Annotated in this window: 56 protein-coding genes (1 of these 56 running past the window's edge); 27 read left to right on the top strand and 29 right to left on the bottom strand. The window is 65.7% G+C overall.

Annotation, left to right across the window (positions count from 1 at the left end; translation table 11 throughout):
• Positions 1-302: 302 nt before the first annotated feature.
• Entirely contained in the window at positions 303-1,697 is a 1,395-nt protein-coding gene (locus AC1MFL_RS09365; protein WP_479815052.1) for a hypothetical protein, read from the bottom strand.
• A gap of 172 nt (positions 1,698-1,869) precedes the next feature.
• Between AC1MFL_RS09365 and AC1MFL_RS09370 the strand changes: the two genes are divergently transcribed.
• On the top strand, positions 1,870-3,267 hold the full coding sequence (locus AC1MFL_RS09370) for an O-antigen ligase family protein (RefSeq protein ID WP_479815054.1): 1,398 nt from the start codon (positions 1,870-1,872) through the stop codon (positions 3,265-3,267).
• Between the two features lie 755 nt (positions 3,268-4,022).
• Positions 4,023-5,282, top strand: a complete 1,260-nt coding sequence (locus tag AC1MFL_RS09375; protein ID WP_479815056.1) for a glycosyltransferase — start codon at positions 4,023-4,025, stop codon at positions 5,280-5,282.
• A 20-nt stretch (positions 5,283-5,302) separates the two neighbouring features.
• Here the strand turns inward: AC1MFL_RS09375 and AC1MFL_RS09380 are convergent, their stop codons facing one another.
• The 5 genes from AC1MFL_RS09380 to AC1MFL_RS09400 form a co-directional block, all read right to left on the bottom strand.
• Positions 5,303-6,910 (bottom strand): glycosyltransferase, encoded by a 1,608-nt coding sequence (locus AC1MFL_RS09380; protein WP_479815058.1) that lies wholly within the window; start codon positions 6,908-6,910, stop codon positions 5,303-5,305.
• Complete coding sequence (locus AC1MFL_RS09385) at positions 6,897-8,390, bottom strand: oligosaccharide flippase family protein (RefSeq protein ID WP_479815060.1); 1,494 nt, start codon at positions 8,388-8,390, stop codon at positions 6,897-6,899. Before AC1MFL_RS09385 ends, AC1MFL_RS09380 begins: the two co-directional genes overlap by 14 nt.
• Before the next feature lie 61 nt (positions 8,391-8,451).
• Positions 8,452-9,102: a PglD-related sugar-binding protein gene (locus AC1MFL_RS09390; RefSeq protein WP_479815062.1), complete on the bottom strand. Its 651-nt coding sequence runs from the start codon at positions 9,100-9,102 to the stop codon at positions 8,452-8,454.
• Between the two features lie 432 nt (positions 9,103-9,534).
• Complete coding sequence (locus AC1MFL_RS09395) at positions 9,535-12,243, bottom strand: helix-turn-helix transcriptional regulator (RefSeq protein ID WP_479815063.1); 2,709 nt, start codon at positions 12,241-12,243, stop codon at positions 9,535-9,537.
• 376 nt (positions 12,244-12,619) lie between these two features.
• Complete coding sequence (locus AC1MFL_RS09400; protein WP_479815064.1) at positions 12,620-13,303, bottom strand: DUF1345 domain-containing protein; 684 nt, start codon at positions 13,301-13,303, stop codon at positions 12,620-12,622.
• A gap of 241 nt (positions 13,304-13,544) precedes the next feature.
• Between AC1MFL_RS09400 and rpsF the strand changes: the two genes are divergently transcribed.
• From rpsF to AC1MFL_RS09430, 6 genes are all read left to right on the top strand, one after another.
• Positions 13,545-13,850: a 30S ribosomal protein S6 gene (rpsF, locus tag AC1MFL_RS09405; RefSeq protein WP_024366241.1), complete on the top strand. Its 306-nt coding sequence runs from the start codon at positions 13,545-13,547 to the stop codon at positions 13,848-13,850.
• A gap of 55 nt (positions 13,851-13,905) precedes the next feature.
• Entirely contained in the window at positions 13,906-14,499 is a 594-nt protein-coding gene (locus AC1MFL_RS09410) for a single-stranded DNA-binding protein (RefSeq protein ID WP_301226161.1), read from the top strand.
• 126 nt (positions 14,500-14,625) lie between these two features.
• Entirely contained in the window at positions 14,626-14,865 is a 240-nt protein-coding gene (gene rpsR, locus AC1MFL_RS09415) for a 30S ribosomal protein S18 (protein ID WP_003800144.1), read from the top strand.
• Between the two features lie 17 nt (positions 14,866-14,882).
• Complete coding sequence (gene rplI / locus AC1MFL_RS09420) at positions 14,883-15,335, top strand: 50S ribosomal protein L9 (protein WP_226761613.1); 453 nt, start codon at positions 14,883-14,885, stop codon at positions 15,333-15,335.
• 207 nt (positions 15,336-15,542) lie between these two features.
• Positions 15,543-16,409 (top strand): PhzF family phenazine biosynthesis protein, encoded by an 867-nt coding sequence (locus AC1MFL_RS09425; RefSeq protein ID WP_479815066.1) that lies wholly within the window; start codon positions 15,543-15,545, stop codon positions 16,407-16,409.
• A 187-nt stretch (positions 16,410-16,596) separates the two neighbouring features.
• Positions 16,597-17,223, top strand: coding sequence for an FMN reductase (locus tag AC1MFL_RS09430; protein WP_479815067.1), 627 nt, complete (start codon positions 16,597-16,599; stop codon positions 17,221-17,223).
• Between the two features lie 52 nt (positions 17,224-17,275).
• Here AC1MFL_RS09430 and AC1MFL_RS09435 read toward each other — a convergent pair whose 3' ends face one another.
• A complete protein-coding gene (locus tag AC1MFL_RS09435) occupies positions 17,276-17,848 on the bottom strand; it encodes a hypothetical protein (protein ID WP_479815069.1) in 573 nt (190 codons plus the stop codon).
• Between the two features lie 4 nt (positions 17,849-17,852).
• Positions 17,853-18,320, bottom strand: coding sequence for a hypothetical protein (locus AC1MFL_RS09440; protein WP_479815071.1), 468 nt, complete (start codon positions 18,318-18,320; stop codon positions 17,853-17,855).
• A gap of 639 nt (positions 18,321-18,959) precedes the next feature.
• On the opposite strand from AC1MFL_RS09440, the gene dnaB reads away from it, so the two are divergent.
• On the top strand, positions 18,960-20,342 hold the full coding sequence (dnaB, locus tag AC1MFL_RS09445; RefSeq protein WP_024367946.1) for a replicative DNA helicase: 1,383 nt from the start codon (positions 18,960-18,962) through the stop codon (positions 20,340-20,342).
• A 3-nt stretch (positions 20,343-20,345) separates the two neighbouring features.
• On the opposite strand, the gene AC1MFL_RS09450 is transcribed toward dnaB, so the two are convergent.
• Both AC1MFL_RS09450 and AC1MFL_RS09455 read right to left on the bottom strand, forming a co-directional pair.
• Complete coding sequence (locus tag AC1MFL_RS09450; RefSeq protein ID WP_479815073.1) at positions 20,346-21,320, bottom strand: acyl-CoA thioesterase; 975 nt, start codon at positions 21,318-21,320, stop codon at positions 20,346-20,348.
• Between the two features lie 146 nt (positions 21,321-21,466).
• Positions 21,467-21,901: a DoxX family protein gene (locus AC1MFL_RS09455; protein ID WP_479815075.1), complete on the bottom strand. Its 435-nt coding sequence runs from the start codon at positions 21,899-21,901 to the stop codon at positions 21,467-21,469.
• A 146-nt stretch (positions 21,902-22,047) separates the two neighbouring features.
• Between AC1MFL_RS09455 and AC1MFL_RS09460 the strand changes: the two genes are divergently transcribed.
• The 3 genes from AC1MFL_RS09460 (at position 22,048) to AC1MFL_RS09470 (ending at position 24,519) form a co-directional block, all read left to right on the top strand.
• Complete coding sequence (locus AC1MFL_RS09460; RefSeq protein WP_479815076.1) at positions 22,048-23,400, top strand: MATE family efflux transporter; 1,353 nt, start codon at positions 22,048-22,050, stop codon at positions 23,398-23,400.
• Between the two features lie 85 nt (positions 23,401-23,485).
• Entirely contained in the window at positions 23,486-24,079 is a 594-nt protein-coding gene (locus tag AC1MFL_RS09465; protein ID WP_479815077.1) for a hypothetical protein, read from the top strand.
• An 83-nt stretch (positions 24,080-24,162) separates the two neighbouring features.
• A complete protein-coding gene (locus AC1MFL_RS09470) occupies positions 24,163-24,519 on the top strand; it encodes a hypothetical protein (protein WP_301226143.1) in 357 nt (118 codons plus the stop codon).
• A gap of 62 nt (positions 24,520-24,581) precedes the next feature.
• On the opposite strand, the gene AC1MFL_RS09475 is transcribed toward AC1MFL_RS09470, so the two are convergent.
• Together AC1MFL_RS09475 and AC1MFL_RS09480 are read right to left on the bottom strand one after the other, a co-directional pair.
• Positions 24,582-25,118: a hypothetical protein gene (locus AC1MFL_RS09475; RefSeq protein WP_479815079.1), complete on the bottom strand. Its 537-nt coding sequence runs from the start codon at positions 25,116-25,118 to the stop codon at positions 24,582-24,584.
• Positions 25,119-25,462: 344 nt separating this feature from the next.
• Positions 25,463-26,005 (bottom strand): CGNR zinc finger domain-containing protein, encoded by a 543-nt coding sequence (locus AC1MFL_RS09480; RefSeq protein WP_479815081.1) that lies wholly within the window; start codon positions 26,003-26,005, stop codon positions 25,463-25,465.
• A 177-nt stretch (positions 26,006-26,182) separates the two neighbouring features.
• Between AC1MFL_RS09480 and AC1MFL_RS09485 the strand changes: the two genes are divergently transcribed.
• On the top strand, positions 26,183-27,145 hold the full coding sequence (locus tag AC1MFL_RS09485) for an EamA family transporter (RefSeq protein WP_479815410.1): 963 nt from the start codon (positions 26,183-26,185) through the stop codon (positions 27,143-27,145).
• Between the two features lie 63 nt (positions 27,146-27,208).
• On the opposite strand, the gene AC1MFL_RS09490 is transcribed toward AC1MFL_RS09485, so the two are convergent.
• Positions 27,209-27,472: a hypothetical protein gene (locus tag AC1MFL_RS09490; protein WP_226761412.1), complete on the bottom strand. Its 264-nt coding sequence runs from the start codon at positions 27,470-27,472 to the stop codon at positions 27,209-27,211.
• A gap of 244 nt (positions 27,473-27,716) precedes the next feature.
• Between AC1MFL_RS09490 and AC1MFL_RS09495 the strand changes: the two genes are divergently transcribed.
• A complete protein-coding gene (locus AC1MFL_RS09495; RefSeq protein ID WP_479815083.1) occupies positions 27,717-27,989 on the top strand; it encodes a DUF2277 domain-containing protein in 273 nt (90 codons plus the stop codon).
• Positions 27,990-28,014: 25 nt separating this feature from the next.
• Here the strand turns inward: AC1MFL_RS09495 and AC1MFL_RS09500 are convergent, their stop codons facing one another.
• The 5 genes from AC1MFL_RS09500 to AC1MFL_RS09520 all read right to left on the bottom strand — a co-directional run bounded on the left by AC1MFL_RS09500 (position 28,015) and on the right by AC1MFL_RS09520 (position 32,445).
• Positions 28,015-30,438, bottom strand: coding sequence for a heavy metal translocating P-type ATPase (locus AC1MFL_RS09500; protein ID WP_479815084.1), 2,424 nt, complete (start codon positions 30,436-30,438; stop codon positions 28,015-28,017).
• A gap of 41 nt (positions 30,439-30,479) precedes the next feature.
• Positions 30,480-30,710, bottom strand: a complete 231-nt coding sequence (locus AC1MFL_RS09505) for a heavy-metal-associated domain-containing protein (protein ID WP_479815086.1) — start codon at positions 30,708-30,710, stop codon at positions 30,480-30,482.
• 67 nt (positions 30,711-30,777) lie between these two features.
• A complete protein-coding gene (locus AC1MFL_RS09510) occupies positions 30,778-31,125 on the bottom strand; it encodes a metal-sensitive transcriptional regulator (RefSeq protein ID WP_479815087.1) in 348 nt (115 codons plus the stop codon).
• Positions 31,126-31,351: 226 nt separating this feature from the next.
• Complete coding sequence (locus AC1MFL_RS09515) at positions 31,352-31,909, bottom strand: DinB family protein (protein WP_479815089.1); 558 nt, start codon at positions 31,907-31,909, stop codon at positions 31,352-31,354.
• Between the two features lie 23 nt (positions 31,910-31,932).
• The gene (locus AC1MFL_RS09520; protein WP_479815091.1) at positions 31,933-32,445 is read right to left on the bottom strand and encodes a universal stress protein; all 513 of its coding nucleotides are present in this window, start codon (positions 32,443-32,445) and stop codon (positions 31,933-31,935) included.
• 145 nt (positions 32,446-32,590) lie between these two features.
• Here AC1MFL_RS09520 and AC1MFL_RS09525 point away from each other — a divergent pair, with 145 nt between their 5' ends.
• The 8 genes from AC1MFL_RS09525 to AC1MFL_RS09560 all read left to right on the top strand — a co-directional run bounded on the left by AC1MFL_RS09525 (position 32,591) and on the right by AC1MFL_RS09560 (position 39,130).
• Positions 32,591-32,791 (top strand): hypothetical protein, encoded by a 201-nt coding sequence (locus AC1MFL_RS09525; protein WP_479815093.1) that lies wholly within the window; start codon positions 32,591-32,593, stop codon positions 32,789-32,791.
• A gap of 59 nt (positions 32,792-32,850) precedes the next feature.
• Positions 32,851-33,999, top strand: coding sequence for a WD40/YVTN/BNR-like repeat-containing protein (locus AC1MFL_RS09530; protein WP_479815412.1), 1,149 nt, complete (start codon positions 32,851-32,853; stop codon positions 33,997-33,999).
• A gap of 6 nt (positions 34,000-34,005) precedes the next feature.
• Positions 34,006-34,293: a MoaD/ThiS family protein gene (locus AC1MFL_RS09535; protein WP_479815095.1), complete on the top strand. Its 288-nt coding sequence runs from the start codon at positions 34,006-34,008 to the stop codon at positions 34,291-34,293.
• A 143-nt stretch (positions 34,294-34,436) separates the two neighbouring features.
• Complete coding sequence (locus tag AC1MFL_RS09540) at positions 34,437-35,219, top strand: ABC transporter ATP-binding protein (RefSeq protein WP_479815096.1); 783 nt, start codon at positions 34,437-34,439, stop codon at positions 35,217-35,219.
• Positions 35,206-35,916 carry an ABC transporter ATP-binding protein gene (locus AC1MFL_RS09545; protein WP_479815098.1) on the top strand — a complete coding sequence of 237 codons (711 nt, stop codon included), beginning with the start codon at positions 35,206-35,208 and terminating at the stop codon, positions 35,914-35,916. Before AC1MFL_RS09540 ends, AC1MFL_RS09545 begins: the two co-directional genes overlap by 14 nt.
• Before the next feature lie 6 nt (positions 35,917-35,922).
• Positions 35,923-36,804: a branched-chain amino acid ABC transporter permease gene (locus AC1MFL_RS09550; RefSeq protein ID WP_479815100.1), complete on the top strand. Its 882-nt coding sequence runs from the start codon at positions 35,923-35,925 to the stop codon at positions 36,802-36,804.
• 56 nt (positions 36,805-36,860) lie between these two features.
• Positions 36,861-37,877, top strand: coding sequence for a branched-chain amino acid ABC transporter permease (locus tag AC1MFL_RS09555; protein ID WP_479815102.1), 1,017 nt, complete (start codon positions 36,861-36,863; stop codon positions 37,875-37,877).
• The gene (locus AC1MFL_RS09560) at positions 37,874-39,130 is read left to right on the top strand and encodes an ABC transporter substrate-binding protein (protein ID WP_479815104.1); all 1,257 of its coding nucleotides are present in this window, start codon (positions 37,874-37,876) and stop codon (positions 39,128-39,130) included. The genes AC1MFL_RS09555 and AC1MFL_RS09560 overlap by 4 nt, the downstream gene beginning before the upstream one ends.
• Positions 39,131-39,252: 122 nt before the next feature.
• Here the strand turns inward: AC1MFL_RS09560 and AC1MFL_RS09565 are convergent, their stop codons facing one another.
• The 8 genes from AC1MFL_RS09565 to AC1MFL_RS09600 all read right to left on the bottom strand — a co-directional run bounded on the left by AC1MFL_RS09565 (position 39,253) and on the right by AC1MFL_RS09600 (position 47,635).
• Positions 39,253-39,873, bottom strand: coding sequence for a PadR family transcriptional regulator (locus AC1MFL_RS09565; protein WP_479815106.1), 621 nt, complete (start codon positions 39,871-39,873; stop codon positions 39,253-39,255).
• A gap of 64 nt (positions 39,874-39,937) precedes the next feature.
• Positions 39,938-41,350, bottom strand: a complete 1,413-nt coding sequence (ligM, locus tag AC1MFL_RS09570) for a vanillate/3-O-methylgallate O-demethylase (protein ID WP_479815107.1) — start codon at positions 41,348-41,350, stop codon at positions 39,938-39,940.
• A gap of 174 nt (positions 41,351-41,524) precedes the next feature.
• The gene (locus AC1MFL_RS09575; RefSeq protein ID WP_479815109.1) at positions 41,525-42,421 is read right to left on the bottom strand and encodes a methylenetetrahydrofolate reductase; all 897 of its coding nucleotides are present in this window, start codon (positions 42,419-42,421) and stop codon (positions 41,525-41,527) included.
• A 99-nt stretch (positions 42,422-42,520) separates the two neighbouring features.
• Complete coding sequence (locus AC1MFL_RS09580; protein ID WP_479815111.1) at positions 42,521-44,014, bottom strand: aldehyde dehydrogenase family protein; 1,494 nt, start codon at positions 44,012-44,014, stop codon at positions 42,521-42,523.
• A complete protein-coding gene (locus AC1MFL_RS09585; RefSeq protein WP_479815113.1) occupies positions 44,014-45,102 on the bottom strand; it encodes a VOC family protein in 1,089 nt (362 codons plus the stop codon). Before AC1MFL_RS09585 ends, AC1MFL_RS09580 begins: the two co-directional genes overlap by 1 nt.
• Before the next feature lie 28 nt (positions 45,103-45,130).
• Positions 45,131-46,210: a 4-oxalomesaconate tautomerase gene (locus AC1MFL_RS09590; protein ID WP_479815115.1), complete on the bottom strand. Its 1,080-nt coding sequence runs from the start codon at positions 46,208-46,210 to the stop codon at positions 45,131-45,133.
• Positions 46,197-46,907, bottom strand: coding sequence for a 4-carboxy-4-hydroxy-2-oxoadipate aldolase/oxaloacetate decarboxylase (locus AC1MFL_RS09595; protein WP_479815116.1), 711 nt, complete (start codon positions 46,905-46,907; stop codon positions 46,197-46,199). Before AC1MFL_RS09595 ends, AC1MFL_RS09590 begins: the two co-directional genes overlap by 14 nt.
• Positions 46,904-47,635, bottom strand: a complete 732-nt coding sequence (locus AC1MFL_RS09600) for a PIG-L deacetylase family protein (RefSeq protein WP_479815118.1) — start codon at positions 47,633-47,635, stop codon at positions 46,904-46,906. The genes AC1MFL_RS09595 and AC1MFL_RS09600 overlap by 4 nt, the downstream gene beginning before the upstream one ends.
• A gap of 407 nt (positions 47,636-48,042) precedes the next feature.
• Between AC1MFL_RS09600 and ligM (AC1MFL_RS09605) the strand changes: the two genes are divergently transcribed.
• The gene (ligM, locus tag AC1MFL_RS09605; RefSeq protein WP_479815120.1) at positions 48,043-49,455 is read left to right on the top strand and encodes a vanillate/3-O-methylgallate O-demethylase; all 1,413 of its coding nucleotides are present in this window, start codon (positions 48,043-48,045) and stop codon (positions 49,453-49,455) included.
• Between the two features lie 43 nt (positions 49,456-49,498).
• Here the strand turns inward: ligM (AC1MFL_RS09605) and AC1MFL_RS09610 are convergent, their stop codons facing one another.
• Complete coding sequence (locus AC1MFL_RS09610; protein ID WP_479815122.1) at positions 49,499-50,200, bottom strand: GntR family transcriptional regulator; 702 nt, start codon at positions 50,198-50,200, stop codon at positions 49,499-49,501.
• A 97-nt stretch (positions 50,201-50,297) separates the two neighbouring features.
• Between AC1MFL_RS09610 and AC1MFL_RS09615 the strand changes: the two genes are divergently transcribed.
• Entirely contained in the window at positions 50,298-51,071 is a 774-nt protein-coding gene (locus AC1MFL_RS09615; RefSeq protein ID WP_479815124.1) for an NAD(P)-dependent oxidoreductase, read from the top strand.
• Positions 51,072-51,178: 107 nt separating this feature from the next.
• On the opposite strand, the gene AC1MFL_RS09620 is transcribed toward AC1MFL_RS09615, so the two are convergent.
• Complete coding sequence (locus AC1MFL_RS09620; protein ID WP_479815126.1) at positions 51,179-51,415, bottom strand: hypothetical protein; 237 nt, start codon at positions 51,413-51,415, stop codon at positions 51,179-51,181.
• 257 nt (positions 51,416-51,672) lie between these two features.
• Between AC1MFL_RS09620 and AC1MFL_RS09625 the strand changes: the two genes are divergently transcribed.
• Entirely contained in the window at positions 51,673-52,749 is a 1,077-nt protein-coding gene (locus tag AC1MFL_RS09625) for an ATP-dependent DNA ligase (protein WP_479815128.1), read from the top strand.
• A 160-nt stretch (positions 52,750-52,909) separates the two neighbouring features.
• Here the strand turns inward: AC1MFL_RS09625 and AC1MFL_RS09630 are convergent, their stop codons facing one another.
• Positions 52,910-54,229, bottom strand: a complete 1,320-nt coding sequence (locus tag AC1MFL_RS09630; protein WP_479815130.1) for an MFS transporter — start codon at positions 54,227-54,229, stop codon at positions 52,910-52,912.
• A gap of 226 nt (positions 54,230-54,455) precedes the next feature.
• On the opposite strand from AC1MFL_RS09630, the gene AC1MFL_RS09635 reads away from it, so the two are divergent.
• The gene (locus tag AC1MFL_RS09635) at positions 54,456-55,295 is read left to right on the top strand and encodes an IclR family transcriptional regulator (protein WP_479815132.1); all 840 of its coding nucleotides are present in this window, start codon (positions 54,456-54,458) and stop codon (positions 55,293-55,295) included.
• A 166-nt stretch (positions 55,296-55,461) separates the two neighbouring features.
• On the top strand, positions 55,462-56,186 hold the 5' portion of the coding sequence (locus AC1MFL_RS09640; RefSeq protein WP_479815134.1) for a shikimate dehydrogenase. Its footprint extends 157 nt past the window's final position; 725 of the gene's 882 nt are visible here — the first part of the coding sequence; its start codon is at positions 55,462-55,464; the stop codon falls past the right edge of the window.

The raw sequence follows: 56,186 nt of genomic DNA on the forward strand, positions 1-56,186 counted from the left end.
TTTCCGTGCCGGCGGGTGAATGGCCACCACCTCACCAGCCAATGCCCATCACCAGTCGGCCGGGCCTTTTGACTCATTCGCTCGTGCCGGACGCTCGAGGGCGCCATCGTTCCTCCCGCCGGGACTGCGACCGGGTGGAAATGACCTGGCAGGCCAGACAGCAGGCCGAGCGGTGATCATTTATGAAGGGCGCCGGCACCGTCAACCCGCAGCTACTCGGAGCTATCAAATGAGGCATACAGCCTCTCAGACGGAGGCTGTCCATAAGTCAACGTGTTCCATCGGTTGACGGGCAGGTGTTCTTACCCCAGCCCGCAAGTGTTTCCGCCCTCGAGGCGGTATATATGGACGGCATTGACTCCGGCAAAGGTGTCGGTGAAGGCATTTTCCGACACCTTCAGGGAGCGCCCTTCGTCAAGTACGCTTGCAGCGGTGGAGCGGCCACAGGCGAGGGTGAATGTCACGCTCTGCCCTGCGCCACGATTGGCTGCCGCGAACAGATAGAAGTTGCCGTTGAAAACCTTAACAGCGAGGTCAACCCCGTTGCCATCAGCGGACACCAGGCCGTTTACCGAAGGCGAATTCAAAACCGGAGCAAGCGATGTAATTTGCCGGTTGACTGCAGCCACAGTCGGCCTGACTTGTTTGCCGCAATCTTCCCGAAGGATGTGCTGCGAGATGCAGTCGCCTCCAAAGCTGTGGTTGAAGTAGACGATTCCGCGGGCGCCGTGGATGATGCTGCTCCAGACGGCCGCCCGAATCTGGGGTGCGGTGATGCTAAGGGATTCCGGTTCGGAGAACGGGTGCCCGAGTTCGACAAATGCCCAGACAGGCTTGCTCCCGGCCGGGTTGACCAGAGAACGAACCCTATCGACGGTCCAGCCGTAGTGCGCGGCAACGCGGCATTCTTCGTCTGTCAGGTCCCGGCCGTTCCCGAAGACTGCACCTCCCTCGACCAGGCTGCAGATATAGGGATCAGTGAACCAGTAGTTGTCCGCGGAAACGACGTCCTGGTATTTGTTGACGAACTGGGCGGCTGCTGGGTTTTTCAACTGAAAAGTGACGCCTTTGCCGTAATTTGAGTAACGGAGGGCCCCGGCGGGCAACCTGGACGTCATTGCCTCTTGGACCGTGAATCCGCATCCCGAATCCGGGGGGCTGCAAATGACGCCTTCACCCTGCTGATTTCCCGTCCATGCATTGGATCCGCCGCCGGCCCACATATCAACCTCGTCAGAGACGAGATATCCGGACGCGAACGGGGACTTAGCTGACGGAATGGCATGCAAGCCGTTGGAGCGGATCAGGGAGAGATCGGAATTGTCTGTGAGCTGGACGTAGGTGTTGATTCCGGCAGCGCGGTCCAGATCCAGGTCGCCGGGCTGCAGCACGCTTTCAAACCAGACCCCTATCGGGAAGAAGTCCTGTCCAGCGGGCAGGGATACCGGGAACCGGCCATAGAAATTTCTGCCGCCGTCGGGCTCCTGTAGCGCGACGCTTTCGGGAGCAAGGTCCTGAGGAACCAGCCGGGAGTCGATGGCCGCCCCGGACCGCGGGGCACCCGCGCTGGCCATGGTCGCAACGATGATGACCGCAACCATGAGAACCTGAACGAGAGTGAACGTGAATGCCCGGGCCTTGCCGCGCTTGACGGCGGTTCTGGCCGATTTGGGTAAGGCTCCTGAGGACCATCTCATCGCCGGCTCCTGACTGGAGGGTTGGCTTCCGGCATGGCTCTAATTGACAGCGAAATATCAGAGACAGACCGCGAGCTTTCCGGCTAGGGTATCACTCAGGGCGTGGGGTGCATACGATGTTCTGACCGCGCCGGGCAAACACACAAGGCCGGGCAAACACACAAGGGGGGTCGTGAGCAAGCAGTCGCCAAGCAGTCCGAACCTTACGCCGGCTCCCGGTTTCCGGCCGCCGCGCGAGCTCCTGCAGCCCGCATCGGGTCCCATGATGTTGCTGCGGGCCACTGCTGCTGCGTGTTTCATTTTCCCGAGCAACATGGTTCTGGAGCCGCTGGGTGCGTCCGGATACATTGCCCATATTCTTGCCCTTCTCGTCCTGCTCCTGTGGCTGGCTTCCGTGGCTTTTGGCCTCCACAGCACGCTGGAGTTCAAGCATCCCGGACGGTTCGCCGTGGGGGCGCTCGTCGTCGTTTCCTGCATCGCCTACGCGGCCATGTTCGCCGGGTTCAGCGCGTCGTCGAACGAGACGTCCAGGGCCAGTGCTGACCGCTGGATGCTGCTGATGGCAGCGTCCTCGGGGATTATCCTGGCGACAGCAGAGACGGTCCGGACTGTTGACGGGGCAATGGTGCTTGTCCGGGCCATCCTACGAGGGGCGGTGTTCTGCAGCATCGTAGCCATAATTCAGTTTGTGACCCATTTCGATCCCTTGGTGTGGATTGAGAGTGTCATGGTCGGCTTCAAGGACAACGGCGGCAACCAACCCTTTCAGCAGCGAGGCAATTTCCTCCGAGTCGCTGGGAGCACCTTCCATCCAATCGAACTCGGGGTGTTGGCCTCCATGCTCGTACCGCTTTCGCTCTGGCGTGCGTTGTATGACATCAAGGGCTGGAAGCCGCTGCAATGGGCAGGAACCGGTCTGCTGGTCTTTTCAATCGCCGCGACTGTCTCGCGCTCGGGGATGATCGGCATTGCTACGGTCGCCCTGGTTTTTGTACCCTTCCTGCCAGCACGCACCCGCCAATGGACAATGCTGGGGTTCGCTGCCGCCGGATTGGGCCTATTCGTCGCAGTCCCGGGACTTGTGGCAACACTTTTCGGCACAGCTACCGCAGGCACTGCAGATCCCTCGATTACCGCCAGGCTGCAGGACTATCCGCGTGTGGAGGCCCTTGTATCCGCTCATCCCTGGACCGGCATTGGGCCGGGCGCCTACTTGTCCATCAACGCCATCGAAGTTCTTGACAACCAGTACCTCAAAACCATGGTGGAAATGGGTATTCCCGGGCTTATTGCCTTGCTGGGCTACATGGTTATCCCGGGTGTTGCAGCTTGGATTGCGGCCCTCAACGCCCGAGACGAGCGCCTGAAAACGCTCGCAGGCGCGGTGGCGGCGGCGTGCACGGTTGCCGCACCTGCTTCAGCGGCATTTGACGCCTTGGGGTTTCCTGTCCTGGCCTTAATTTATCCGTTTTGTGTCGGATTGTCCGGATCCGTCTGGATAATGGTCACAAAAGAAAAACAGGTGCTGTCGTCGGCTGGACCGAGGCAGCGGGACACCATCGGAAATTAGAAAGGCAGGAATGAATCCAGTATCTGTGCTCAGGATGCTCTGGCACCACAAATTTTCCATGTTGTCCGTTTTGATGCTTACGTTGGTTGCCGGATCGTACGTGTACTTTTTTGCGCCCCGGAACTATTCCGCTTCTTCAATATACGTTCTCGTAAATCCAAAGATCCCCTCCGCGGATCAGTTGCTAAAGGACCCCGCGTTGGCTGCTCGGAACGCAGACAATCCCTATTTGCGGTCCGCTGACAGTTCGCTCATAACGCAGGTCATGGTCACCAGATTGAGCTCTGTCGACACCGTGGACGCAGTCACGTCCGCAGGCCTCTCGCCTGACTACACGGTCACGCTGCCGGGTACCTCAGGGGCAGGGCAATTGATCCGGATAGAGGCCACTGGCTCCAGCCCCGCAAAGGCAATTTCCGCAGCTGAACTGCTTGGCCAGCAGCTAACCGAGGAACTGCGGTCCACGCAAAAAGTCAACGGGGCCGACGATTCGTATCTGTTTACCGCTCTTCCGATTGACCCGCCAAACAAGGCCACAGAACAGTACTCCAGCCGGCTCCGTTCCCTTGTGGTTGTCCTAATCGCCGGCGTCATTCTCACTTTTGCGGCTGTGTCCGTCGCCCGGGTCGTTGAGTCTTCCCGGATTGCCCGCGCTGCAGCCCCGCGAGTCCGACGGACGCTTGATTCCGAACGGGCCCGGCACGCGGCGAAAGACTCCGCTGCTGCGGACGAGGGCTCCGAAAAGGACTCAAGCGATGTGGCTCGACAATTCCCTGCCAGGAATGCGCAAAACGGAATTGAATCAGATGTACCAGCCCGGTTCTGAACGGACACGGCGATGCGCCGTCTCCGTAATCTGCGTCTTCAACAACCCGGCCGTCTTGCGTGAGTGCCTCATACCTTCTGTGCAGGCCGGAGCCCTTGCGGCGCCGCGGACGGAGTTCATTTCTGTCGATAACACCGCGGGACAATTCGCCTCTGCCGGCGCGGCGTTGAACCACGGCGCTTCTCTGGCCGGCAACGATGTCCTGGTCTTTGTACACCAAGACGTATATCTACATTCGCTGGTTGCTGTCGAGGAGGCGGCCGCGGCATTACTGGACGATGACTCCATCGGGCTCGTGGGTGCTATTGGGATCACGAAGCGTGGCCAGCTGGTCGGAAGAATTCGGGACCGTATTGTTCTCTCAGGAGAGAGGAGCCGCGGGATGCCGGAGGTAGACAGCGTGGACGAAGTGCTCTTCATGGCCCGAAGGAATCCGATCCTCCAGGAGCCGCTGTCAGAGGACCACGATCTTTCCTGGCACGCCTACGCAGTGGAATACGGCGTCCGCATGCGCACCATGGGGAGAAGGGTTGCTGTTGCCGACATCCCGCTCACCCACAACAGCCTGACGGTGAATCTGGACCGGCTGGCTGAGGCCCACTCCCGGATCGCGGAGTTGTACCCCGAGCAGATGCCCGTGGTCACAACCTGCGGCATTGTCCGGCCGGCATCGGGGGCCAGGGCACGTTCCCTGGTACCGAGGGCCGTCGGAACGCAGAAATGGCGTTACCGTTGGCTGCGTGAGTCGCTGGTCGCCCATCGTCTGCGCAAACGAGTCGGAACGACTACGGTTCTTGGTGACATCCGGCGGGACGTCGATGAGATCTGCTCGGCCGCTGGTCTCACAAGCGCACTGGTCATCAGCGGAATGCCAGACAGGCATGATCGAATGCGTGTTGACGGAGCGTTGGAGCTGATGCGCAAAGGGGTGCGGTTCAGCTTCCTGACTGCAGAGGAGCGGTCAATACCTGGCATGCTCCGCTCGCAGCCGGAGCATCAGACCATTGCGCTGACGAACCTCAGTTTCGACGCAGTTGGTGACATCGCCGCAGCAATGTCCGGGCGGCAAGTCATGGCCGGTTTTCATGACAACACCGGTGCGTGGCTGCTGGCGGGGCCGGCCGTGGAGGCAGCGAGGCTGTTCTACAGCACCCGGCGGTCAACTCCGTTCGCGATGAAGTCAAGCTAATTGTGCCGGACCGGTTGCTCCTAGGCCGACGGTGAGTTCGGACGGATCGCACGAACTGTCCTCCTCAATCCTCCGACGTGATGGCGGGTCCATTCGGGTAGCAAATGCGACGCGCCCATGGGCTGGGATTTCTTCAGTTCGTTCCACAGCCTGAGACGCTGCGCCGCGGGGCGGAGAGACATAACGTCAGCTTCGGCGGCGCCCACACCGCCGCCGAACCCGGTTTGTTGCTGGACAAGCGCGACGAGCTGATCGAGGGGACCCTCCCGCCATGTAGCATTTCGGATCGAAGGCTCAGCCGCGAGCCGGAGCGCGTGGGCATAAACGTCCCTGACGGTGACGTTCCACGCGGCCAAGCTGTGGCCGGCCAGGACGGCCGACCGGGTGGCGTTGCCGCGACGCGCCGTCAGCGAAGGCGACCCGGCGAGCGATGTCATGGTTTCCACGAATTCGAGGGTCGAGGACGGGGTGAAGAGGATCCCGTCGATCCCCGGGGAGTCCGCACCGAGCACGTCGCACTCGGCGGGGTGGCCGCGGTAGGTCACCAGGGGGAGCCCGTTAGCCCCAGCCTCGAGCAGGGAAGTTAGGGACGCAAACGGGTAAGAGTCCAGGTACACGTCGGCCGCGGACAATAGGGCTGCAATATCGGACAGTCGACCAACAGCCCGGATTCGTCCATTTGTGGACGCGGCTGCTTCGGCCCATGGCCCATCGGGGGAAGGCCCAGCCACAAGTAGGGTCGCGTGGGGATGCCGCCCCAAGAAGGATCCGAAAAGCTCAATGAGAGATTCCGCGCCCACGGGATCATATTTGCTGGCCGCCGCCGCCGAGACCACCAGGAAGTCGTTGTCGGCGACGCCCCATCGGGATCTGGACTCTGATCGTTGGAAGGCCGAGAGGGGGGCGGCCGTGGCCAATTCCAGCGGGCGGTTCGCCAGCATGCATCGGCCCGGGTCTATGCCGCGCCGGGCGATGCTTAGTTGCTGGCCGCTTCGGCGGAGATTGAGGACAACGTTCGCCGCCGAAGTGCCGACCCAAAAGACATGATCCGCATGGTTTACGAAGACGGCAGGAGGAGAACCTTCGGCGCCCAAGGCGATGGCGGGGACGACATCATCCGGGTGGGCATGGACGATAACCGCGTCGGCGCCTTCAACTGCCCTGCTAAGTGCTTCGGCCCGCCGCAGGAGGCCTCCGGGCACTTTGTCCAAGAACCGGATTCCGGCAGACTCAGAGAGGCAACCGGAGATCTTCCCAGGCAAAGGTGCGCTGCCTTGTCGCGTCAGAATGAGCCGGTGCCTCGAATATCTGTCCTGACGGATCCAGCACGAAATCGTCTGCGTGTGGCCCCCGGATCCGTAAACCTGCGTCGCGACATGAACAACATTCAGCCTCCCGTCATGAGGGTTCGTTCGCTGGGGTCGGGTTCTGGGCACCGATTTCCTGAGCTGTGTCAGGACGGCTTCCAGTTCGTTGCTGGCAAAAAGGCCCGTGTGGTCCAGCCAGGCAAACCGGGCCGCCATTTGCGACTGCACCGCCGCCTCCTCCAGCGCCCCGTCCCTCAAGTGCGACTCGGCGCGCCGAACCAAGGCGTCAAAAATCTCCAGGTTTTCCCTAATGCTGGTCAAGGCTGCCCCGCCTGCCAAGAAGCCGCAGGGCGGCCACATCGTCGCGCCGGAGCCAAAGAAGTCCCGACACAACAGCCATGGTGGCCGTCGATGCGATAAGTAGGGTGATCCACGCGGGCAGCCGCCCATCCGACAGGAGACCCGTCCCAAGGACAAGTAGCGCTGAGCCTGCGCCGGGAAGGAGCAGTTGTCGCGCAACCTTCCAAGGACCGATGCCGGCGACGCTGAGGCGCCATAGGTAGATGGGTAACACCACGCCTGCTACCACCAGCAGCTGTGCCATCGCCACACCCCCAATTCCGCCTCCCGCGCCAAGAAGTAGGGCGGGAACCAGGGCTGCGAGCCAGAATAGCTGGGTGGACATGATGGACCCCGTCATGCCGATAACAACGAGGTAGTCGTAAATCAACTCAAAGAGTATTCGAAAGCCGGCAAGGATTGCCAGCCAGAAAAGGGCGCCTGCCGCCGCCGCCCAGGCTTCGCCGTAAACCAAGCCGACAATCGGACCGGAAGCTGCTGCGAGCAGGGCAACCATGGGAAACGTGATTGACGCCAGCACGCCGATCAGGGCGCTCATAGCGGATCGCATACTTTCAGGGTCATGCTGAAGCCGGGCGAAAACCGCCGGCGCCACACTGCGCAGCGGCTGGGAAAAGACGGTCACTGGCCAACTGGACAGGTTGAAGGCGAGAACGTACAGGCCAAGCATGGTTGGGCCGAGCAGGCTGCCAGTAACGAGCTGGTCCAGATAGCTGACGCAGAACACAATGACGCTGGCTCCAGCCAACGGCAATCCGAACCGCAACAGGGGTAGCACGACCTTCCGGTCCCACCCTGCTCGGAGGGGGATGGGCGACTTGATGACGAAGACGACACCGGAAATGCTGGAACCCGCTAGTCGACCTATTGCCAGGCTCATGGCCCCCAGTCCTGTCAAGACCAGGACAACCGACACGATGGCACCGACCCATACGTTGACTTGGTCGATCACCATCTTGGTCTTCTGATCGAATGAACGCTGCATCAGGGCCGCAGGCGTCGCAACGACGCCGCTCACAAGGACGCAACAGACCATAACGCGAACAACGTCAGTTGCCTCGGGATCACCCATGACCTCGGCGAACCATGGCGCGGCCGCGAGTCCCGCCGCGCAAAAAAGCGCGCTGCTAGCGATAGACAGCGTTGTAACCGTGGGAGCAATTGCCTGAGGATCCCCTGGCCAGCGGACGATCGCGAGGCTTACCCCGAGTTCGTTGAAGGTCAGTACGGCTAGTAAAGCAACCATGGCAACTGCGAACGTTCCGTAGGAATCCGGACCCAGCAGCCGTGCCAGAATGATTCCAATTCCCAGCGTCCCCAACTTGGCGATACCCGTGTTGAGCAGGCTCCAGCCGAGGGCTGCACTGGCGCCGGCGGCCCGGATCGGTCCGCTGGCGCCGGCCGGATCTGTGGACGCGGTCGGGGCAGGTCCGCGCTTCACGGCATGCCCGGCGTTAAGATCAGAGGGTCGGCCGCTTGTCCTGCTCCAGCACGTATGTGGTTCATGCGAATGCCCGGTTGTAGCCGCCGGAGTCAACGGCGTGCGCCGGGACCCCTACCCAGGTCTCGCCCTCGGGCACATTACTCAGGACCGCGGCCCCCATTCCGACCGTCGCGTAGGAGCCTATCGACGTCCTTTCCTTGACACTGGAATTCATTCCAAGGGAGGCTGCGCGGCCTATCCGCACACCGCCGCCGAGTGAAGTCCCGGCTGCGAAAGTCGCGCAGTCGGCCACATCGTCGTCGTGCCTGAACGTGACGCCGGGCATCGCCACCACATGCGAACCCAGGGTGACGGAGGTAGCCAACGTCACATTCTGCAGGAGGATGCTGCCTCGGCCGACCCGTGAACCCTCAGACATTCGGACCGAAGTGTCGATCACTGTGGCGTATCGCGTGGGGGTAATACCCAGGGTGGCCAGTCGGTCTGCCACGATTTTGCGGGCACGCCCCGATTCCAGACAGATCAACACAAAAGCGTTCGTATATTTGACGACGTCATCGATGGGCCCCAGAACCGGGGCGCCGTCCACATCTATCCCGGAGACCTCGTCGTCAAGGAAGCCGGCAACGTCGTACTGTCCGCCGCTGCGCACTGTTGCCAGCACTTCACGGCCCAGACCGCTCGCCGCGATCAGCAGGAGCTCGCTCATATGCTCATCCACCAGCTCTTGTCGAGGACGGCTGGCAGCATAAGAACCCGGGTTCCGTCCGGTTCAGATGCTGCCAGCTCTCCTTGGTAGGTCCGTTGTGCAGCAACGGACCCGGCAATCCACCCCATATCGGCCGGATTGAATCTAGAACGCACGGTCGGCTGTGCGGCCCACAGAATGGAAGGCCGGAGGCCAGGTCCGGTCCAGCCCCGGGCTGTGTCCCGGAGCAATTCTTGAGCCATCGTCATCCCCACTTTTTGTCGTCTCGCCGACCCTTCATGAGACTGAGCCGTTATCTTGGGCGCCTGTGTCCCTGGAGCAAAGCTAGCCCTGACGGGAGGCTGAAATCCCTGGCCTGAACGCCCCTGCCCTCCGCGCTTCGGGGGAATTTCGGATCTGCCGTTTCCGGGGAAGTGGGTCATAGTCATCCGCTCAGACGGCCAGCGGGGAAGACTCAAAGGCGGGCTCCGACACCGCAAGCGGTTCCCCAACAGATACAAGGCACGTCAGCTGGGAGCGTGACTGGACCCCCAGCTTCCGATAGATCCCCGTCAGGCGCACTTCGACAGTCCGAACGGAGACAAACAGCGTGGCGGCGATTTCCTTGTTGCGCCTGCCGCGGGACACCAGCTGCACAAGTTCGCGTTCCTGGTTTGAGAGCAGCAGGAGGGCAGGGTTGCGAAGCTCCGGCATCATCTCAATGCGATCGCCAAGGAGCAGTGCGTCAATTTGTTGCGTCCACGCTGCCGCGCCGGCTTCTTCGAAAAGCGCTTTTGCCCTGAGCAGCGCGCTATTCGCATCCTTCGGGCGGCCCGATGCTTTCAACCGCCCCGCGTAGCAGAGCATCGTCCGGGCGCGCTCGAAAACGGAATCGTTGTTCTGCCAAGTTTCCAGTGCCTGCACGAACAGCTCTAGGGACTGCTCCCCCTCTGCCACCAACGCCCTCGAACGGGCGACAGCCATGGTCAACCATCGGGATTTCAGACCGGCTGCCCGGTATTCCAGGCTGGTCAGCGCCCGGGCGGCCTCGCGCCGATAGCCTGACCGGACCAGCGCTTCCACCAGGTCCGGCTCGCAGCGCAGGAGTGCCGGATTTGCGAAGTCCGCTCCAATTTCGGAAGACCGGGCAAGCATCGTGCCGGCCTCCGCTAGATCGCCGCGCATCAGCGCAAATTGCCCTTGGTAGGCGAAGAGTTGAGCCGCGCCCTGAACGGGGGTGTCCGTACTGGCGACGAGTTGGGCTTCCGCGAAACATGACCGCGCCTCAACCTCATCTCCGACTATGTGGGCGCGCCAGAGAAGAAGGTTGTTCCGCAAACCACGGTGATACTGCGAACTCGTGCGGGAAGCGGCAATATCGTCTATCAGTGTGATGGCGTATCGGAAGTTTCCGGCGCGGATTTCGTTGTCGGCCGCAAAGTATCGGGCGGTCTCTTGCCAGTTCGCGTCGCTGACCGCAGCCAGGTTCCGGACAAGGGCAAAGTGGTCGCGGGCGCCTTCGTAATTCTCGGCATAGGTGAGCGCGCGGCCCTTCAGGAGTAAAGAGGCTGCGGTGCTATTGCCGCCTCCGTCAGCCGCGCGCGAGATCCGTCCAACCGTCCCGTTGACCGCACTGATCAGAAGCTTCGCTCGCTGGTTGACGGCCAACCCCTCCCCGGATGCATCGCCCAGAAACTTTTCCGCCTCGCGGAGGAGGATTTCGGCGTCCTTGGTCTGCCAGTGCTCCGCCATGTGCAGTGCACCAATGGAGAGGAGGCAGGCAGCATAGCCTGGATCATGGTGCCCGAAGTCGGTGGTCAGGCGGAGAACCATGCTCGGCCGAACGGCATTTCCTTTCATGAGTCCGATCTGGAAATCGAGTCCAGTCAGGCGCAGCGTCAGGGCTCGGTTCCTTGTGATTCGTTGTGCCCAGTCCAAGTAGCGTTTTGCGTGGACGAAGTCGCCCCTGCTGAACAGGACCTCGGCGAACGTACCCAGGCGGGCTGCTGTCTCCGACTCCCAAGGGTTAATTGCCAGCGCTCGTTCCACGTATTCCACAGCGGAGCCTTTCTCCCCTGTCCGTACCATCTCGATGGCAAAACGGAGCAGGCTGAATGACGTGTCCCGCCGAGCCTCAGGCGTGTAGCTGAGGTGCCACGGCCAGGCCACGGAATCGACCGATTCTGCAACTGCTGCCAGCTCCTGATGGTGGGTGGCTCTTTGCGCCGGCGACATCGTCGAGTAGACGTGGCCCCGGAGCATCTGGTTTTGGATTCTCAGGTAGGAACCCGATCGGACTGCGATATTGGCTGACAGAATCTCGTTCATGCCAGCCAACAGCTCGCCCTTCATTCCTTCTAACAGGGCGAAGCTGCTTCGGTATGAAAGGGAAAGGAGGTCAAGGGCCCGCCGCGCGGGAGGTGACAGCCGCGAAATCGATACGGCGAGCTCATTTTCAAAGCTTCCCTTCCAGTGCAAGGGGATGGGCAGCGCATATTGACCCTGAAACTGGCGCTGCAGGAGCTCTTCGTGGAGTTCGATCGACGCCAAGGGGTTGCCCTGGGTTGCCGTGGCAACAGCGTGGATGGCTGCCGTGCTCGTTCGTCCCGCCGAAAGGGCTTCGAGCATTCGGACGATGTCGCCGTGGCCCAGCTCAGGCAAGGGAAGCACGGCAAGGCGCGCAAACGGGCTATCAGGTATCTCGCGCCGCATGCTGACAAAGAGAACTATGCCCGTTCCTGCAAGACGGCGGGCCAGGAACCCCAGCACCGTCTGGCTGGCGGAATCCAGTTCATCGGCGTCGTCCACGACCACGACCGTCCGCGCAACCGAACGTTGCTGGAGCAGGGTCAGGAGTCGCGCGGAGAGATCCGACAGATCCCCATTTCCGGCGGGCAGGGCTGCGATTCGTTCCAGAATCGGCCGGAACGCGCATTCGTCGATTTCGTGGAGCAGTGCAGTCAAGCCGGAAAAGGGCCAATTCGATTCTGCAGGATTGGCGCGGAACGTTACCGTCCGGCCGTCATGCAACGTTGAAATCTCGGCGAGCAAAGAGGATTTGCCGCTTCCGTATTTTCCAGTGACTGCCATGGCGGATTCCCGGGGGCTCCGGACAAGAGCAAGAATTCGCGCAAGTTCCTTGTTACGGCCAAACAAAACCATGGGTGTCCCCATTCCATCCCCAAGAGACCATTCAGCCGGAGGCCACGAGTTTTCATTTAGAAAACGCCGGCTCCGGACTGTCTTATTTCACTACCGCACGCCACCCCCCACAGGAAAGAAAAGGCGCGGGTCACGCTCGGGGTAGGAGCGAAACCCTGACCAAATGGCTGTGCTTTTGCAAATATAGCCGCGGGTCTGCCGGGGGAATAGGGCGCACGGATAGTCGAGTAGGGCATTGACTGAAGTCGAGTAGTTTTCGCCCCGGTACTTGGTTTCTGGGCCGAATACGTGCCGGGCCGGCACGGACAGGACTGCACGGACAGGACTGCACCGACAGGACTGCGCGGGCAGGACCGCCGTCGGGCCCCTCAGGCCCTCAGAAGGCCAGGCTGACCACGAGGCTGATTGTCGTGGCCAGAATGACGGTGCCAAAGAGGTAGGACAGCAGGCTGTGCTTGAGCGCTTCGGCCCGGACGCCGTGGTTCTGCAGAGCGGTGTCCGAGACCTGGTAGGTCATGCCGAGGCTCGTGGCGAGGTAGGCGAAGTCGGTGTACTGCGGCGGCCGTTCCTGGTTGAAGTCGATGCCGCCCACCGCCGCGCCGGCCTTTCCACCCGTGCTGTAGTAGAGCTCTGCGTATCGCAGCGTGAACAGCGTCTGCACGAGCAGCCAGGACAGGGCCACCGATGCCAGCGCCAGGAGCCCGCCGCCGAAGCGGGACCCGCCGTCGTTGGCGTGGGAAGCAACGACGACGACGGCCACTGCGCCGAGACTGGCGACATTGGCCGCCAGAATCAACAGGTCGGTGATGCCGCGTGCGGGATCTTCCGCGGTCGCATGCGCCCGGGTCCCGGTCGGGTCCAAGCTGCCGATCACCAGCCAGACCCAGACGACATAGGTCAACGAGGCTGTGCCCCAGCCGACGGCGGGAGCCTCCACCCAGTGTCCGGACAGGCCGGTCGCCGCGGCCGCCAGCAACCCGGCGAGGAGCATAGTCGCAAGGCGCAGCCGGCTGCGCCTGATCGGCCGGGCGCTGCCGCTAATCGGGGATCCGGGTTTCATTCCCCGATCATGGCACAGGGTTCTCCACATGGAGGCCGGATTGGCTGCCGTGGCCGGGCCGGTCGTGCCTACGCTGGACCGGCACGGAATCGCGGAATCCGGTCCCGATGCACTAAGCTATTGAAGTCTGTGCTGCGCCCTGCCCCCGTTCCTGGGAGCAATGCGGGCACATGGCACCGCAAATGAACCTCCTGTTACGGAAATGCCGTAACCGCTTAGCCCAAAGGAGGTGGGTTCACATATGCGTCCTTACGAATTGATGGTAATCATCGACCCCGAGGTCGAAGAGCGTACCGTTGAGCCAACGCTTCAGAAGTTCCTGAACGTCATCACGACCGATGGTGGAACCATCGAAAAGGTTGACATCTGGGGCCGCCGTCGCCTGGCTTACGAAATCCAGAAGAAGTCTGAAGGTATCTACGCCGTGGTGAACTTCACCGCTGAGCCGGCTACCGCCAAGGAACTTGATCGCCAGTTGAGCCTCAATGAGACCATCATGCGCACCAAGATCACCCGCCCCGAAGTGCAGAAGGTCGTTGCTGAGTAATTTCAGCTCCCGATTTTCATTCTTCACCCCGCAGGAACGAACAAGGAGGCAGTAGATGGCAGGCGAAACCACTATTACGGTCATCGGTAATCTCACCAGTGACCCCGAACTGAGGTTTACACCGTCAGGTTCGGCAGTAGCGAATTTCACCATCGCTTCTACTCCCCGCACGTTCGACCGCCAGTCCAATGAGTGGAAGGACGGGGAAACCCTGTTCCTCCGCGCGTCGGTGTGGCGTGAAGCGGCCGAGAACGTCGCCGAGTCCCTGACCAAGGGCATGCGCGTGATTGTTTCCGGCCGGCTGAAGAGCCGTTCCTACGAAACCAAAGAAGGCGAGAAGCGCACCGTTATCGAGCTTGAGGTCGATGAAATCGGCCCCAGCCTGCGCTACGCCAACGCCAAGGTCAACCGCACCCAGCGCTCCGGCGGTGGGGGCGCCGGCAACGGCGCCCAGGGTGGCTTCGGCGGCGGCAACAGCGGCGGCGGCTTCGGCGGCGGCTCTGGTGGAAACCAGGGCGGCGGCAACTCGGGCGGAACCTGGGGCGGCAACCAGCCCGCACAGCAGCAGGATGACCCCTGGGCCACGCCCGGTGTCAGCAATGCAGGCGGCGGCTGGGGCAACGGCCCGGATTCCGAACCTCCCTTCTAAAAAACATCTAAGGTTCGACGACGGAACCCGCCGGGACGCCGCAAGGCGGACAGGCGCTGACCGCCGTCGGATCACCACCATCCCGTGGATCAATATCCACGGGCTCCATCGAATAGGAGCTCCACGATGGCTAAGGCTGAACTCCGTAAGCCCAAACCAAAGTCCAACCCCTTGAAGGCCGCTGACATCACTGTCATCGACTACAAGGACGTAGCATTGCTGCGCAAGTTCATCTCCGACCGCGGAAAGATCCGCGCCCGTCGCGTCACTGGCGTCACGGTGCAGGAACAGCGCAAGATCGCCCAGGCAATCAAGAACGCCCGCGAAGTTGCTCTGCTGCCTTACTCCGGCGCTGGCCGCGGCTAAGGAAGGGATTAACTAACATGGCAAAGCTCATTCTGACCCACGAAGTAACCGGTCTCGGTGCTGCAGGCGATGTTGTCGAGGTCAAGGACGGTTACGCACGTAACTACCTGCTGCCCCGCAACTTCGCCCTGACCTGGTCCAAGGGTGGCGAGAAGCAGGTTGAGTCCATCAAGACTGCCCGCGCCGCCCGCGAGCACGCTTCCCTGGAAGACGCTCAGAAGCAGGCCGCTGCACTCTCCTCCAAGCCGGTCAAGCTCGTCGTCAAGGCTGGCGAGACCGGACGCCTGTTCGGCACCGTCAAGCAGGGCGACGTGGCCGACGCTGTTGAGGCCGCTGGCCTTGGCCGCATCGACAAGCGCAAGGTTGAACTGCCGACGCACATCAAGTCGGTTGGTTCCTACCAGGCCAACGTTCGTCTGCACGACGACGTTGCCGCTGTGATCGAACTCGACGTAGTCGCAGGCAAGTAGCCCTCACCGGCTCTGCAGTCCTGAACTGCCGGAAGGCCCCCGCCTTCGGATTCCCCTGGGAACCGGACGCGGGGGCCTTCCGCTTTTAACACCAACGCGGGGTCACTTACGGCCCAAGTTGGACGCCGCCATGGGCGCTAGGTGACCCCGCGTTGCAGGATCCGGAGGTCTTGCCGGCCGGACCTGCGCCGGTGATAGCCTGCGGCAGTGACCTCTAAGCCTGCACCTGTTCCTGCGCCCCGGCTCCGGCCCTTCGCCCAGGTGGATGTATTCTCCGCAGTGCCCTACCGGGGCAACCCGCTGGCAGTCGTCCTCGACGCCGGGGACCTCACCGCTGAGGTGATGCAGCGGTTCGCCGACTGGACCAACCTCGCCGAGACCACGTTCCTGCTTTCCCCCAACGATCCCGCGGCCGACTACCGGGTTCGGATCTTCACCGGCAGCGAAGAGCTCCCCTTTGCCGGCCACCCCACCCTCGGCTCCGCTCATGCCTGGCTCGAGGCCGGTGGGATTCCCCGGCAGGACGGGGTGGTCGTCCAGCAGTGCGGGGCCGGACTCGTCAGGGTGAAGCGCGACGGCGGCCGGCTGGCTTTCGCGGCCCCGCCGCTCACCCGGTCCGGTCCCGTGGCAGAGCGGGACCTCGCCCGCATCGCCGCCGGACTGAGGCTGCCGCGGGAGGCTCTGCTGGATGCGTCGTGGCTGGTCAACGGCCCGGACTGGATTGGTGTGCTACTGGAATCGGCGCAACTGGTGCTCGACATCCGCCCTGACTACGCGGCCATGGTGGGACTCAAGGTCGGCGTGATCGGCCCCCATCCCGCCGGCTCCGAGGTCGGCTTCGAGGTGCGCACGTTCATCCCTGGTGACGCCGCCGCCGAGGACCCTGTGACCGGCAGCTTCAACGCCGGCGCGGCCCAGTGGCTGATCCGGAGCGGCCGGGCACCGGAGTCCTACCTTGCCGCGCAGGGAACCGTGCTGGGACGGGCCGGCCGGGTCCACGTCGACGCGGTGGGGGAGGACATCTGGATTGGCGGGAGTTCGGTGAGCTGCATCGAGGGGTTTGTCCTGCTCTGAGCGGCCCAAACACGGCAAACGGAGTCCGGGTTGCGCTCTCAGTTGTGGTTGCCATTCCGCCCGTTTGGGGCCCAAAAGTGATAGCGCAACAGGGGCGGGAATAAAGGGCAGGGCCTCCTGCTTCTACAGGTAGATGCAAACGCATATACCGGCGTTTGTGGCCGTGAAACAACATCAGGAGCACCCCGTGGAATCCCGCCGCATCACCGTTCTTTCCGCCGGACTCGGCGTACCCTCGTCGAGCCGCCTGCTGGCCGACCAGCTGGCCGCCTCCGCGGAACGTCACCTTGCCGCCGCCGGCTACAGCGCCGACATTGAGGTGGTGGAACTACGGGACCTCGCCGTGGATATCGCGAACAACTTCGTGACCGGCTACGCGGGGCCGAAGCTGGCCGGGGTGATCGCCGGAGTGGAGGCCTCGGACGGCATCATCGCAGTCAGTCCTGTTTTCAGCGCATCCTACAGCGGGCTCTTCAAGTCGTTCATTGACGTCCTGGACCCAAAGTCGCTGGAGGGCAAGGCTGTCCTGCTTGGCGCCACCGCGGGGACGGACCGGCACCAGATGGTGCTGGACTTCGCCATGCGGCCGCTGTTCACCTACCTCCGTACCCGGACCGCCAACACGGCCGTCTTTGCCGGCCCCCAGGACTGGGGCAATAACGACGACGGCGGTTCTCCCCTCTCCACGCGGATCGACCGGGCGGCGGGGGAGTTTGCGGTCCTGGTGCAGGGCACGGCGCCGCAGCGGAAACCGGCTGCGCCGGCGTCGCTGCCGTTCGAACAGCTGCTCGCCGGCATTTCGGGCCGGCACTGACGCGCGGGCGGCCCGGCGGGCTGGTCGCCCCCCGGCCCCTGGGGGCGGGGGGTCAGTCCTCCAGGAGGGCGATGAATTCCCGGGCCTGCTTGATGGAGATGTCCGAGTGGCGGGTGAGGGCCTCGGCCGCAGCTTCGGTTTCACCGCTCTTGGCCAGGGTGCGGATCCTGCCGTAAATCTCGTCGTTCAGCATGTTGCTGCTGACCTCACGGGTGACGTCGCCCTTGCTGGCGATCGCGCGGTAGCGGTAGGCGAAACGCTGCGGCACGTCGTCCTCGTCCTCGCTGGGCCCCTCCTGGGGCGCTTCGGGCCGGAAGGGCTGCGGGTGGGCGGCGAGGGCGCCCACGGCGTCCCGGGAGGCGCGCAGGCCCTCTCCGGTGGCCTCCAGGTACAGCTTGATGGCGGCCATGGCCTGTCCCTGGGCGATCAGCGCATAGAGGCGGCGGTGTTGCTCCTGGCTGAGTTTCGCCGCGGAGGCGCGGGCAAGTTCGATGGGGCCGCGCCCGGGCTGGGGGGGCGCCTCGGACCGGGGCCGGGCGCCGCGGCGGCCCAGGGCGCGGGCGCCCAGCAGGACGCCGGCACCGACGAGCGCCAGAATCAGGATGGGGATGAGCAGGGATTCCATGGAACTACAGCCGATCTACATATTTCTTAGCGGTCAAAAGATCTGAATGAGTGGCCTGCCGCAGCAGCTTGATGGCCTGGATCTTCTTGCCGTTCCGGGCCATCGACTGGAGTTGCAGTGCGAACTGCGGATTCAGTTGGCCACCGGGCAACATGGGCCCTTGGTAGCCGGGCTGCCCGACGGCGGGCGCCGAGCCCGCCTGGGCCCGCAGCGCCATGCGGGCGTGATCGGCCTGCTGCGACTGCTGTTGTTCGTTCTGGCTCGGTCGGGTGGCCGCGTCCACACGGGCGCGTGCGGCCGTGGCGGCCCGAACCTGTGCGGCGTAGTGCGCCTGTGAACGGACCGCCAGTTCCCGCTGGTAGCGTTCCGCGTCGGATATGCCGAAATCGCGCGGTCTAAGGGCCGTGGCCAACGCCCAGAGGACTGCTGCCAGGATGAGGGCAGGCAGTATGACTAGCAGTACATCGCCCATGTGAAGAGCTTATGCCAGATCGCAGTTATCCACAGCACATTCTGCGATGGGTATATCGTGCGCCGCGGGAGGCGCCGGTCCCGGGATTACCTGTGAGGACCATCACCAAATGCGCATATTTGTGGGCTTCTGTGGCCTCATGTGCCGCCCGGTATCCCCAGCCCCGCCCCGGCTCCTGTGGATGAACTGTGGCAAATATTCTTTTGTGTCCACAAGGTGAACCCAGTGTTTCCGCAGCTCAGCAGTTGATTACGGTGGTAACTATTTTTATATCCACAGCTGCTTCCACAGGCTGTGCACAAGCAGGGGCCAGTAGTGCACAGGTTATCCACAGGGGTGGCGACTGTCCGGGTTGGTGCCCGCCGGATCGGGGGCTAACGTTGCTGGATATCGAGCCTCGGATACCGAAATCCGCTGATGGCTGCATGACGCCCTCCCTTTGATCCCCGGTTCCGCACGGCCCGACGCAGCTGTGGATATCCGGGGGGCGGGGGGCAGCCAAAGTGTCGGAGCTGGCTGATAGTAATTAACCCGTCGGGCCCACGCCGGCGCCGACGCCACCGGGCACACCAAGCCCCGTGGCATACGCGTCGCCGGCGAACGGATGTCCGCCGCGGCACACAATGAAGGACGGCAGTTTTGTCAGTTACGCATCTGGACTCAGTCGAGGGGACTCGTGGAGCCGAAGGCAGCCGCAAGCCGCCGCAGGACATCCCCGCCGAGCAGTCTGTCCTGGGCGGCATGATGCTGTCCAAGGACGCCATTGCCGACGTCGTCGAGATCCTGCGGGGCGTGGACTTCTACCGCCCTGCCCACGAGACGATCTACGAGGCCATCATCGACCTTTACGGCCGCGGCGAACCAGCCGATGCCGTGACCGTTTCGGATGAACTGACCAAGCGCGGCGAGATCAACCGGATCGGCGGGCCCGCATACCTGCACGAGCTCATCCAGACGGTTCCGACGGCCGCCAATGCCGGCTACTATGCCGAAATCGTGGGCGAACGCGCGGTGTTGCGCCGTCTGGTCAATGCCGGCACCAAGATCGTCCAGCTCGGCTACGGCCAGGACGGCGAAGTCGAAGACCTCGTCAACCAGGCGCAGGCCGAGATCTACGCCGTGGCGGAGCGCCGCACGGCGGAGGACTACGTTGTCCTCAAGGACGTCATGGAGTCCACCGTGGACGAGATCGAAGCGTCCGGGCACCGCGAGGAGGGAATGACGGGCGTCCCCACCGGCTTCTACGAACTCGATGAGCTCACGCACGGCCTGCACCCCGGCCAGATGATTGTCATCGCGGCCCGGCCCGCAGTCGGCAAGTCGACCTTTGCGCTGGACTTCGCCCGCTCCGCGGCCATCAAGAACAACCTCGCCACCGTCATGTTCTCTCTCGAAATGGGCCGGAACGAGATCGCTATGCGTCTGCTGTCCGCGGAGGCAACGATCGGCCTCCAGGACCTGCGCAAGGGCACGATCAAGGACGAGCAGTGGTCCAAGATCGCCACGACGATGGGCCGGATGAATGACGCGCCGCTCTTCATCGACGACAGCCCCAACATGTCGCTGATGGAAATCCGGGCCAAGTGCCGGCGCCTGAAGCAGCAGCATGACCTCAAGCTCGTCATCCTTGACTATCTCCAGCTGATGAGCTCGGGCAAGAAAGTCGAGTCCCGCCAGCAGGAAGTCTCCGAGTTCTCCCGTGCCCTGAAGCTGCTGGCCAAGGAACTGCAGGTCCCCGTCATCGCACTGTCCCAGTTGAACCGTGGCTCCGAGCAGCGCCAGGACAAGCGCCCGATGGTTTCTGACCTGCGTGAATCCGGTTCCATTGAGCAGGATGCCGACATGGTCATCCTGCTGCACCGCGAAGATGTCTACGACAAGGAGTCCCCGCGCGCCGGCGAAGCCGACATCCTTATCGCCAAGCACCGCAACGGCCCCACCAAAGACATTGTGGTCGCCTTCCAGGGCCACTACTCGCGGTTCGCCAATATGGCCGCCGACGCCGGGGGCGGCGGCTTCTAGCGGCTACTGTCCGCTGGACCGGAGCAGGTGGTTGGGCAGCCGGTTCCCCGGCGCCCGGCCCCGGATCTCCAGCAGTTCGCGGGCGTGTGCCTGGAGCCGCCTGTCCTCCTCGGACACCGGCACCCACTGCGGGACGGGGACGGACGTGCCGTGCTCGTCGCGTGCCACCATCACAGTCAGGCAGTAGGTTGTGAGCTCCAGTTCGCGTCCCTTCGGGTCCCCCGAGCGGACGTGGACGGCAATATGCATTCCCTTGGTTCCGGTATAGACGAGCCGGGCCTCCACCTCCACCACGTGGCCAATCAGCAGCGGCCGGTAAAAGCGCACGCCGCCGGAGAAGACAGCCACAGTGTCCATCCCGCAGTATCGCGAGGCGCAGACGTAGGCCGCTTCGTCGATCCACTTCATGACGATGCCGCCGTGCACCTTGCCGCCCCAGTTCACATCGGTGGGCGCGGCCATGAAGCGGAGAACCACTCTCTCGGCAGTGCCGGCGTCGGTATATTGCTGTCCGCTCATCGCCTGGACGATGTCCTCGCGCACCTTGATCCGGGCCAGGGCATGGTCGCGCTGTTCGATTTCTTCCGGCGTCGTCGGCTCAAACTGCGGCACCGGGGTGGGTTTGCCGTCTTCTCCGACAGCGACGAAGATCACCATGCATTGGCTGCGCATGGTGGCCGGGCCGCCCTTAGGGTCACCCGAGGAGACGATTGTTCGGATGTGCATGGAGGACCGGCCCGTATAGACAATCGTTGCCTGGACTTCGACCATGTCACCACTGTTGACCGGGTCAGCGAAGTGGATGTTCCCGACGTAGGCCGTCACACAATAGGACTTTGACCAGCCGACCGCGGCGGCATATGCCGCCTTGTCCACCCACTCGAGCACGGTGCCGGCGTCGACCGACCCGCTGTGGCCGACGTCGGTGGGCGCCGCAAGGAAGCGCAGGGTCACGGTATTGGCGGCAGTCTCACTCATGGTGTGAGTTTACTGACCGGCCGGGGAAGCGTCGCGGGCGAGGACACAAACGCTTACGGGGACGCCACAACCGGCCGGATACGACGGCGGGCGGCCACCGGAAGGTGACCGCCCGCCGTCGCGCGCCGCCTGGCGCGGAGGATTTCTTAGGCCAGGACGCTGAGCTTCGAGCCGCTGCGGCCAAAGAGGGCCTTGTCCACGGAGACCTTGCCCGCCCCGACGAGGGCTACTGCCAGGGCGGCGGCAGCCAGGATCAGCACCAGTTCGAAGCCGCCTGTCGCGGCAAATATTCCGGCCGAGGCATGGACCAGGAACAGGGCGCCGAGCATGTCCACCGCGAGGAGGACTGCGAAAACGCGGGTCAGGACACCCAGGATCAGAGCGACGCCGCCGACAAGTTCGAGGGTCGCGACGACCGGGGCGACGAAGTTGGCAGCCGGAACACCCATCTGCGTAAAGGCGGCCTGGGTGCCTGCAATGGTGAATTCGTTGAATTTCTGCCAGCCATGGGCGGCGAAAAGGAAACCGGTGACGATGCGCAGGATCGTCCGGGCCGAGGTGGTGAGTGTGGGCTGGTTCATGTGGAAGCCGTTCTGAAGTGGGGACGCGGCGGGGTCGGGCCGCTGTAGATTTAGTTGAAGATTCAACTTACAGTGTTCCGGCATATAGTTGAAAAGTCAACTAATGCGAAGCTGTGCGACGCCGACAGTGCCGTTAGGGTGGTTTCGTGCCCGCCTCCCCGTATCCCGCTGAGCTGCCGTCCGTGGCGGCCCGGCGGCGGGAGATCCTGCGCCTCGCCCTCCCGGCCTTCGGTGCACTGATCGCCGAACCGTTGTTCCTCCTCGCGGATGCGGCAATCGTCGGACACCTCGGCGTTGCCGAGCTCGCCGGCGTCGGGCTGGCGTCCGCGGTGCTGCATACAGTCGTGGGCCTCATGGTGTTCCTGGCCTACTCCACGACTCCGGCCGTGGCGCGGGCGATCGGCAACGGCCAGCTGCCGCGGGCCCTGGCCGCCGGACGCGACGGGGTCTGGCTGGCGCTGCTGCTCGGAATCGTCCTGGCCGCCGCCGGCCTCCTTGCGGCCGAACCACTCGTGGACCTGATGGGTGCCCGCGGTGAGGTGCGGGCATTCGCCGTGGACTACCTGCGCTGGTCGATGCCCGGACTTATCGCGATGCTGCTCATCTTCGCCGGTACCGGGGTGCTGCGGGGCCTGCAGGACACGCGCACCCCGCTGCTGGTGGCCTCCGCCGGTTTCACGCTGAACGTCCTGCTCAACCTCTTCCTGGTCTACGGCCTGCACTGGTCCGTCGCCGGTTCGGCGACCGGCACCAGCATCGCCCAGTGGGCCATGGCGCTGGTCTACGTGGTGATGGTCCAGCGCAATGCCCGCAACCACGGTGTGTCCCTGCTCCCGGACTGGCGCGGCATCCGGGCCCTGAGCAAAGTGGGATCGTGGCTGATGCTGCGGACGCTCAGCCTGCGTGTCGCGATTCTCGCCACGGTTGTGGTGGTCACGGCGCAGGGGACGGTCAACCTGGCCGCCCACCAGCTCGCGATGACCGTCTTCACCTTCCTGGCCTTCGCCCTCGATGCCCTCGCGATTGCCGCGCAGGCACTGATCGGCAAGGAACTCGGCGCCTCCCGCCCGGGCGCGGCACGGGAGCTCACGGGAACCATGGTCCGCTGGGGTCTCGGCTTCGGCGTGCTGACCGGGCTCCTGCTGGCCGCCGCGGCACCGTGGGCGGGCCTGCTCTTTACGTCCGACGCCGAGGTCCAGTCCGCACTCACGCTGGCGCTGTGGGTGCTCGCTGCGGGACAGCCGGTCGCCGGTTACGTCTTTGTCCTTGACGGCGTGCTGATCGGTGCGGGGGACGCGAAGTACCTGGCGATTGCCGGCGTCGTGAATCTTGCCGCGTACGTGCCGCTGCTGCTCGCGGTTCGGCAATCCGGGGTCGACGGCGCTGCGGGGCTGCTCTGGCTGTGGGCCGCGTTCTCGCTGGGCTATATGGCGGCCCGTGCCCTGACACTGGGCCTCCGGGCGCGGACGGACCGGTGGATGGTTCTCGGGGCGCACTGAGCGGGAAGCCCGCGCTGCCGGCCGGAGCGCGGGCCAGGCCGGGCTCCCGGCGCGCACCGGCGCGGCTTCGCACTAAACTGAACGGGTGACTCTCCCAGCAGCCCCTGACGCCTTCACTGCCCTGCCCGCCGCAGCGGATCTCTGGAAACCCGTGCTGGTCCGGGCCGCCGTTGCGCTCGGCTTCGGGGCGCTGACCGTGTTCTGGGCTTCGCCGCCCCCGGAGGGGATGGGCTGGGCCGGGGGAATCTACCTCCTGGCCACCGGTGTAGTGCTGCTCTGGAGCGTCACCAAGACGGGGCTCCGTGCCGGATCACCTGCCGGCAAGATCCTTTCAGCCGCCGGCGCCGTGCTGACCGGAACCGGCGCAGCGGTCGGCTTTATCTCCGGCAGTCTGGTCTTCGGTGTCCTGGCGGCCCTGGGCCTTGGCGTTGCCGGCGCTGCCGAACTCTACCTGGGCGTCACGAACCGTGGCCGGTCCGTGCTCGCCCGCGACTGGATGGCCTCCGGCGTTGTCGGGCTCGGCACCGCGGGTTTGCTTCCGTTCTTCATTGACCTCGGGCCGCACGCGCTGCTCGGCGTCGCAGGCGGCGGCGCCATCATCAGCGGCGTGCTCTGGGTGCTGGCCGGGCTCACCCTGCGGCACGATGCACGGGCCGATTCCACGGAGGCCGTAAACTAGTAGGGACAGGTTCTACCTTGCGTAGAACGATTGCGGTATCACAACTGCCACGCCTGGCGGCGTCGGCTGCAGGAGGAAGCACCTTGGCTCAGCAGAAATCTGGAGAACCGCGCAAGCTGCGGACCTCGGTCAAGGGACCGCTCATGTTCTCCGCGTTCTGGGCAGTGCTGGCCTTCGTTGCCACCCTTATTTTCGCCTCCGGAGGCAGTGCCAAAACGCCCCGCTTTGACCTGGCTTTCACGGCCGCGGGCATCGCCTTCATCGTCATCCTGGTCGTGATCGCCATGCTGTCCATGGGCCACAAGCCGAATGACGAAAGCCTCGGCAAGGGGTCCGGCATCAACTTGAGCTCCGGCAACTCCGGCCATGGCGGCCATCCCGCCCAGACCCGGCCTGACGCCGGCGCACCGGACGCAGGCCCCGGCGACGACGTTCGCTAGGTCCGCGAACGCCGTCCGACCCTGCGCACCGGGCGCACGGATGGGGTGGCCGGGCGGAACTGCTACTTGGTCCAGGAAATCGGATTCTTCAGGTAGGGATTGTCGCCGTACTTCGCGTATATGAACTTGGAGTCGGTGTACTCGACGGTCTTGATTTCATCCCCGGCCGGCGCCAGGAAGACCTGGCAGGACACCATGGTGCTGCCCACCACCAAGGTCAGGGACTCCCCGGTGCCGGTGGTGTCGAAGCGCGTGCTCTTGCATTGGTCGAAGGCGCCGAAGACGATGAGTGACTGTGCGTCGGATCCGTCTTTGAGCTGGGCAGTCACCCGGGGCTCGCTGATGCCGAGGGATGCCTTGCTGAGGCTGTCCATCCGGTGGCTGACCGAGACGAAATAGGGCGTCTGCCCGGCAAACTTCGCGGCGTCCTTGAACTTGGCGAAGTCGTCCGGGGTTCCCGCCACGACGCCGGTCAGCGTGGAAGTGAAGACGGCTTCCGTGTACTTGGGGTCAGCCTTGTCCTTGCCCGTGTTGGCGTGAGTAACGGCGGCTTCGCCGGCCTTGAGCTTGGTTCCCGGCGCGGTGAGCGTGCCAGCCACTGCGGCCGCCGGTGCGGACGTGGCAGCTGCGCTTGAAGTGGCACTGGCGCCTGGCGTGGCGCCGGGGCTGCTGGCGGCAGAAGCGGAAGCCTCGGGCGAATTGCCGGCGGCCTGCGACGCGCCGCTACCGCCACAGCCGGCCAGTCCGACTGCCAAAATTCCGGTGATCCCCAGTGTTGCCGTGATTTTTTGAAGCGGAGGGCGCTGTGCCATGTGAAGTGATGTCCCTAGATTGGGTTTCGCCTGCCAGATGGCCTCGCGAATAAATCCATTCTATGGGGAAACTCTGCGCGGTCCGCCGCAGCCCCGGTCTTGCGGCCCGGAAAGCGTCTGCCGCGGCGCGCTCAGGAGGCCGCTTTCCGGGCCCGGTAGGCCGCCACATGCGCACGGTTCGCGCAGTTTCCGGTGTCGCAGTAGCGCTTGGAGCGGTTCCGGCTGAGGTCCAGCACCACGGCATCGCAGTCCTCGGCAGCGCACACCAGCAGGCGGTCCATTTCCTTGCTGCGGATGACGTCAACCAGGGCCATCGCAGCCTCCGTGCTCATCCGGTCGGCCAGCGGCGCATCCGGGGTGGTGGCGTGCAAGTGCCAGTCCCATTGATCGTGCTTGACGAGCTGGGGGAGCGCCCGCGCATCCCGCAGCAGCCTGTTCAGCGTATCCACTGCCGCGGATTCGTCGGCGAGCCACAGTGTGGCGAGCTCCCCGCGGAGCCGGTGCACCCCGGCCAGTTCGGCGGCGTCCCGGGTGCGCGAGCCGGTAAATCCCTCGGCCTCCAGGAACCGATCCAGGTCCTGCGTTGTGGGGAGCTGTTCGTCGCCGTTGGCCGCGGTGTTGATGAGGTTGACCACGGACCGCAGGGCCACTTCTGTGTCAGGGGCAAAAACCATCTTGACTCCTTACGTTGGCGTGGCGTACTGTCATGAGCATAACCCCACTTTACTCCTGACAGGAGGCAGCCTGTGCCTGCCGCACGCCGCTCCGCCGAAGCACCGGCCATCCACGATTCGGGGCTGCCCGCCGCCGGAACCCATGGCGCCGGCAAGCGTGCCGCGGCAACGGGATTCATGGCCTCGGGTCTGGGGGTTGCCTTGTTCTCCTCGGCCGTTTTCGGCCTGTCCGGCTCTTTTGCCAAGGCGCTGCTGGAGACTGGCTGGACCCCCGGGGCAGCCGTTACAGCCCGCCTCACCGGGGCGGCGCTGATCCTGGCAGTTCCCGCTATACCGGCGCTGCGTGGTCGCTGGCACCAGCTCAGGGACAATTGGCTCACCGTGCTGCTCTTCGGCCTCATTGGCGTAGCCGCCTGCCAGCTGTTCTATTTCAATGCCGTGGCCAGGCTGTCGGTGGGGGTGGCCCTCCTGCTGGAATACCTGGCTCCCGTGCTCATCGTACTCTGGCTCTGGGCCGCCAGCAGGAAACGCCCGCGGCCGCTGACGGTGGCCGGGACCCTGCTGTCCCTGGGCGGTCTGGTCCTGGTGCTGGACCTCACCGGAGCCGTCAAGATCGACTTCGTCGGCGTGCTGTGGGGGATCGCGGCTGCCGTCTGCCTCGCCATCTACTTCTTCATCACAGCCAAGGAAAACGACACGCTCCCGCCGATCGTCCTCGCCTCCGGCGGGCTCATGGTCGGCGCGGTCATCATGTGGCTTGCGGCCGCAACCGGATTGCTGCCGATGACATTCAGCACCGCCGACACCCGCCTCGGACCATGGACCACACCCTGGTGGGTGGCGCTGGGAGGCCTCGTTGTGCTGGCCACCGTGCTCGCCTACGTCTCCGGCATCATGGCGGCGCGGGCACTGGGCTCGAAGGTGGCATCCTTTGTCTCGCTGACCGAGGTGCTGTTCGCCGTCATCTGGGCGTGGCTGCTCCTTGGTGAACTCCCGGGCCCCATCCAGCTGGTCGGCGGGGTGCTGATTGTCGGCGGCGTCGTGCTGGTCCGGCTGGACGAGCTCCGGTCAACGGCCGGCGAGGGTGCTGCAATGCCGGAAGCGCTCGACCACGCGAACGACGTCGAGCCGGTGCCGTAGGCAGGTGCGGACAACAACGGCCCGGACGCGGTGCGTCCGGGCCGTGTGCTGAAGATCCTGGGCCTAGCGGGAAGCGCTTTCCTGCTCGGTGGCGTTGCGGCTGGCGTGCTTGCCGGCCTCCTGCAGCGCCTGGGACACCTTCGCCAGCGCGGCGACGTGCTGGCCGTTCCACTCGCTGCGGAACTTGTCCGCGTCCGGGCCCTTCCAGTCGGTGCCCTCCAGCACCTTGGTCAGCAGCGACTTCTGCTTGTCGATCTCCGACGAACCCGCCTGCAGCTTCGTCCCAAGAGTCTTGAGCTGAGCAATGTCTGCGCCCCAAATAGCCATTCGAAAATCTCCTCAAATAAAGTGAACGGACCCGGGCCCTGCCGGCGTCCCCCAAAGGCCCCCGGCTGTTCCCGGAAGTCCATTGCCTCGAACCTACCCTGTCCGCCGAAAAAGTGTCGATGGGCACCCCTCCCCATCCGGCCGCCACCGCATCCGCTGGCCCTCACCGTCCTGCCCGGCCCCCGCGGCTCATTTCAGGCGTCGGGCACTCGTTCCCGGGACGGAACGCACCTAGCATGAAGATATGTGCCGAAACATCCGGACCCTGCATAACTTCGAACCCCATGCCACCACCGCCGAAGTGGAGGCCGCCGCGCTGCAATACGTGCGCAAGGTCAGTGGCAGCACCAAACCGTCCAAGGCCAACGAAGAGGCCTTCAACCGGGCCGTGCATGAGATTGCCCACGCCACGCAGCACCTGCTCGACTCCCTGGTGACCCACGCCCCGGCAAGGGACCGCGGGGAGGAGGCCGCCAAGGCGAAAGCCAGGGCCGCCGTCCGCTTTGGTGCGGTCTGAGGGGGGACAGGCCCGAGGCTGGGGGCTACCTGCCGAAGCTGCGCAGCCGCAGCGAGTTGGCCACAACCAGCACGGAGCTCGCGGCCATGGCCGCGCCCGCGATCATCGGGTTGAGCAACCCCAGGGCCGCCACCGGGATGCCCACGGCGTTGTAGAAGAACGCCCAAAAAAGGTTCGTCTTGATGGTTGCAAGGGTCCGGCGGGATAGCTCGATTGCTTGGGCGACCTGCCCCAGTTCGTTGCCCATCACCGTCAGGTCGGCGGCCTCGATCGCAACATCGGTGCCGGAGCCCATCGCGATGCCCAGATCCGCCTGGGCCAGCGCCGCGGCGTCGTTGACGCCGTCACCTGCCATGGCGACAGTGGCGCCGTGCGACTGCAGCTTCCGCACCGCCTCGACCTTGCCCTCCGGCAGCACGCCGGCGAAGACATCCTCCGGGGCGATGCCGACGGCGGCTGCCACCTGCGCGGCCACGGCGGCATTGTCCCCGGTCAGGAGAATCGGCCGGAGACCCAGCCCGCGGAGCCGCAAGATCGCCGCGGCAGAGCCGGGCTTGACCGTATCCCGGAGGCTGATGATCCCGGCCGGCTCCCCGTCCACGGCGAGCCAGATCACGGTGGCCCCGGAGCCCTCGGCGGCGCTGAGGGCCTCCCGTTGCGCCGCTGCCGGTGTGATGCCGTTCTGCTCCAGCCAGCCCGTACGGCCTGCCGTCACGAGCCGGCCCTCGACCGTACCCTGGACTCCGCCACCGGGCGCGGAGCGGAAATCGACGACGGCGGGAAGGCTGCCGGAGGCGCCGCCCGGGCCCTCGGCCGGGAGTGCTGCCGCGGCGATGGCGCGGGCGATCGGGTGCTCAGAGGCTGCCTCCAGGGCGCCGGCCAGACGCAGCACCTGGGCGGGGTCGAACGGTCCGAATGCCTCCGTGCCGTCGACCGCGAGGTGGCCGGTGGTCACGGTGCCGGTCTTGTCCAGCAGGATGGTGTCAACGGTCCGGGTGTCCTCGAGGACCTGGGGGCCCCTGATCAGGATGCCCAACTGGGCGCCCCGGCCGGTGCCGGTGAGCAGCCCCACCGGCGTGGCCAGACCCAGGGCGCAAGGGCAGGCAATGACCAGCACGGCGACGGCAGCCGTAAACGCTGCACGGAGTTCGGCATCGCTGACCGCCGGGCCGGCCGCGAGCAGCCAGGCGCCGAAGGTCACCGCGGCGGTGGCCAGGACCACCGGCACGAATACTGCACTGATCCGGTCCGCGAGGCGCGCGATCTGTGCCTTGCCGGTCTGTGCCTGGGAGACCAGCCGGCCCATCTGGGCCAGGGTGGTTTCGGTGCCGACGCGCGTGGCGCGGACCAGCAGCCGGCCGGAGGTGTTGATGGTGGCGCCCGTCACCGGGCTGTCCGGGCCGACTTCCACCGGCACCGATTCGCCCGTGACCAGCGAGGCGTCGACAGCGGAGGACCCTTCGATGACGATGCCGTCAGTCGCGATCTTCTCGCCGGGGCGGACCACAATCAGGTCGCCCACCCCCAGGTGATCAGCCGGGATTTGCTGCTCCTGGCCGTCGCGGAGGACCGTGGCATCCTTGGCGCCCAAGTTCAGCAGGGCCTTGAGGGCATCTCCGGCCTTTTGCTTGGCATTGGCCTCCAGGTACCGGCCCAGCAGGAGGAAGGTGGTGACAACCGAGGCGACCTCGAAGTAAAGCCCGCCGGAGTCCATTTCCATGCTCTCCATTCCCGGCTGGGGAGCGGTCATCAGCGGGTCCACGGCAAGCTGCCAGGCCGAGAAGGCGTACGCGGCAGTCACGCCGATGGAGACGAGCGTGTCCATTGTGGAGGAGAGGTGCCGGGCGTTGATGGCGGCTGCCCGGTGGAAGGGCCAGGCCGCCCAGGTAACCACCGGCAGGGCCAGGATTCCTGCTACCCAGCCCCAGTTGGCGAATTGGAAGGCCGGGAACATCGAAATGAGGAACACCGGAATGGTGAGGATGGCCGCCACGATCAGGCGGGGGCGGAGCTTGGCTGCCGCCGCGGACGCCGGGTGACCACCAACCGCGACTCCACCGAGGACACGCTCCGCGTGCTCGGTCGTTCCTCCCCGCTGGCCCCCGGGGGCGGCGCTCGGGGACATGTCGCCGACGATGGTTGGCTGTGTCGCGATCGCCGTACTGACCGGCTCAGCCGGGGTGGCTGGGTACCTGGGGGCGTGGACCTTCGCCTTGTAGCCTGCTGCTTCCACTGTGGCGGTGATCTGGGCGTCGGTAATGTCTGCCGGGGCTCTCACGTGGGCTGATTCCAGGGGCAGGTTGACCGTGGCCGTGACGCCGTCGAGCTTTCCGAGCTTGCGTTCGATGCGGCTGACGCAGGACGCACAGGTCATGCCCTCGATGTCGAGCTCGATCACCCGGGTTCCAGGCAGGTCCAGCAGTTGCTCTCGGTTCACGGTGTTTCCCATTCTGTTGGCGTGCTCTGCGTGGTGTGCCGGGCAGGTGGGGCTCAGGCCTCGTTGGCAACGACCAGGTAGCCGGCTTCGGCGACGGCCTCGCCGATCTCGGAGCTGGACAGGGCCCCGGCGGAGGTGATCGTGACAGTGGAGATGCCGCCGGAGTTAAGGTCGACGTCGACGCTCTCAACGCCGGCCAGCGCCTCGAGCTCTTCGCTGACGGATGACACGCAGTGGCCGCAGGTCATGCCTGAAACGTTGACGGTGGTGGAAACGGTGCTCATGGCTGGCTCCTTGTGGGTGGGCTGCTGGTGGTTCATCAGCCCGGATGGGTAGTGAGTGGTGTTGCCGCTACCGCAGCAGGCGCCCGATGGCATCGGTGGCCTCCTTGACCTTGAAGTCGATGGCTTCGGCCCGCAGCTGGGGGTCCGGTTCGGAGGCGGCGCCGACGACGCAATGGCCGATGTGCTCCTCCACCAGTCCAAGGCTGACGGCATGCAGTGCTTTCGTGACGGCTGCGACCTGGGTAAGGATGTCGATGCAGTACTTGTCCTCATCGACCATCCGGGCGATGCCGCGCACCTGGCCCTCGATCCGTTTGAGCCGCCGCAGATAGGCCTCCTTGTTGGAGGAATAGCCGTGCTGTTGGTGCAGCTCGGTGTCCGCGGGTGCCACGACGGGGGCTTCACGCTCGTTCATGAATCCAAACCTATACCCCCTAGGGGTATCACGCAAGTACCCCTCGGGGGTATCTCCGCGGGGCAGCCCCCATGGACCTCCGGACACAAAAAAGCTCCGGAGTGCGTTATTGGGGGATACGCACTCCGGAGCAGTCTTTGGGTGGGCGGTCCATCCTCCGCCTACAAATTCAAGCTTACTGGGCGGTAGGCGCAGAAAGCCAGCACCCCGAATAACTACTTTCGCTTTACTTTCGGGGACGCCGCGAAGCCCCGGGATCCGCGTCCAGGAAAAGCTGGGCGGCGTGGAAATCAAAGTGCGCCACGGGGTATGCATAGACGTCCGCCAGGGTCATCGTTTCTTTGAAGAACGGGTCCCAGCGGGTCGGGAAGGACATGCGGAGGGCGAGGCCGGCTTCGGGCTCCCGGCGCAACCGCAGCGCCAGTGCCGCTGTCACCCGGCGCAGCTTGGCGGCCATCCTGCGCCGGTTGAAGATGCGGGCGCCCCCCTTGGAGCCCCAGAAGTTGATGACGTCGAACGGAGCCGTTCCGGCGTTCAGGAGCCACGCGAAACCGCGGTTGACCGGGACGGGCAGCCGTCCGAAGACCCGCACCAGGGGCAGCAGTGCCAGCACCACAACATACCCGAACACCATGTGGTAGAGCAGTTCCTCGTTGCTCCAGCAGGTGCCCGCGCTGCGGTGCCGCAGTGCCGCGGGCGACAGGCCCGCCAGGGTCGCTTCGAGCTCTGCGCAATTGCGCCGGTATTCGGCTACAACAAAGTCACGCTCAAGCGGCACGGCCACGCCGGCCTCCGGCCGGGAACCTGTCAGGTGCCATGTTGTGTCCGGTGATGGACTGCCGCCCGGACCGGAACGATCAGGATCGGATGGTCCTGATGGTGGCTGAGCCACGCGGCCACTGAACCGTTGAGGGCGGCGGAGACGCGGTGGCCCAGGCCGGGTTCCGGGGTCCCGACGATGATGATTGCGGCACCGACCTCCGCTGCCAGCCGGCCAAGTGCCCGGGCCGGGTCCCCCGCCAGCGTCCGCAGGGTCCAGTGCACACCCAGGGGCTCGCAGGCGGCGCTGATGTTGTTCCGCAATTCCTGGGTCACGGCCCGGATTTCGGCGTTGTCCGTGTCCGGGTGCAGTGAGAGCCGGTGCGCGGACCGCGCCGGATCCCACTCCACGAGGTAGCTTGCCTCATCCACATGGGCGCAGATCAGGGGGGAGTCGATTTGCCTTGCCAGAGAGGCGGCAGTGCGCAGCACTTCGGGGCTCTGCCCGGGGAGCACGCCGACCACGAGGGGCGGCGGACCACTCGTGCTCTCGGGGGACATACCCTATTGTGGCCCGCGGTCCGCGGCCTGAACAGGGACTTACTCCCCGGTCTTTCGCTGCCCCGGATGCCGCCAGAGCCACGCGGCCCTTGAAGCCCTTCGGTGCGGGGCCTAACGTTGAAGAACAGAGGAAAGGGTGACCGCCGTGGAAATCTTCATGTGGTGGCTGGATCTTGATCTGGCGAGCAAGGAGTGGCTGCGGGAGAACCTGCGCGCGGCCGAGCTGCCGCTGCCCGTGCTGCAGGGCATTGCTGAAGCCGGAGGCCCGCACCCGGACGCTGTTTCCGGAGTGCTGAGCGGTGATGATTGGGACTTCATCGAAACCCAGTCCGAATTCGTGGACTGATTCATCCGGGGCAACCAACAGGCCGAAAACCGTTGCGGCCATCCTGCTGCGGTGGTTCCATAGGGGGCATGGCAACCGCAGAGAGTTATGTCCTGGCGATCGGCACCAAAAAAGGTCTCTGGCTGGCGACGAGCCCGGACCGCAGAGACTGGTCCCTTTCCGGCCCGCACTTCCTGATGAGCGAAGTCCCCAGTATCGGCATCGACACCCGCGACGGCCGGACCCGGATCCTGGTCGGCGTCCGGTCCGAGCACTGGGGCCCCACGGTGTTCCACTCCGATGACCTGGGCGAAACATGGAATGAGCCGGAACAGGGCGCCATCCGCTTCCCGGAGGGCACGGATGCTGCGTTGGAGCGCGTCTGGCAGATCCATCCCGACGCCGAGTCCCGTCCCGGCGTCGTCTGGGCCGGCTGTGAGCCGATCTCGGTCTGGAAGTCCACCGACGGCGGCGAGCACTTCGAGCTCAACCGTGGGCTCTGGGACCATCCGCACCGCGGCGAATGGGGCGCCGGCTACGGCGGGGCAGCAGCGCACTCCATCGTTGTCGACCAGACCGGCGAGAAGGTGCATGTTGCCATGAGCACCGGAGGTGTGTACCGCTCGCTCGACGGCGGCAGCTCCTGGGAGCCGCGGAACAAGGGAATTTCTGCCTACTTCATGCCCGACCCCAACCCGGAATTTGGCCAGTGTGTGCACAAGATCGCGGCCGATGCCGCCGTCGACGGCCGCCTCTACGCGCAGAACCACCACGGCGTCTATCGCAGTGACGACGACGCCGAGAACTGGGAATCGATTGCGGAGGGCCTGCCGGCGGACTTCGGCTTCGTGATGCTCACGCACCCCCGCCGGGCCGGCACTGCCTGGGTGATCCCGCTCAAGGCGGACGGCGAAAGGATCCCGCCGGAGGGCAGGCTCGCGGTTCACCGGACGGACGACGCCGGCGCGAGCTGGAAGCGCCTGGACGACGGGCTGCCTGCGTCAGATTTCAACTCTGTGCTTCGGGATGCGGCCTGCGTCGACGCGGCAGAACCGGCCGGGGTGTACTTCGGCACGCGGGGCGGCAGCGTCTACGCCAGCGCCGATGAGGGTGAACACTTCGCCGAAGTGGCCTCGCACCTGCCGGACGTGCTGTGCGTGCGGGCCGCGGCCGTCCCTACCGCTTTCGCGACCGGTCCCGAGCGGGCCGGCGCCGCTGTGAACGCCTGAGGCCCCGTGACCGGGATCAGTGTGGTGTTGCCCAGCGTGCTCCAGCCGCTGGCCGGCGGGCAGCCCTGTCTGACTGCGCCCGCAGATGCGGCGGTGACGGTGGAGGGGGTGCTGGACCTGGTGACCGGGGAATATCCGGCCCTGTCGAGGCGGTTGCGGGATGAGACCGGGGCGATCCGGCGCTACGTGAATATATACGTCAACGGGCATGAGATCCGCCGTTTGCAGGGACTTGCCACCGAGGTGTCCCCTGGCCAGGAGGTCCTGATCATCCAGTCCGTCGCGGGAGGCTAGGCGCTGCCCGCCGCCTCTCTCCAGAGTCCAGCACGGCCCGATTCAAATCGTTGACAATTTCGTCTCCGATCCGTACCGTCGGTCTCGGGCGGTCGTGACCGATCGCGTCGTTTCCTAGCAATGATGCGACAGGAAGGTACGGGGTGGCCGCAAGCCTGAGCCTGAAGGACGTGAACCTGCACTTCGGTGGCGTCAAGGTGCTGCAGGACGTGAGCTTCGACGTCGAGCCGGGTGTCATCCTGGGCCTGGTCGGTCCCAACGGGGCCGGAAAAACGTCGCTATTTAACTGCATCAGCGGTCACTACAAGCCGAGCTCCGGGTCGATCACCATCAACGGCAAAGAGGTGCTGGGGAGCGCTCCGTCCCGCCTTGCACGCCTCGGCCTGGCGCGCACCTTCCAGCACCCGGCCCTCCAACTGAACGCCACCGTCCTGCAGAATGTGCTCCTCGGGGGGCACATCCGGCTCCCCGGCGGCCCCGTTTCCTGGGCGCTCCGGCTGCCGTATACAGCGCGGGCCGAGCGCGCCATCCGTGCGGAAGCGCTCGAACTCCTCGACCACGCAGGTCTCGGCTGGGCGGCAGCACTCCCGGCCGATGAACTCTCGCATGGCCTTCACAAGGGTATTGAGCTGTGGCGAGCCCTGCTCTCCAAGCCGGCACTGCTGCTGCTCGATGAGCCCGCAGCGGGACTATCGCATGGCGAGGTCCAGCAACTCATCGCAACAGTGAAACGGATCCGCGCCGAGCAGGACATCACGATCATCATCGTGGAGCACCACATGGGACTCATCTCGGCCCTCACCGACCAGGTCGTCGTGCTCGACCACGGCCGCAAGCTCATGGCCGGCACCGCAGCCGAGGCGCAGTCCGATCCGCGCGTGATCGAGGCCTACATCGGGAAGGACTCCGAGGATGACGCTGCTTGAACTGGCCGACGTGACCGCGTCCTACGGGCCCATACAGGTGCTCGACGGGGTATCGATCAGTGTCCCCGAGGGCGGTTCCGTAGGCATCCTGGGCGCGAACGGGGCGGGCAAGACCACCACCCTGCGCGCGATCAGCGGCACGGTGCGCACCGGGGGGCGGATCACGTTCGACGGACGCGACATCCGGGGTTTACGCTCCGACCAGGTGGCCGCCCTGGGAATCGCCCACGTCCCGGAGGGCCGCGGAACCCTCGGCCAGCTCAGCGTACGGGAGAACCTGCTGGTGGGCGCTTACCTTCGCAAGGGCAGGAAGGCGATTTCCGCGGACGTCGACTACTGCCTGGACCTGTTCCCGCAACTCCAGGACCGTGTGGGCTCGCGGGCAGCGGCACTGTCCGGCGGTGAGCAGCAGATGCTCGCTGTGGCCCGGGCGTTCATGGCCAAGCCCAAGCTGTTGCTGCTTGACGAAGCGTCCCTCGGGCTGGCACCCAGCACGGCCAAGACCGTTTACGATGCGATCCGCCGGCTCCGGCGCGAATCGGGCATCGCCATGGTGGTGGTCGAGCAGAACGCAAACCTCGCATTCTCGCTCGTCGACACGGCAACCGTGCTCGAAACGGGCCGGAACGTGCTGACCGGTTCCTCGGCCGAGCTCAAGGGCATGGACGAAATCCGCCGCGCCTACCTGGGGGGTTGAACGCGGATGGGCACCTTCATCCAACTCGTGGTCGACGGACTCTCCACCGGCTCCATCTATGCGGCCCTGGCCCTCGCGATCGTGCTCGTGAACCAGGCGACCGGTCTGATCAACTTCGCCCAGGGCGGCCTGGCCGTGCTGTCCAGCTACATTGCCTACGTCTTCGTCCGGCTGGGCCTGCCGCTTCTCCTCGCAATCGTCATTGCGGTGGTGCTGTCGTTCTTCATCGGTGCGCTGGTGGAGCGATTCCTGGTCCGCCGGTTCGAGCGGGGCGATCCTGACACGGCCGTCGTGGTGACGGTCGGCTTACTCACCCTTGTCACGGGCCTCTGCGCAGTACTTTGGGGTTATAACAACCTTGGATTCCCGTCCCTGTTCCCGCTGACCAGCGTGGAAATCCTCGGCGCCGTGGTGAGTGTCCGATCACTGGCCACCACGGTGACGATCGTCGTGATCATGGTGGTCCTGCAACTGCTGTTCCTCCGCACCAAGCTCGGGCTCGCGCTCCGCGCGGTGGCAGACAACCCGGCTTCTGCCGCGTTCTCGGGGCTTCCGGTGGGGCGGCTGCTCATGGTCGGCTGGGGGCTTGCGGCGACCCTCGGGGCAATCGCCGGCGTCCTCGTCGCTCCGCAGCTGACGCTGACCCCGGGCATGCTCGACACGGCGCTGGTCTACGCACTCGCCGCCGTCATCCTCGGTGGCCTGAGCAGCCCGATCGGCTGTGTCGTGGCCGCTTCGGCGATCGGTGTGCTTGAAAACCTGGTGGCCGTTTACGTGCCCTTCATCGGTCATGACCTCAAGATCGCCGTGCCGTTTGTGTTGATCTTCGTCATCCTTGTCCTTCGTCCCCAGGGCCTGTTCGGGAGAAAGGTTGTGGTGAGGGTCTGATGGGTACCGTATCGTCCGCTCTATGCAGCAGACCGGCGCGAATCGCCCTCACTGTGGTGGTCGCCATTGCACTGATCGCTGCCCCGCTTCTCCTTCCGGCATTTGCCAACCAGACGCTGGTGCGCATTGGTGTCTACGCCGTCGCGGTGTTGGGGCTGAACATCATCATGGGCTACACCGGACAGGTCAACCTCGGGCAGATCTTCTTCGTCGGGCTCGGCGCCTACGTCACCGCCTATGGCGTCAACCACGGCTGGAACATCATGGTGGTGTTTGTCGCGTCCTGCGTGATCGCCGGCATAGTCGGGCTGCTCGTGGCGCTCGCTGCTGCCCGGCTCGGCGGCCTGGCGATCGCGATGGTCACCATCGCGCTGCCGATCGTCGGCGTCCCGCTGGCCAAGCGCCTCTCAGAATTCACGGGCGGCTCGCAGGGCATCTCGGCCCGCTTCTCGGACGCGCCCGACTGGTCGGGCCTTTACAACGACCAGTGGCAGTTCTACATCGTGTTGCTGGTGACTGCCGCCGCGTTCCTGTTGGCCCGAAGCCTCGTGCAGGGCAAATACGGGCGGGCGTTCGGGGTGGTCCGCGAGAACGAAGCTGTCGCGGCCTCGATGGGCGTCTCGCCGTACCGCACCAAGGTGCTCGCATTCACCATCGCCTCGATGTTCGGCGGGGCGAGCGGCTTCCTCTACCTCGCGGCCGTGCAGTACACCTCGCCCGAGACCCTCAGCTTCGGCCACTCCATCAGCCTCCTTGCTGCGATGGTCATCGGCGGCGCCGGAAGCATCGCGGGCTCGCTCATCGGCGGCGCCTACTACGTCTTCGTTCCGCAACTCACGAACGCGATCGATCCAAGCTTTACCACTCTCAGCCAGGGCGCGATCCTCCTCGCGGTGCTGTTCGTGCTGCCCGAAGGACTGGTCAGCCTACCGCGAGTGATCCGTCGGCTCGGCCGTCGGCGGACCGACCGCCCCACACCCGGGAATCCCCCGCAGACCGCTCCTGCGCATCATCCGGTTCCGGAAGCCGCGCGGGAGGGACTCGAAAACACAGAGAGGCAAGATCGACCATGAAGATTAGAACAAAGCCAGGCGGGGTCCTTGGCATCGTCGCGATGGCATCGATCGTCGCGCTCTCCCTCTCAGGTTGCACCCGCGGCGGCTCGGGGCAGGGCGGCGGCTCGGGGGCTTCCCCCGGCATTACCGACACTTCGATCACCCTCGGCATCACCACTCCACTCAGCGGCGCGACCGCCGGCCCCGGAACCTGCACTGTCGCAGGCGTCTCGGCCTACTTCGGCGCCGTGAACGCGGCGGGTGGCGTGAAGTTCGGCGACGGCAAGACGCGCACCGTCACCATCAAGTCCTACGACGACGCCTACGATCCGCAGAAATCGCTGGCGAACTTCCAGCAGATGGTGTCCGACAATGTCTTCGCCGCCACGGCCGGTCTCGGCACCCCGACCAACCGTGCCTACCGTGACGCCGCCATCAGCGAAAAGTTCCCGCAGGTGCTCGTGATGACCGGCGATCCTCTCTTCAGCGATCAGAAGCAGAGCCCCTGGCAGCTGGGGTTCGTGCCGATCTACCAGAATGAGGGGGCCGCCTTCGGCAAACTGCTCGCTGCCTCGAAGGACCAGCACAAGGTTGCCCTCCTGTCCCAGAACGACGATTACGGAAAGGGCTACGTTTCGGGCTTCAAGGAGGCCATCAAGGACGCCAGCAACATTTCGGTGGTGGGAGAACAGACGTACGAGGCCACCGACACCTCGGTGGACGCGCAGCTCACCCAGCTCGCCTCCTCAGGGGCGGACGTCTTCTTCAACGCAATGTCGGTCACCCCGCTCACGATCGCCTCGCTGCAGAAGGCGCAGCAGATCGGCTGGAAGCCCAGCTGGTTCCTGCCGTCCAACACCTCGAGTCCTACGGCGATCCTTGAGCCGGGCGGTGCGGCTGCCTACCCGGGCATCTACTCGGTGTCGTTCGCCAAGGCGCCGCAGAGCCCGGCGTTCGCCAAGGATCCCGATGTCGTGAAGTTCCTCTCGGAACTCAAGCAGTACGGCAACTACCCGGACATGCCGGCGTTCCCGCACTGCATGTGGAGCTACATGGTGGGAGCCACGCTTGAGCAGGCATTCAAGAACATGACCAGTCCGACCAGGGACAGCTTCATGACGGCCTTGCGGAGCATCAAGGGGCTGCAGGCACCTCTGATGCTGTCGGGGACCTCGATCGACACCACAGTCGACGGTCAGCCCGCCGTATCGTCGGTCATCGTCCAGAAGTACAACGGAAAGGGATACGCGACGGCCGAGAACTTCGGGTAACCGCCTGCCTGGCCTGACCGCATCCCGCTGCCGTCCCGGACCAGGGGCCGGGACGGCAGCGGGATGGAAGGCGAACCGGGCGGATGCAGGCAGGTGCAGCTCCGCCTGGGCGGTGACGGACGCTACACGCGGGCGGCGCTGGGATCAGGCGTCACTGCGCCGGCGGCTTCCAGTTCATCGATGAGCTTGAGTCCGCGCTGGGCCCAGGAAATCTCGACCCGGGCCCGGTCAACCAGGCCCTCATAAGTAAACCGCTTGAACGCGATCGTCCGTTCGCGGTCCTGGGGTTCTGTGACCGCGAGGCGCCGCACCAGCATCGGGTTGGACACTTCGGCGATCCGAAGGAGTTCACCCTCCCACTGCGCCAGCTCGCGCTCCCACTGCGCGATGTGCCGGCGGAGGAACTCCCGGGCCGCCTCGGGAGATGTCGCTTCCAGGTAGGCGGCCCGCAGGTGGGCCGGATCGCGGACGCGCGCGTACTCCAGGGGTGCCTGCATCCAGGCGAGGAACGCCCGGTCGCCGGCGTCGGTCACGTGATAAACGCGCCTGGTGGCGCGCTGGCCCCGCGGTTGCTCTTCGCCCTCGATGAGCTTTTCGGCCTCCATTTTGCGCAGCTCGGGGTAGATCTGGGAGTCGGGGGCATGCCACACGTGCCCCACCGACAAGGAGAATTCTTTCTGCAGTTCGTAGCCGGAGAGCGGGCCCACACGCAGCAACGCAAGCAGCGCATATCGAAGGCTCATGCGGTACTCCTTGGCTGGCTGGAGGGACAAGGGGGCGCCGCCCCTTTGTACCGAGGTTCCCAGCCTAGGCCGACTGGTAGTTGGTCCGCCACCCGCCCTGGTAGGTGGCGCGTGCGACGGTCGAGTACGGTACGGGGCTGACGACGGCGCGCACCTCGGTCTGCAAGTGCGGCTCGACGGCGGCCTTGGCGGTTCCGCCGTTCGGCTCTCCCCACACGACCCTCAGTTCGGTTCCTTCGGGAACATTGGCGTCGATCGTCGCGAGCGAGAGTGCCCGCCGCTCGTTGGCGCTGTAGCCGGTGAACATCGAGTAGCCCACGACCGTTCCGTCGGCGTCGACGACGGAGTCGTAATTCGCCGATCCGTAGTTCGCCAGCGGCAGGTCGAAGAACTTGTAGCTCGGGCCTTCGACATTGAACAGCGACGCGAAGATCGAGGTGACATCCCCGCCGTCCCAAGCCAGGGTGACCTTCTTGCGCTGCGAGGCAGGATCGACCCGCTCCAGGGCGTCGCGGCCGATGAAGTCGTGGTCGAATTTCACGAACGAACCGTAACCGAGCTCCCAAGGGGTCAGGTAGTAGTCCTCGATGTTCCCGGAGACAAATGACCCGGCGAGGGTTCCGGTCGCCTCGTACCCGTCGGCGGGCAGCCATTCGCGGTAGCCGCGTTCCGCTTCGCCGGTGTAAATTGCAGGCAGCGGGGAGGGAATCCAGCCGGATTCGAGGGTGTTGGACGGATAGGCGCGCGAGCCGACAGGAACCAGCCCGAACTCTGCGCCGGCTGCTACGATCGCATCGCGGATGCGGCCATGGTCCGCGTACGGGCCCCAGATTTCGAGACCTGGTGCGCCCGCCATGCCGTGGCGGAGGGTGCGGACGGTCGTCCCGTCGATCGTCATGGTTGACATGTTGAAGAACTTCAACTGCTCCAGCTTGCCCCCGTTGAGTTTTTCGATCACCTGCCAGGCGTTCGGGCCCTGGATCTGGAAGCGGTAATACTGCCGCGTGACCTGCTGGCCGTAGGGGCGTGACGGCGAACGTCGGTCCACCGTGATGTCCAGGTTTCCATAGCCGCCGGTCTCGCCGTGGTAGAGCAGCCAGTTCGCTGCCGGGGCACGTCCCACGTAGACGTACTCATCCTCCGCCTCGCGGAAGAGGATGCCGTCGCCGATGACGTGCCCGGACTCGGTCGTGGGCACATACTGCTTCGCCTTGTTCACCGGGAACACCGCGGTGGAATTGATCGCCGTGGCTGTAATCAGCTTGATCGCATCGGAGCCCTTCATGAACAGATTGTCCATGTGGTGGGACTGGTCGTAAAGCACCGCGGTCTGGCGCCAGGCCGTCTGCTCCTTGATCCAGTTCTGGAAGTCCGCCGGAACCACAGGGTAGATATACGAGCCGATCTGCGAGTTGCGGAGGAGGTCTACTGCGCCTCGGGACGAGTCGAGGACTTCCTGCAGATTCTTGGGTGCCACGTTGAACCTCTGTTCTGTCGGTGCCCCAGGCCGAAGCCTGCGGCGTGGGATCGGTTGGGTCAGAAAACGATCGTCTGGATGCCATGCCGGATGACCCGGCCCCCGGCATGCCGCTGGACGATCAGGCAGGACTGGTCCTTCTGCGCCTCGGTGTGCAGTGCCATCGCCGGCGCCTCAGCCTTGCTCGGCGACGAACTGCCGGACCCACTCCGCCGTCGCGAGCAGGCCGCCGAAGGTATAGAAGTGCAGGCCGACCCGCCCTCCGATGTGCGGTTGGGAACCGGAGGTACGTTCGGCAAGTACGGCGGCAAGATCATTGACGAACCGGTCCGGCCCCGCATCGCCCATCAGGTTCGTCAGCGAGAAGCCGTACTTCTTCACGATCATTGCGTTGGCGCCGACGCCGAAGCGGCGGGCAAAGCCAAGGAGCCGTTTGATGCCGGCCGGCCCGGGCGTGCCGACACGGATCGGGGCGTTGATGCCCCTGGCCCGTACCGCATCGATCCAGTCGGCCACGGGATCGGTATCGAACGCGAACTGGGTGAGGATGGCGGCGCCAAGGCCCTGCTCGGCGAGAGCCGCGGTCTTGTCCTCCAGAGCGTGCCAGAGGGCGTCGTTCGGGATGTCTGGATGACCCTCCGGATACCCGCCGATGCCGACCTCGCGCACGCCGAACTGCTGCAGGATGCCACTGCGGATGATCTCCAGCGAGTCCTCGTACGGTCCCTCCGGCGTGGCAGGGTCACCACCGACGGCGAAAACGTGCTCCGAGGCACCAACCTCCTGGAGGCGTCCGAGGAACTCCTCCAACTGCGCCCTGGACTTCAAACGGCGGGCGGAGATGTGCGGGACCGGAACGAAGCCGAGGTCGCGGGCCGTCCTGGCAGCGGCGACCCGCATCTCCAGGTCCTCATTGCCGAGGAAGGTGACGTTGATCCGTGTGCCGGGAGGGATGCGGTCTTTTGCCTCCTTGAGGGAGGCGATGTCCTTGCCGGTCATTTCGAGGGAGAAATCGTGGATGAGTTCCAGGGATGCTGCCCGGTTTACAGCGGGCGTGATTCGAGTCGCCATCGGGGAGTCCTTTCGGTGGGTGCGACGGTGCGCCCACCCCTGACGTTACCTATGTACATAGGGACTGTCCATAGGTATGAGGGAAGTGGGCGCACCCAGTCAGCCCGCCGCCGGGTCCTGGGGCACGAGGTGGGCGATCGAGCGGGTGTCCTGGAACGCCCGGACGCCCTCGATGCCCTGTTCCCTGCCCATGCCGGACTGCTTCATGCCGCCGAACGGAGCGCGCAGGTCGAGCCGCGTGGCGCCGTGGTCATTGACCCAGACATAGCCACAGACCAGCTGTCCGCCCACGCGGTCCGCCGTCCCGGGGTCGGCAGTCCATACCGAGCCGCAGAGCCCCGCCCAGGTGGAGTTCGCGGCCCGGACCGCCTCGTCCTCGGTGTCGAACGGGATGAGCGGGATGACCGGCCCGAACTGCTCCTGGGTGACGACGCGGAGTGACGGGTCGGGGTCGATCACCAGTGCCGGGCGCAGGAAGTTCCCGCCACGCAGGGCGGGGTCCGTCGGCAGCGCTCCAAACTCCCTGACGTCGGCGCCCGCTGCCTTCGCCTCCTCGATGATCTCGGTCACGAAGGCCTTCTGCACCGGTGAGTGCAGGGGCCCCATGGTGGTGCCCTCGTCCAGCCCGTAGCCGATCACGGCTTGCTCGAGCCGGCCCGACAGCCCCGCGACGACCTCGTCCAGGCGCGAACGGTGCACGTAGATCCGCTTCGCGTTCATGCAGATCTGGCCGGTGGTGTCGAAGATCGCCGCGTACAGGCGGTCGAGGTGCGTGTCGTCGAGGATGGCGTCCTCCAGCACGACGGCGGCATCGTTTCCGCCGAGTTCCAGCGTCACCCTGGTCAGCGACTTGGCGGCCATCTCCATGATGCGCTTGCCGCCGGCGACGCTGCCGGTAAAGCAGACCTTTGCGACGTCGGGGCCCGTGATGAGGGCGGCCATGTCGGCGTCCCTGCCCGTCACGACATTCAGCACGCCGGGCGGCAGTTTCTCCGCGATCCTCTGCACCACCCGGGCTGTTGCGAGCGGAGCCGTGGGCGGGGGCTTCACGATGGCGGTGTTGCCGGCCAGCAGCGCGTGCGGCAGTGAGGCCGCGAGGATCGCGATGGGCCAGTTGAACGGCACGATGACCGTCACGACGCCGAGCGGCTGGAACGCGACAGTGGTGGACACGGGGATTCCCGGCGCCGGCGGGAGCACCTTGGTGGCGTCCACCTCGTCGGCCAGCGCGAGGGCGAGGTTCCAGCGGATCTCAAAGACCAGGGAGTCCACCCATGACTCCATCCGGATCTTCCCGTTCTCCTGGGACAGGATGGCGGCGTCCTCGTCACGGAACTCGGCGATGCCCTCCAGTGCCACGCGCATCTGTTCCGCACGCTCCTGCGCGCTCAGCGCGGACCATCCCGGGTATGCGGCCTTCGCCGCCGCAATTGCGTCCTCGACGTCGCCGGGGCCCGCCGCGGCGGCGTGCCCGACCGTCACGCCGGGTTTTCCGGGGTCCACGATTTCCAGGGTCGAGGCGGCCTGGCGTTCGGTCCCCCCGATATACAGTCCGGTCGTCACCGGCGTCGACGTCTCTGTTTCGTTGGTCATTACTTCGCACCTCTCTGTGCAGTACTGCCGGATACGTTCATTTCGCCGGTGGCCCCAGCGGCCACGTTCGGCGTTCCGTGGGTGTGGAAGGTCTCGATCGTTTTCATGCCCCACGCCTGCCCTTTTTTGCGCTCCTCCTGGGTCCATTCCACCACCGGTGAGTCAGGATCGAGCAGCAGGCGGGCCCCGGCATTGGCGAGTTCGATGCGGTTGCCGCCCGGCTCCCAGACATAGAGGAAAAACGTCTGGTTGATGGCATGTTTGTGCGGGCCCGACTCGATGTGGATGCCGTTCTCGAGGAAGATGTCGGCGGCCTTGAGGATGTCCTCGCGGGTGTCGGGCGCGAAAGCGACGTGGTGCAGCCGGTTGCCGTGCTTCAGCCAGTCATCCGAGTACACGAGGTCGTAGGACTTGGTGTTAAAGTGGAACCACCAGGCGGCATAGCCGCCGTCGTCGAGCTTGATGCGCTCGCTCTCGCGTCCCCGGAGCGCCTTCGCCACGAACTCGCCGTTGGCCACCACATCCCTGGCAAGAAAGTTGATGTGATCCAGCCGCCTGGCGTTCACACCGCGGCCGGGAAAAGCGGACGCCTGGTTCTTCAGGGCGGGCTTGTCGTCTGTGGCAACATAGCGCTCCGTTTCGTAGTAGATCGCCAGGTCGTGCCCGTCGGGGTCGCGGAACGCGTAGGCAGGGCCCGTGCCCACCTCGCCGTCCACCCAGCCGACGCCGAGCCCGGTGGCCTCGATCGCCGCGACCCGGCGCTCAAGCGCCTCCTGGCTCGTCGCCCGGAACGAGGTCCGCCCGACGCCGGCGTCGGCCGACTCGGTGAGCTTCAGCGTGTACAGCTGGTATTCGTCCCACGTCCGCAGGTACACGGATTTCCCCCTGGCGGTCTCCTTCCCGGCTGTTTTCCCCCCGGTTGTCTCCTCTCCGGCCGGTTCTTCCCCGGCTTCGCCGGATCCGCCGGTTTCCGCGACGACGCGCATGGCGAGCAGGTCGCGGAAGAACCACAGGCTCTTGTCGAAGGTGGGGGTCAGTAGCTCCACGTTCCCCAGATGGGCGACGTCGAACGAGGTGTACTCGGTCATGGAACTGTCCTCTCGTGCGGGGTGGGTGTCACAGGCGGGGACGCGGGAAGACGCGGCCCTCGAAGATCTTCCGCGCCGTGCGGAGGGCTGCCGAGCGGGTGACGGTGAAACCGTCCGGGGACGGCTTCACCCCGACCTCAACGTCGAAATGGCCGGTGGGGTGCTCGATGCGGAAGGGCGCCCCCGGCGGAGGCAGCACCGCGAGGTCATGGCCGACCGACCCGTCCGCCAGTACTCCTGCGGCGACTGTGAGGGCCCCCAGCACGCCGATCGAAGTGTGCACGCGCAGGGGCAGGAAGCTGCGCGTGGCAATGACACCGCCCTCCCGGGGAGCGGCCAGCAGCACAAGCTTCGGCACGGTCGCGCCGCTGACATCCCCCATGCCCATCAACCCGGCGGCGCCCAGGCGGAGCCCGGCCAGGCGGCCCGCCAGCCCGGCGTCCGACTCGAGGTCGGCAGGGGATTCGTGGCCGGTGAGCCCAAGGTCGGCGGCACGCAGCAGCACGCTCGGCATTCCGTTGTCGACGCACGTCACGTCCACGTCCGTGACGCGGTCCAGTACCCTGCCCGACGGAAACAGCGCCCCCGTCGAGGAGCCCGCGGTGCCCTCGAAGTTCAGCTCGATGGCACCCGCCGTTCCGGGAACGCCGTCGATCGCAAGGTCGCCGTCGTAGTCCACCACGCCGCCGGGTGTGGCGAACCGAGCCGTGGCAATACTGCCGGTGTTGACCATCCGGATGCGGACTTCCGTGTGGTCGCCGCCGGCCCGCACGAGCCCGCGCTCGACGGCGAACGGCCCCACTCCGGCCAGGATGTTGCCGCAGTTCTGCCGGCTGGTCACGAACGCGGTGTCGACGCCCAGCTGCAGGAACAGATAGTCGACGTCGGCGCCGTCGTTGGGGGACGGCGAGATGACCGCGACCTTGCTCGTGAGCGGGTGCGCGCCGCCCAGCCCGTCGATCTGCCGGGGATCGGGGGTGCCCATGATCCGCAGCAGCAGCTCGTCGCGTTCACCGGGATCCGCCGGCAGCTCGGACGCGAGGAAGAAGGCCCCCTTGGAGGTGCCGCCGCGCATGAAAAGGCAGGGGATGCCCTCAACCGGGGCCATGGCCGGCCTCGTACTCCGCCGCGCTCAGGTAGCGCACGCCCAGACCTTCGAGCACCCCGCGGAGGCGGTTCCGGTCCAGGCTCAGCTCGCCGGCGAGGTAGGCCGCGCGTGACTCCGCTTCTTTCGCGACCCTTGCGTCGGCGGCCGCAAGTGCGGTCCGCACGCCGCGGCGCGGCACGCACAGCACACCGTCGTCGTCGGCCACGATCGCGTCGCCCGGGCAGACGACGGCGCCGCCGACAGTGATCGGCACATTCACTGAGCCGGCCGTGGCCTTGACCGTGCCCTGGGCGTTGACCGCGGCCGACCAGGCGGGAAAGCCCATCGCACGCAGCTCGGCGACGTCGCGGACCCCGCCGGTTGTCACGAGCCCGCGCACCCCGCGGTGCTGCAGCGCCGTCGCGAACAGTTCGCCGAACGAGCCGTCCAGCGAGGGCGAGGTGGTTGTCACCACCAGCACATCGCCCTCGCGGCACTGTTCGACGGCCGCGTGGATCATGAGATTGTCCCCCGGCCAGCAGAGCACGGTGACGGCCGATCCGGCAATCCGGACCCCGTCCTGGATGGGCCGGAGCGAGGCGCCCACGAGGCCGCTGCGGCCCATCGCCTCGTGCACGGTCGCTACCCCGTGCGCGGCGAGAGCATCGATGGACGAGGCGTCCGCCCGCTCGACATCGGTGACCACGACGGTCCTCACTCGAGGACCTCGGTGACCTGGGGGTAAAAGCGCATGTAGGCCTCGCCCTTGGTGTCGACGGGCAGTCCGAGATTCGGCCCGGCATTGCGCTTGACCTGCACCCCCCGGCGCACGGCGAGCGAGGTGTAGTAGTCCCACATGTGCTGCTGGGCGGGCAGGCACTTCATCGCCCGCTGTTTGGCGGGAAAGGCGGAGGTGATATCGAGCAGGACATCGGGCTTGAAGTCGCACTGCTCGGGCTGGTGCGGCTCGAAGAAGAACACCGGCGGTGCGCCGAGCACCTCGCCCGGGGCGTCGTAGCCGATCGCCTGGGCCAGGATTCTGGCCTCGATCGCCAGCCTGGCGGCTGCGGGGTGGTCGCCGTTGTAAGGGTCCAGCAGCGGATGGGTCAGCACGACGGTGGGCTGCACGCGGCGGTAGATCCGCACGAGCATATCGAGGAGTTCCCGGCTCGGGAGGAGCGGGTAGTCGCCCGCATCGAGGAATTCGACTTCCGCCCCGAGGGCTGCGGCGGCGGCCTCGGCCTCCCCGCGCCGGAGCGCCTTGATCTCGTCCAGCGTCTTCCCGGCCAGCCACTGGCTGGCGGACTCGCCGCGCTCGCCGTAGGAGAGGCAGACGACGACGGCGCGGTCGCCGCGCGCGGTGGCGGCAGCAATCGCCCCGCCGGCACGCCAGACGAAATCGCCCGCATGCGCGCTGACGACGAGGACAGTGCCTCCGTTGCCCATGATGAGGTCCTTCCCGGATCGCTCCCGCATCCTCGACGTACATTCCCGACACAGCCCGGCACCCGCGGACAATGCCAGAGAACCACGCTCTGGCACTCCGGTCAAGGCATCGGCTACAATTTTGTCACCAATCGCGAACTGAATGCTCCTGCGGCGATTTTGCCCCGCGGGCCGAACGAGGGAGTTCACAGTGCCGGAGACATTGCAGGAAGCGATGAACCGGTGGGGCTCGCCGGTTGAGCTGTTGCTTAACTCGCCGGCCAGCCCGCACGTGTTCCTGTGACGGCCGAGTTCAGCAGCTGGCGCTCGGAGCAGCAGTCCTGGCACACCTCGCCAACGAGCAGTCGTTCGTTTCCTCTCGCGAGCCCGGACCCCGGCGCCCGATCGATACCGAAGGAGAATACCTGATGGCCCAGAAGTCCCTGCAGGATGTGCTCGATGCGGCAGGCAACACTGTCGAACTCCTGCGCAACTCACAACTTGGCACCTATATCTACCCGGTGGTCCCCGCCGAGTTCACCAACTGGCGCCGCGAGCAGCGCGCCTGGCGTGAGACCGCCGTGCTCTACGACCAGTCCCACCACATGGTGAACTTCTTCCTGAAGGGCCCCGATGCCCTCAAGCTCCTCTCCGACACCGGCATCAACAGCTTCGCGAACTTCCCCATCGATACCGCCAAGCAATTCGTGCCGACGGCGTCCAACGGCGGCGTGATCGGGGACGGCATCCTCTTCCACCTGGCCGAGCACGATTTCGTCTACGTCGGACGTGCACCTGCTGCCAACTGGCTCCAGTTCCACGCCGAGACCGGCGGGTACGACGTTGAGTGCAGCTACGACGACCGGTCGCCGTCGCGCCCGTACGGCCAGGCCGTCCAGCGTGAGTACTACCGCTTCCAGATCCAGGGCCCGAACGCCTGGCAGATCATCGAGAAGCTCAACGGCGGAACCCTCGAGCAGGTGAAGTTCTTCCACCTGGGCCACCTGGCAATTGCCGGGGAACAGGTGCGCACCCTGCGCCACGGCATGGCCGGCGCCCCGGGGCTGGAGATCTGGGGACCATACGATCAGCACGGCAGGATCCGTGACGCCGTGCTCGAGGCCGGCGCCGAGTTCGGCATCGAACCCTGCGGCTCGCGCGCGTACTCCTCGAACACGCTTGAGTCCGGCTGGATTCCTTCGCCGCTGCCGGCGATCTACAGCAGTGAAGCGGAGCGTGCGTACCGTGAATGGCTGCCGGCCACGAGCTACGAGGCGATCAACGCGCTCGCGGGTTCCTTCGTCTCGGAGAACATTGAGGACTACTACCTCACCCCATGGGAGCTCGGCTATGGCTCGTTCGTGAAATTCGACCACGACTTCATCGGCCGCGATGCCCTGGAGCAGGTAGATCCTGCCAGGCAGCGTAAGAAGGTCACGCTCGCCTGGAACGATGAGGACCTTGCGAAAATCTGGGCGTCCTTCCTGGACCGCGACAAGCCGGGCTACCAGTTCTTCGACATCCCGAACGCGAACTACGGCTCGTCGAACTATGACTCGGTGGTCGATGCCGACGGTGCGGCGGTGGGCCTCTCGCTGTTCACCGGTGTCACGGCCAACGAGCGACGCGGGCTGTCGCTGGCGACGGTGGACCCCAGCGTGGAGCCCGGCACCGAAGTCCGCGTCGTCTGGGGGGAACCCGGCGGCGGATCGGGCAAGACCACCGTGGAGCCCCACGAGCAGCTCAGCGTGCGCGCCGTCGTGAGTCCTGTGCCCTATGCCGTCACCGCACGCACCGAATACCACGGAGGCTGGCGGACCGCCGGCGCCGCTTCCAGTTGAGGTCCTGCCACCCGCCTGGCGCTCGGTCAGGCAGGTCGGGCACTCAGCTGGCGGCCGCTGGTCCGGATTCCGCCGATGAGACCTCGCGCAGGGCGTCGATGACGCTGAGCAGGTGGCTGCGCACGGCCTGCTCAGCCGCCCCGGGATCACGGGCGACGACGGCGTCGATAATCGCGGCGTGCTCCAGTACCGAAACCTTCGCCCGCTGCGGCCGCGACGACAGCTTGAACTGGTGCCGGACGCTCTGCGCGTGCAAACGGGACAACACTTCGGAGGCGGTGGCATGGTTGCTGAGTTCGCGGATCCGGACGTCAAGGTAGAGGTTCAGGCGCGAATATTCGACAAGATCGCCCTCGGCGACCGACTCGATCATCCGGGCCCGCAGGCGGTGGAAGGCCGCGGCATCGTCGTCGGAAATGCTCGCGGCGGTCTTCGCGGCGCACAGGCCCTCGACACCTATCCGCACCTCAAGGATCTCGATGGCCTCGTCCACGGAAATCGCCCGTACCCGGGATCCCCGGTTCGGCAGGCGCTCCACCAGCCCCTCGCCGGCGAGTTCGAGCAGCGCGGTGCGTACGGTGGCCCGGCTCGCCGAGAACGCGGCACCGAGATCTGCCTCGATGAGCCGCTGGTTGGGCGCGTACTCACCCCGGATGATCGCGTCCCGGATGAGGTCGGTGACCCTCGGGTCGACGGCGGCTGCCGTTTCGGCCGCCAGTGACTGACCGCCAGAGGCTGACGACATGTGCACTCAACTCCCAGAATCTCCGAACAAGGAAGGGGCCCCGATGCGGGACACCATATTGTCTACAATCTTAGGAGCAACGGAGGGGGGCGCCCGCATGCGCGTCGCCGTTTTGGGTCTCGGGGAAGCCGGGAGCATCTATGCGGCGGACCTTGCCGGGCGCGGAGTCGGTGTTACGGCGGCCGATCCCGCCGCCCCCGTCGTTCCGGCCGGGGTCACATTCGCCGGCGCCGTCGGCGAGGCCGTGGCTGGGGCTGACGTGGTGCTGAGCCTGGTCGGGGGGCGTGCTGCGGAAGCTGCCCTCGAGGAGGCCCTGCCCGCGATGAGACCGGCAGGCATCTTCGCTGACATGAACACCGCCGACCCGGCCGAAAAGCGGCGGCTCGCGAACCGGGCGGAGCGGCACGGCATCGCGTTCGTCGATGTCGGCATCCTGGCGCCGGTTCCGCGTGCACGGATCGAGACGCCGCTGGTGCTAAGCGGCGCGGGGGCCGGCAAGCTGCTGCCCGTCCTCACCGGATGGGGGATCCCGGCGGCCTGTGTGGGCAATGACGCCGGGGTGGCCGCTGGCCTGAAGTTGCTTCGCAGCGTTTTTATGAAAGGACTGGCGGTGACGATCATTGAGTCTGTCACGGCCGCCCGGGCTGTAGGGGCCGAGGACTGGATCATCGACCAGATCGCCTCGGAGCTGGGTCCTTCGGGCCAGTCGCTGGTCGCGCGGATACTCGAGGGCACCCCGCGGCACGCCGCGCGGCGGGAGGCCGAGATGTGTGATGCGCGCACCTTTCTCGAAACGCTCGGCGCCCCCCATCCGATGACCGACGGCACGATCGAGTGGCTGCATTCGCTTTCGCGGGCGGAGCCAGGATGAGCCGGTGGCTCCGGACCTGGCCGCGGGCAGTCCTTACTGACTACGCCCGCGGCCCCGGTCGAACGTTCTGGCGGGAAAGTGCGAATAGTCTGCGGCCCACCACGGGCTCAGGCGACCCGCCAAAGGCTGCATGCGTCAGTGTTGATCGCTTTCCGGGTGCCGGACTGCCGGTCCATGATCCAGACGACGCCGATTCCGGGCGCGGTTTCTTGGACGCTGCCGCGGCGGATCACGACGTCGTCGTAGTTTGGGCCGACCTTCAGCCGTGCCTCGATTTCGTCGCCGCGGTGCAGCTGATCCAGGGCGCGGATGCGGGTTACATGGGCTTTGGCTTCCTTCAACATGGCGGGGCCTCCTGGACTGGAGAGTGGTGCCTGCTCTTGCCGGCACTTCCAGTGTGCGGTGCCAATGTTGCCGCCGCGTTTCGGCCCGGTAAGACGTGGGTTAGCGTTCGACGCCGTTGCCGTTACGGCTGTCCATATCCCAACCGCCCGCCGCCCGCCGCCCGCCGCCCGCCGCCAGCCGCCCGCCGCCCGCCAGATGGCAGCCGCTGCCGGGCGGCCACTGGCGGGCAGCGGACTGCGGGACCAGAATGGGGCCTATGCAACTGCCGCTGATGCCCCCGATCGCGCCGATGCTGGCGAAGCCCGTAAGTGCCCTGCCGGAGGGCCCGGTGATGTTCGAGCCGAAGTGGGATGGGTTCCGCTCCATTATCTTCCGCGACGGCGGGGAGGTGGAGATCGGCAGCCGCAACGGCAAGCCACTGACCCGGTACTTCCCCGAACTGGTCGAGGCGCTGAAGGCCAACCTCCCGCCGCGCTGCGTGCTCGACGGCGAGATCATCATGGTCGGCGCCTCCGGCGACCGGCTCGACTTCGACACCCTGCAGCAGCGGATCCATCCCGCCGCAAGCCGGGTCCGGCTGCTGGCCGAGCAGACGCCGGCGAGTTTTGTCGCGTTTGACCTGCTGGCCCTCGACGACGAGGACCTCACGGCGCGTCCCTTCGCCGAACGGCGCGTGGCGTTGGAGCGCGCCCTCGCCGGGACTGCGGCGCCGGTCCATCTCACCGCCGCGACCCGGGACAGGGGCACCGCCGAGGAATGGTTCCGCCAGTTCGAGGGTGCCGGGCTCGACGGGATCGTGGCCAAACCGCTGGACGGGCCGTACCTGCCGGACAAGCGCTCCATGTTCAAGATCAAGCACGAACGCACCGCTGACTGCGTTCTTGCCGGGTACCGGATACACACCTCCGGGCCGGATCGGATCGGCTCACTGCTGCTCGGGCTCTACGGCGGCGACGGCGCACTCGCCAATGTGGGTGTGGTGGGCGCCTTCCCGATGCAGCGCCGCAAGGAACTCTTCGAGGAACTCCAGCCGCTCGTGACCAGCTTGGAGGAGCACCCCTGGGACTGGTCGCGGCAGGAGGACGGGACCCGGACGCCGCGCAATGCCGAGGGCAGCCGGTGGAGCGGAGGCAAGGACCTCTCCTTCACCCCGCTCCGGCCGGAGCGGGTGGTGGAAGTGAAATACGACCACATGGAAGGCGCACGGTTCCGCCACACCACGCAGTTTGTCCGCTGGCGCCCGGACCGTGACCCGCGCTCGTGCACCTATGAACAGCTCGAGGAACCCGTCCGGTTCGACCTGGCTGCCGTGCTGGGCGCCGGCCAGGACTGACCCGCACTTTCCCGCCCGCCTCGCACCTTGTGACTTGCGGCGCCCCGGCCCGTTGTTTCCACGGGCCGCGAGGGACACGAAAAGCCCGGCATGTTCCGTGAACACGCCGGGCTTCCGGTGGTGCCGCCCGAAACCACTGGGCGGAAACGCTGCGGCCGGGTTACTTCAGGCCGAGCTCCTTGGTGGGAGTCCTGAAGGATTCCTTGGCGGTCATGGCCGAGACGGCCGCGATCACGCAGATGACGGCGGTGAAGATACTGATCTGGACCCAGCCGCCGGGCTTGATGCCGCCCATGGCCGCGACGATGGCCGGGGCGAAGCCTGCCATCAGGAAGCCGAGCTGGGTGCCGATGGCCAGGCCGGAGAAGCGGACCTTGGTGGTGAACATTTCGGCGTAGAACGAGGGCCAGACGGCGTTGGAGGCTGCGTAGCCGAAGGAGAAGAAGCCGATGGCGGTCAGGAACATCAACGGCACGCTGCCGGACTCGAGGCTGAGCAGGAACACCGGCGTCAGGACCGCACTGGACAGGGCGCCGTAAATAAAGACCGGCTTGCGGCCGATCCGGTCCGCGAGCTTGCCGAAGAGCGGCTGGGTGCCGAGGGCGAACACGTTGGCGCCGACAACGAGCCACAGGGTGGTGGTGCCGTCCACGCCGGCGACGTTCTTGGCGTAGGCGATGGCCAGGGTGCCGAACACGGTGGAGACGGCGGCGATGAAGGCGCAGGCGACGACGCGGAGGACATCGCGCCAGTGGTCCTTGAGCAGGTCCGCGACGGGGAGCTTGGAAATCTGGGCGGTCTTCTGGGCTTCCTCGAAGGCCGGGGGTTCGTGCAGGGTGCGGCGGATGAAGAACGCAACAAGCACCACAACGGCGCTGAGCCAGAACGGGATGCGCCAGCCGATGCCGTACTTGATCTCATCCGGCAGGGCCAGGACGGGGATGAAGACGAGGGCCGCGAGGATCTGGCCGCCTTGGGTTCCGGTCAGCGTCCAGGACGTGAAGAAGGCCCGGCGGTTGTCCGGCGCGTGCTCCAGGGTCATGGAAGAGGCGCCGGCCTGCTCGCCCGCCGCGGAGAGGCCCTGGCAGAGCCGCGCCAGCACCAGCAGGGCCGGGGCCCACCAGCCGATGGTGTTGAAGTCGGGCAGGCAGCCGATCACGAAGGTGGAGGCGCCCATCAGCAGGAGCGTGAACATGAGGACCTTGCGGCGGCCCACCCGGTCACCGAAGTGGCCGAGAATGACGGCGCCGATCGGACGGGCGACGTAGGCGAAACCGAAGGTTGCGAAGGACATGATCGCGGCGTTGGCGCCGGCGTCCGGGAAGAAGACCGTGGGGAAGATCAGCGCGGCGGCGGATCCGAAGATAAAGAAGTCGTAGTACTCGACGGCGCTGCCCAGGAAGCTGGCGAGGGCCGCCTTCTTCGGTGTCCCGGCCGGTGCGTCAGTGCCCGGCGTCATGGACGGGAGTGTCTGGCTCATGGTGTTCCTTTGTGTGACGACATTGTCGCGGATGGATCAGGAAGGTCTCGGCCGCCGCTGGGTTTTAAGTGTGCGGCAGCAGGAGGTTCGTGGAAAGACCCGGACGAGTAGCCACATGGTGGGAGCTACTTGTGCGATGTAGCAATCATGACTGTGAGGGCAGTCACTTGTCAACAGAAATAATCACCATCTAGAAATAGCTCTCACCATGTGAGAACATTGAGTCATGAGTGTGAATCAAGACACAGAAGAGACCGGGACCGCCTCCGCCCCCGCAGCAGCCGCCGGCAAGGGCGCCAGGGCCCCGAAGGGGGACTCCCGGACGGACATGGTTGGCAAGGCCCTGGGCCTGCTGGTCCTGTTGGGTGACGAGCCGCGGGGCGCGAGTGCCGCAGAGCTCTCCCGCCGGGCGGAGCTGCCCTTCAGCACGACCTACCGCCTGCTGGGTTCGCTGACCCGCGACGGCTTCGTGGACTACGAGCCGGACGGGCGCCGCTACCACCTGGGCCTGCGCATCTTCCAGCTCGGCCAGCGGGTGTCCAACCACCACGGATTCGCCGGCACCGCCCTGCCCATCCTGCGGCGAGTCACCGAGGAGACCGGCGAGGCCACCATCCTGTCGGTGCGCGACGGAAACCACCACCTCACCGTCAACAAGGTGGACGGGCCCCAGACCTTCCGCGTCACAAGCGACCCGGGCCATCTGGGCGCACTGCACACCACCTCGGTCGGCAAGGCGCTTGTGGCCTTCGCCGATGACGCCACCCGAAGCCAGCTCGTTGAGGAACTCGAGCTGGAGCCGCTGACCGAATTTTCCATCACGGACCGCGAGGCCTTCCGCGCCGAGATCGAGCTTGTCCGCCGGCGTGGCTACGCCGTCATGGACGAGGAGAACGAGCTGGGCATGCGGGCCGTCGCCGTCCCGGTGTTCAACGCCCAGGGCCACGCGTTTGCTGCGCTGGCCACGGCGGTCCCGGTCTTCCGGATGAGCGTGGAGGCCCTCGTGGCCCTGGTTCCGCTGCTCCAGTCGGCGGCGTCCGAGCTGTCCGCCCGGCTGCCCCAGTGACGGATTCGGCCGTCCGGACGGACAGGAGTCGTCATGCTTTGTTCGCTAGTAGAACAAGCGTGCAACATGTGAACAATTGTTGTAATGTAATCCCCATCACCCGGCCCGCAGCCGGCGCCCAGTGCGTCCCCGCCCGCCGAGTGCCGTTGTCAAAGGAGCTAAACGGATGAGCAATCGAGCAGAGTCCTTTCTCGTGGGCCTGATCGGCGATGGTGTGATGCCGTCGCTCACGCCCCCCATGCACGAACGCGAAGGCGATGTGCAGGGCCTCCGGTACCTCTACCGCCCCATCGACCTCACCGAGCTGGGGCTTCCCGGCCAGAGCGTCGGTGAACTCCTGACCGGCGCGTACCGCCTGGGTTTCAACGGGTTGAATATCACCCATCCCTGCAAGCAGCTGGTGCTGGAACACCTGGACGAGGTCACGCCGGACGCACGGCGCCTCGGCGCGGTCAACACCGTGATCATTCGCGACGGCCGCTTCATTGGCCACAACACCGACTTCTCCGGGTTCGCCGCCGCCCTGGCCACCGGCCTGCCGGGAGCCAGGTTGAACCGGGTGGTGCAGCTGGGTGCCGGTGGCGCCGGGTCCGCCGTCGCCTACGCCCTGCTCACCGCCGGTGTCCGGGAACTGGACCTGGTGGACACCGACCCCGCCCGCTGCGGGGCGCGTGCCGCCGAACTCGCCGGCTTCTTCCCGGACCAGCTGGTCACCGCGCGGACGACGGCGGAGCTGCCGCAACTGATGCCACTCGCCGACGGCCTGGTGCACTGCACCCCGGTGGGAATGGCCGCCCACCCGGGGGTGCCGCTGGACATGTCCCTCGTGGAGCCCCGGCACTGGGTCGCGGACATTGTTTACCGGCCGATCGAGACCGAGCTGGTCCGCCA

This window comes from Arthrobacter sp. BG3, assembly GCF_056680185.1.

Excerpts from the sequence above, each read along its gene's own strand:
- AC1MFL_RS09600 (WP_479815118.1), bottom strand. The coding sequence starts at position 47,635 with ATGGGCAACGGAGGCACTGTCCTCGTCGTCAGCGCGCATGCGGGCGAT.
- AC1MFL_RS09585 (WP_479815113.1), bottom strand. The coding sequence starts at position 45,102 with ATGACCGAGTACACCTCGTTCGACGTCGCCCATCTGGGGAACGTGGAG.
- AC1MFL_RS09375 (WP_479815056.1), top strand. The coding sequence starts at position 4,023 with ATGTGGCTCGACAATTCCCTGCCAGGAATGCGCAAAACGGAATTGAAT.
- AC1MFL_RS09485 (WP_479815410.1), top strand. The coding sequence starts at position 26,183 with ATGGCCTCGGGTCTGGGGGTTGCCTTGTTCTCCTCGGCCGTTTTCGGC.
- AC1MFL_RS09440 (WP_479815071.1), bottom strand. The coding sequence starts at position 18,320 with ATGGGCGATGTACTGCTAGTCATACTGCCTGCCCTCATCCTGGCAGCA.
- AC1MFL_RS09455 (WP_479815075.1), bottom strand. The coding sequence starts at position 21,901 with ATGAACCAGCCCACACTCACCACCTCGGCCCGGACGATCCTGCGCATC.
- AC1MFL_RS09580 (WP_479815111.1), bottom strand. The coding sequence starts at position 44,014 with ATGACCAACGAAACAGAGACGTCGACGCCGGTGACGACCGGACTGTAT.
- AC1MFL_RS09365 (WP_479815052.1), bottom strand. The coding sequence starts at position 1,697 with ATGAGATGGTCCTCAGGAGCCTTACCCAAATCGGCCAGAACCGCCGTC.
- AC1MFL_RS09560 (WP_479815104.1), top strand. The coding sequence starts at position 37,874 with ATGAAGATTAGAACAAAGCCAGGCGGGGTCCTTGGCATCGTCGCGATG.
- rplI (WP_226761613.1), top strand. The coding sequence starts at position 14,883 with ATGGCAAAGCTCATTCTGACCCACGAAGTAACCGGTCTCGGTGCTGCA.
- AC1MFL_RS09635 (WP_479815132.1), top strand. The coding sequence starts at position 54,456 with ATGAGTGTGAATCAAGACACAGAAGAGACCGGGACCGCCTCCGCCCCC.
- AC1MFL_RS09390 (WP_479815062.1), bottom strand. The coding sequence starts at position 9,102 with ATGAGCGAGCTCCTGCTGATCGCGGCGAGCGGTCTGGGCCGTGAAGTG.
- AC1MFL_RS09500 (WP_479815084.1), bottom strand. The coding sequence starts at position 30,438 with ATGGGAAACACCGTGAACCGAGAGCAACTGCTGGACCTGCCTGGAACC.
- AC1MFL_RS09395 (WP_479815063.1), bottom strand. The coding sequence starts at position 12,243 with ATGGTTTTGTTTGGCCGTAACAAGGAACTTGCGCGAATTCTTGCTCTT.
- AC1MFL_RS09435 (WP_479815069.1), bottom strand. The coding sequence starts at position 17,848 with ATGGAATCCCTGCTCATCCCCATCCTGATTCTGGCGCTCGTCGGTGCC.
- AC1MFL_RS09400 (WP_479815064.1), bottom strand. The coding sequence starts at position 13,303 with ATGAAACCCGGATCCCCGATTAGCGGCAGCGCCCGGCCGATCAGGCGC.
- AC1MFL_RS09610 (WP_479815122.1), bottom strand. The coding sequence starts at position 50,200 with ATGTCGTCAGCCTCTGGCGGTCAGTCACTGGCGGCCGAAACGGCAGCC.
- AC1MFL_RS09545 (WP_479815098.1), top strand. The coding sequence starts at position 35,206 with ATGACGCTGCTTGAACTGGCCGACGTGACCGCGTCCTACGGGCCCATA.
- AC1MFL_RS09520 (WP_479815091.1), bottom strand. The coding sequence starts at position 32,445 with ATGTCCCCCGAGAGCACGAGTGGTCCGCCGCCCCTCGTGGTCGGCGTG.
- AC1MFL_RS09410 (WP_301226161.1), top strand. The coding sequence starts at position 13,906 with ATGGCAGGCGAAACCACTATTACGGTCATCGGTAATCTCACCAGTGAC.
- AC1MFL_RS09615 (WP_479815124.1), top strand. The coding sequence starts at position 50,298 with ATGCGCGTCGCCGTTTTGGGTCTCGGGGAAGCCGGGAGCATCTATGCG.
- rpsR (WP_003800144.1), top strand. The coding sequence starts at position 14,626 with ATGGCTAAGGCTGAACTCCGTAAGCCCAAACCAAAGTCCAACCCCTTG.
- AC1MFL_RS09495 (WP_479815083.1), top strand. The coding sequence starts at position 27,717 with ATGTGCCGAAACATCCGGACCCTGCATAACTTCGAACCCCATGCCACC.
- AC1MFL_RS09590 (WP_479815115.1), bottom strand. The coding sequence starts at position 46,210 with ATGGCCCCGGTTGAGGGCATCCCCTGCCTTTTCATGCGCGGCGGCACC.
- AC1MFL_RS09490 (WP_226761412.1), bottom strand. The coding sequence starts at position 27,472 with ATGGCTATTTGGGGCGCAGACATTGCTCAGCTCAAGACTCTTGGGACG.
- AC1MFL_RS09620 (WP_479815126.1), bottom strand. The coding sequence starts at position 51,415 with ATGTTGAAGGAAGCCAAAGCCCATGTAACCCGCATCCGCGCCCTGGAT.
- AC1MFL_RS09630 (WP_479815130.1), bottom strand. The coding sequence starts at position 54,229 with ATGAGCCAGACACTCCCGTCCATGACGCCGGGCACTGACGCACCGGCC.
- rpsF (WP_024366241.1), top strand. The coding sequence starts at position 13,545 with ATGCGTCCTTACGAATTGATGGTAATCATCGACCCCGAGGTCGAAGAG.
- AC1MFL_RS09575 (WP_479815109.1), bottom strand. The coding sequence starts at position 42,421 with ATGGCGACTCGAATCACGCCCGCTGTAAACCGGGCAGCATCCCTGGAA.
- AC1MFL_RS09565 (WP_479815106.1), bottom strand. The coding sequence starts at position 39,873 with ATGAGCCTTCGATATGCGCTGCTTGCGTTGCTGCGTGTGGGCCCGCTC.
- AC1MFL_RS09550 (WP_479815100.1), top strand. The coding sequence starts at position 35,923 with ATGGGCACCTTCATCCAACTCGTGGTCGACGGACTCTCCACCGGCTCC.
- AC1MFL_RS09510 (WP_479815087.1), bottom strand. The coding sequence starts at position 31,125 with ATGAACGAGCGTGAAGCCCCCGTCGTGGCACCCGCGGACACCGAGCTG.
- AC1MFL_RS09450 (WP_479815073.1), bottom strand. The coding sequence starts at position 21,320 with ATGAGTGAGACTGCCGCCAATACCGTGACCCTGCGCTTCCTTGCGGCG.
- AC1MFL_RS09625 (WP_479815128.1), top strand. The coding sequence starts at position 51,673 with ATGCAACTGCCGCTGATGCCCCCGATCGCGCCGATGCTGGCGAAGCCC.
- AC1MFL_RS09505 (WP_479815086.1), bottom strand. The coding sequence starts at position 30,710 with ATGAGCACCGTTTCCACCACCGTCAACGTTTCAGGCATGACCTGCGGC.
- AC1MFL_RS09480 (WP_479815081.1), bottom strand. The coding sequence starts at position 26,005 with ATGGTTTTTGCCCCTGACACAGAAGTGGCCCTGCGGTCCGTGGTCAAC.
- ligM (WP_479815120.1), top strand. The coding sequence starts at position 48,043 with ATGGCCCAGAAGTCCCTGCAGGATGTGCTCGATGCGGCAGGCAACACT.